The following is a 41,138-nucleotide window of genomic DNA, read 5'->3' as shown; positions in this document are numbered from 1 at the left end:
TCTTTATGGCGCTTTTTTTATAGTCAGGGTCGTACAAACTGTATGAGAGTAATAAAGAAATACTTAGTGAGTGTATAATCAAACTTACTAAGTATCGAATTACTCGACCGTAACACTCTTGGCGAGGTTACGTGGTTGATCGACATCAGTACCACGTAACACGGCAACATGATAAGACAGCAGTTGTACAGGCACGCTGTAAACGATCGGTGCTAACCATTCATTTACCGCTGGCACATGAACCACGTGTTGACGATCTTTACCGTGAATACCGCTATTTTCATCTGCAAAGACAAATAATTCACCACCACGGGCTTGTACTTCTTCCATGTTCGATTTGAGTTTATCGAGCATGTCATCTTGTGGTGCCAAGATGACCACAGGCATTTCATTATCCACTAATGCCAATGGCCCATGCTTCAATTCACCTGCAGCATAACCTTCGGCATGAATATATGAAATTTCTTTCAGTTTCAATGCACCTTCGAGTGCGATTGGGAAATGAGTCCCACGGCCTAAGAATAAGCAGTGATTTTTCTCAACGAATAATGCAGATAAACGCAGAATTTCAGTATCACCTTGTAAGGTATCTAAAATCACTTTTGGACAATGCCAAAGTGCTGTTGTGATCTCATTCAATTGAGCATCAGACAAGCGATTTTTGACTTGACCAATTTTTAAGATCAATAACATCAATGCTGCAAGTTGCGTGGTAAAGGCTTTTGTTGACGCCACCCCAATTTCAGGACCAGCAAGCGTCAGTAAATGATGATCTGTTTCACGAACCATTGATGAGGTTGCAACGTTACAAATCGTCATGGTACTGATGTCAATATTGCTTGCCTTGGCACGTTTTTGGGTTTCACGTAATGCGGCTAAGGTATCGGCTGTTTCACCAGATTGTGAAATACAGATATACAGCGTATTTGCCACAATCACCGGTGTGCGGTAACGGAACTCACTTGCAATCTCAACTTGGCAAGGGACGCCAATCAGTTGTTCAAACCAATATTTAGCAATCATCCCTGCATGGTAGCTGGTCCCACAGGCAATGATCTGGATTTGCTGAATCTTGTCAAAATCGGCATTGGCATGATTGAGGAAATCTTCACGTAAGCTATTGCCGTTCAATGCTTGAGAAATGGTTTGCTGAATCGCTTCAGGCTGCTCATAAATTTCTTTGAGCATGAAGTGCTTATATTCGCCCTTAGAGGCATTGCTGACCGTTGCATCTAACTCTTTGACTGGACGTTGTACAAGCTCGCCGTTGACAAAAACTTCAATACTGGTACGGGTTAAACGCGCAATATCACCTTCTTCTAGATAAACGAAGCGATTGGTGACTGGTAATAAAGCCAATTGGTCGGAACTGATAAAGTTTTCACCAATACCGACACCAATCACCAGTGGCGAACCTTCACGAACCGTAATCAGCTCATCTGGATGTGCTGTGTGCACAATCCCAAGTGCATAAGCACCCTTAAGGCGTGGTGTAATCTTTTGTACCGCTTCCAACAGGCTATCTGTTTGCTTTAGCGCATCGTTAACGAGATGCGCAACCACTTCAGTATCGGTTTGCGAGGTAAACACATAACCTAAAGCTTGTAATTCATCTTTAAGGTCTTGGTAGTTTTCAATGATCCCGTTATGAACCACTGCAACATCACCCGAAACGTGTGGGTGTGCATTATTTTCTGTCGGTTTACCGTGAGTTGCCCAGCGTGTGTGTGCAATCCCAACATTTCCAGTTAAGTGCTGTTCTGACACGGCTTCAGCCAAGTTGGCAACTTTACCAACACGACGTTCACGTAAGATTTTTTGATTATTGAGTAATGCTAAACCAGCAGAGTCATAGCCACGGTATTCAAGGCGTTTTAGTCCTTCAATCAGAATATCGGTTACACAACGTTCAGCAACGCCACCAACAATACCACACATAATTTTATCCTCTTATTTTTTCAGCTTTTGGGGACGTTGATAATTTGCTTTTTCAAACTGTTTTGATCGTTCGACAGCCAAACTATGCTCAGCTACATCTCGAGTGAGGGTTGATCCTGCACCTGTTGTAGCACCTTGACCAATTTTAATTGGTGCAACCAAGGAGTTATTGGTTCCAATGAATACATTGTCTTCAATAATGGTACGGTGTTTGTTGGCACCATCATAATTACAGGTAATGGTACCTGCACCAATATTACAGCTCGCGCCAATATCTGCATCACCTAAATAAGTAAAGTGATTGGCTTTTGAGCCTAGACCCATATTGGTATTCTTTACTTCTACGAAGTTGCCGATATGTACGTCATTGGCAAGGTTTGCACCTGGACGTAAACGTGCGAAAGGCCCAATTTGGGTGTTTTCGCCGACAATCGCATTCTCAAAAATACTATAGGGTTGAACTTTTGTACCTGCCGCAATACGGGTATTTTTTAGAATACAGCCTGCGCCGAGTTGTACGTTATCACCCAGTTCACAGTCGCCTTCGATGATAACATTGACATCAATTTGTACGTCTTGCCCACAGCTTAAGGTACCACGTAAATCAAAACGATTTGGGTCAATGAGGTGAACACCTTGTAGCATCAATTCTTTGGCTTGCTGCTGTTGGAACTGACGTTCCAAGGTCGCAAGTTGTAAGCGGTTATTCACACCTTCAACCTCAAACGCAAGCTCTGGTTCAACAGAGGCAACTTCTAAGCCATCCGCAATTGCCATCGCGACAATATCAGTGAGGTAATATTCACCTTGCGCATTTTCATTAGAAAGTTGAGGCAACCATTCATGAAGTTTTGCATTGCTGACACAATAAATGCCAGTATTAAATTCTTTAATTTGGCGTTGTGCTTCGTTGGCATCTTTATGTTCAACAATGGCCTGAATTTTACCATCTTGGCGAACAATCCGGCCATAACCTGTTGCATCATCGACTGTGAGTGTCACTAAGCCAATGCCTGTTTGAGTGGATGCATCCAATAATTTTTGTAGCGTATCTGCCTGAATACAAGGTACATCGCCTGATAAAATCAGTGAAACACCTTCTTGTGGTAAAACAGGTAAGGTCATTTGTACTGCATGGCCTGTGCCTAATTGTTCTGCCTGCTCAACCCATTCAATCTGTTCTGCTGCAAAGCTTTTTTTAACCAGCTCACCGCCATGTCCATATATGGTAATAATGTTTTGGGCATTGAGTTTTTTTGCGGTTTGAATCACATGTCCAAGCAGTGGACGACCTGCAAGTGGTTGTAATACTTTTGGTAATTGTGAACGCATCCGCGTTCCTTTCCCAGCTGCAAGAATAATAACAGTTGTTGACATAACTAACTCTAATAGTGGCTTAAGTCAAAAGATAAAAATGAAAAATAAGAATACAGAGTGCTGCCCAAAGGCCAGCAATGATGTCATCTAGCATAATCCCTAAGCCGCCAGACACTTTTTGGTCAGCCCAGCTAATTGGGAATGGTTTCCAGACATCAAATATACGGAATAAGATGAATCCGACAATGACCCACAGCCAATTCATTTGCTGTAAATAGAGCAAAGGCAGGAGGGTAATGGATTGTCCTGCAAACTCATCCCAGACAATGCGACCATCGTCATGCACATTGATGACTTTTGCAGTATGTCCACAGATATAAATGCCAATTAAGGACATTAAAATAACCACAACGATACTGGCCGACAGACCCAAATAGAGCCATAGTGGTACAAATAACAGTGCAAAGGCAGAACCAAAGGTTCCAGGGGCTTTGGGTGCTAAACCAGAACCAAAACCGACACCACAGAATACGATGAAGCGGTCAAACCAAGTCATTTGGCTAAAGTGAATGGGAGGCTTATGCAAAGTGTTGGTATCCATGAACATGTAATGGGTGTGCTTTGCCCATATACTCAAATAACAATCCAGTTTGTTGGGTAATTTCGCCGATTATTGTAAGCGGAACATCTAATTGTTGTCGCGACAGTTCTTTGAAGTTTTGCGGTGATATTGTAAAGCATAATTCGTAATCATCACCACCTGCAAGCGCATAATGCCAAGCTTGTTGCAGATCCAGTTGTTTCAGTGATGCATCTAACGGAAGTTGCTCAAGCTGTAATTTTGCACCGACATTGGATGCTTTTAAAATATGACCTAAGTCTTGCGCCAATCCATCTGAGATATCAATCATACTCGATGCCAACCCTTTGAGCTGTTGACCCAAATGACAACGTGGGGTTGGATAATCTAAGCGTTGTTGTAGTGCATGCCCTAGATGCTGTAATCCAAACGCAGCATCGCCAATCTGTCCACTCACACAAATATAGTCACCAACTTGTGCACCTGCACGGGTAATGGCCTGACCGTGTTCAATCCAGCCTAGTGCAGTCACACTAATCGTGAGTTGAGTGCTTTGGGTGGTATCACCACCAATCAGGCTAACACCGAACTGATCGCAGCAATTAAACAAGCCCTGACTAAATCCAGTCAGCCAGTCATGATCAACTGTGGGAAGACTCAGTGCGAGTAAAATACTATGAGGTTTTGCCCCCATTGCTGCCAAGTCAGATAAATTGACTGCAACGCTTTTCCAGCCGATAGCACGGGCAGCGGTGTCTAGGGGGAAATGACGACCAGCAACCAGTGTATCTGCACAGATCACCAGTTGTTGTGAAGAAGGTGGGGTAATAATGGCTGAGTCATCACCGATGCCTAAACTGACATCCGTATTGGATGTGCGTTTAAAGTAATGCTCAATAATTGAAAACTCAGCCATTTAACACAAGCCTATTATTTTGCTTGCTGTTTTTCAGCTTCACGCAGTTTTGATGAAAGACGGTCTAATACACCATTGATGTATTTATGACTGTCTGCACCACCAAAGTGTTTAGCTAGCTCAATCGCTTCGTCAAGTACAACGCGATACGGAACTTCGAGGTGATCTCGCAGTTCATAAGCACCTAGTCGTAAGGTTGCAAGTTCTACGCCATCCAGGGCATTTAACTCACGGTCAAGTACAGGGATGAGTAACTCATCTAAAGCTTCATGTTGAGCAACCACTTGAGTGAGCAATTCATGGTAATAGTTAAGGTCAACTTTGTGCATGGCATTTTCAACACGCGTGCGTGCTTCAATTTCATGAACTGGGTTATGACTCATTTGCCATTCATAAATCCCTTGTACAGCAAAACGACGTGCTTTGCGTTTCGCTGCATAAGCGGCCTGAAGTGTTTGCGACATGCTTTAAATTGCCTTTAATAAGTTAACCATTTCGATTGCAGTCAATGCAGCTTCGCTACCTTTGTTTCCTGCTTTCGTACCAGAACGTTCAATTGCTTGTTCAATACTGTCTGTCGTTAAGACACCATTGATTACAGGCATTGTGCTTTCAAGAGCAACTACGCCTAAGCCTTTTGCACATTCACCTGCAACAAAGTCAAAGTGAGGTGTGCTGCCACGAATCACTGCACCTAATGCAATGATGGCATCAAATTTATTTGAAGCTGCTAATTTTTTCGCAACAATCGGCAGTTCCCATGCACCTGGTGCATGAATAACAGTAATCGCTTCTTCTGCAACGCCATGGCGTTTTAAAGTGTCGATTGCGCCTTCAAGTAAATGTTCAACCACGAAGCTGTTGAAACGACCCACTAAGATCGCATAACGACCTTCGCTTGCGAGATGTAATAAACCTTCAATTCGGCGAATTGCCATAGCAACCTCGATTATTTTGCTGTGATTTGATCGGCAGTGATATATTCCACTACCTCTAAATTGAATCCGGATAAGGCATTGAAACGAAGTGGAGAACTCAACAACTTCATTTTCTCAACGCCTAAATCACGTAAAATCTGTGCACCCACACCAATGGTTTGATATTGATGAGAAAGTGCGGCATTGGATTTCAGTGGTTTTGGCTGATTTAAATTCTGCAATGCAGGACCAAGATCTTCTAATTGACCCTGACCAATCCATACCAGTACACCGCGATCACTTGCAGCAATCGTTTGCATAGCAAGGTCTAAGTTCCAAGCAGGAGAACCATCGGCTTTATTAAGTTTTAATAAATCACGAATCGGGCTGAAACCATGAACACGTACCGTAGTGACGCCTTGTTTTGGTTCACCTTTAACTAAGGCAACATGAATATCAGGATTGCCGATTTCACGATACTTATACAGCTCGAACGTTCCGTATTCAGTCTCAATGGTTTCTTGAGACAAGCGCTCAACGGTTTGTTCATTGGTCATGCGGTAATGGATCAGGTCCGCGATGGTGCCAATTTTTAAGCCGTGTTTTTCTGCAAATACTTCTAAATCAGGACGACGTGCCATTGTACCGTCATCATTGATAATTTCACAGATCACAGACGCTGGCTCTAGACCTGCTAAGCGGGTGAGATCACAACCTGCTTCGGTATGACCTGCACGGTGTAAAACACCACCTGGTTGTGCCATTAACGGGAAAATATGACCCGGTTGAACAATATCACTTGGTTTGGCATGTGCCGCAACCGCAGTACGAATAGTATGAGCACGTTCCGCAGCTGAAATACCTGTGCTGATGCCTTCTGCAGCTTCAATCGAAAGCGTGAAGTTGGTTGCGTGTTGCGCGCCGTTTTGATCAACCATCAATGGAAGGTTGAGTTGTTTACAGCGGTCGCGACTGAGTGTTAAGCAAACCAAACCACGTGCATGGGTAATCATGAAGTTAATATCTTCAGGGCGAACATGCGTTGCGGCGATGACTAAGTCACCTTCATTTTCACGATCTTCATCATCCATCAGGATGACCATTTTGCCTGCACGAATATCTGCAACAAGCTCTTCAACATGACTCAGCGGCATTCGCTTTCACCTTTTATCTTGCCTTTTTAGGCACTAGTATTCGATAAATCTGGCATAGTTTACCGCATTTTAAAAAATTTCGCCTGTGCTTCTTTATCAATAAAAAGTCAGACTAAACAAATTATCTTGCAACACATTATCCTGCCCAGCTTTGCCACTTTAAAAGACAGTGTGATGCGATTGTAAGCTTTGTATCTATGGGCTAAACAAAAAAACACAAGGCTTTGTATCTAGACAAAGCCTTGTGTTTAGAATGACTCAATTCGCGGAGCCTTTGTACTATTTATTCAAGCTCTGTCGATGCTTTGGCTTTTTTACCCATTAAAATTTCGGTACGTAGCGTTTGCGCCAACGTTGCACATTCTTCATTCATGCCATTAATCATAAAAGCATGACGGGTCATGATATTACTTGGATTTGGCATTGCCACTAATTCATAACTGTTTTGAATGGTTTTGAGCTGCTCATGATTTAAATGCAACGCTGCTTCTTTGGCATGTAAATGTTGTGCCAATCGTTTCGCGGCTTCAACTGCATCGAGCTGCATTGCATCGACTGCACTTGCAACTGCACCACGGGTTTGCAAGGCAAAACGTTTATCTTCACGATAACGTTTATACAGTACATCAGCCAATAATTGGAAAACAGCACCGACCATCATCAGACATTCAAGGGCATGACTGTTTTCAGACGTCGTGGCTAAGCTTGCACCATCTGCATTGAATTCTTGAACCACCTGAATCTGAGCCGCGTCGATCTGGTAATGCTTGGCACAGAGCGCAATACTTTTATCTAAAAATAATTGGCATAGCTTGAAATACGGGACTGAAACAGACTGATTCACACTACTCAATAACTGCTTAGGATCATAAAACTGAATATTGAGCGCCAACGCTTGATCATCCAGTGATACGGATTCAGCTGGATTTTTTTCAACACGCGGTTTGGCTTGAACTTTTGCCTGCTGTTGTGCCTGAGTAACCAAAGTCACAGTATTTTGTTTTTCAAGGGCAAGAGCTTGGGTTAAACGTTGAATTTCATGCTTGAGATGATTCTCTTGATTGATACGTGCCAAGTATTCGCTACGTGTTGGGCGTGCGATGGCGCGATAGGCCAACCAAATCAGACCATGAATGAACAGTGAAACTAAAATCGCTAACCATTGGGTCCGTAAAATCTCACCGATACTCGGTTGGATTAAGGTAATTTCAACGGTACCGACTTTCTTTTCATTTTGTAGCGCATCGCGAACAAACACTTCACCTTGGCGGGTTTTAGCCATCCCACTGGTTGCAAGCACTTGTTTATTGGCATCTAAAATACGAATGGATGCAACACTCGGATTGGTTGCATAACGATTCGCCACCAATGCCAGCGAAACGGTATTGGCTGGTTCCAACTCGGCAAGACTATCTGCCACTAACTGACTGGTCATCAGTTGTCCTTGGCTAGCGCGATTTTCATTGAGTTGATGTGTCGTTGCAATCACCAATAAAAAGGTATGCAATGCAAAACTTACGATCAGTAGGCTAGCAAATAGCCCTTGGCGAGGCGCATTCAAGTTAAATTTCCAAGGCAAATAGATTCATGGGTTATGTTATGATTCTTACAATAGTTGTCGCTCAACCACGAGTCAATTCATGCGAGAAATCATTCTTATATCCTTTCTAGGACCAGATCAACCGAATCAGTTTACTCGATTAATGCAGGTACTATCCGTACATTCTTTGCAAATACTCGATGTGGGGCAGGCAGTTATCCATAATCAACTGACCCTTGGGATCGTTGTTGCATCGGATAATGAGACTGCAACTGCATTAGCAATGAAAGAGATTTTGATTTTAGCACATGATATTGGCTTAACTGTGCGATTTAAACCAATCTCCAACGCAGAATATGATCAATGGGTAAGTGAAGGCGGTCGAACTCGTTATATCGTGACTGCGCTTGCACCTGAACTTACCGCTGCGCATCTACAAGCCGTGACTAAAATTGTATCAAGTCAAGGCTTTAATATTGAAACAGTCACGCGTTTATCGGGGCGTTTAGATCTGGATGCAGAAAGCCAATTTCCACGTCGTGCCTGTGTGCAGTTTGGCCTCAGTGGACAGATGTTGGATGCCCAAGCGATGCGTGCAGCATGTTTAAGCCTATCTGGCGAGTTAAATATTGATGTCGCTGTGCAAGAAGACAATGCATATCGCCGTAATCGTCGTTTGGTGTGCTTTGATATGGACTCCACCTTGATCGAGCAAGAAGTGATTGATGAATTGGCATTAGAAGCAGGCGTTGGTGCTCAAGTCGCTGAAATTACTGAGCGTGCCATGCTGGGTGAACTTGATTTTCAACAAAGTTTCCGTGCCCGTGTTGCTTTATTAAAAGGTTTGGATGCTTCTGTATTGCCGAAAATTGCAGAACGTTTGACGGTGACGGAAGGGGCAGAGCGTTTGATCTCTACCTTGAAAGCCTTGGGTTATAAGACCGCAATCCTCTCTGGCGGTTTCCAGTATTTTGCTGAATACCTACAGGCAAAGCTAGGTATTGATGAAGTACATGCCAATATTCTTGATGTAGAAGATGGCTTTGTGACGGGTGAAGTGAAAGGTGCGATTGTTGATGGTGCTCGTAAAGCAGAGTTACTGCGTCAACTGGCCGAAAAAATGGGGATTTCGCTAGAGCAGGCGATGGCTGTTGGTGATGGTGCCAATGACTTACCGATGCTTTCAATTGCAGGTCTGGGCGTTGCATTCCGTGCTAAACCTTTGGTCCGCCAAAATGCCAATCAGGCAATTTCAAGTGTGGGTTTAGATGGCGTGCTGTACTTATTAGGTATGCATGATAAGGATTTAAACCGCGCTTAGATCAACATTGATTGTGTTTCAATAAGGTCGCTTTTACTGCGGCCTTATTCATTTTTTGTACGTCATTTATTCGTCATAATTATGTCTAAATGTATAGAAAAACAACGATAAAAAAATTCCGAAAAAAGTTTTTTTGCAGCAAAAAAGAGGCATAGTTTTTTGTAATGACACGCTGTAATTGATGCTATATGGACATTCAAGACTTTTATATGTTTTAAAAATGTAATGACAAAAGCATATTGCGACAGCTTGTGTCGTAAGGTTAATTTCAGGCTCTTTTTTTCTAAAAAAAACGCTCCATAATGCATAAAGACGTTAATGCAATACGAAGTACTGTTAGAGATTACAGAACAAGATAGAGGTCTGAATTAAATACAGACCACCCCTTTTAAGACGGAGGTTTCTATGGAAGCAGCGAATTTCACCATGTGGGTTGGATTTGGCTTAATCGCTGTCGCAGTTATTGCTGTTTTCTTTTCTCCTTATCGTCGTTGGTTAGGTTTTATGTTGGCGGGTATGCTGTGCTGGGGACTGTTAGAAGTGGTGCGCTTTGGTGCGCAAACCATATTCGAGATGTCCGTCGCCTATAGTTATTTGACCGCGTTGAGCCTTGCGATGATAACGGTTACATTTATCCTTTTACGTGAAGACAAACAAGCACAAAAACAGCTGGCAAATCGTCAGTATATTGAACATACACCTGTATATAAGGACGACCAGCAGCAATGTTCTAGCAGATAAATTATAATAATTTGAATAACATCAAAGGCATGCTCAGCATGCCTTTTTTGTACTAATTTTCTGCAACAAAGCTTTTACAGACTTATATACAATTGTGCTACGATACGGTTGTCTTAATTTTCATCATAATACTGTAGGCATAATTGTCATGAAGCTTTCTTCTTTACCTGTGGTTAAGTTACCTATCGTTGATGTAAGCACTGATCCACTGGATTTATTAGTGGCAGGTTTGGCGTTACGTATGAAGCAATTGGCACGTACCAGCCCAAAGTTTATTGAATTGGTGCATGACCGTGAATTTCGTATTCAGATTGGTACAGATTTAGGTTTTGCCCGTCAGATTCTAGTGAATCGTGGCAAGATTGATACGGTTGCAGGTAGCCCAGAAAAAGCAGATTTTATTTTACAGTTTGCATCAAGTGAGCAAGGTGTTAAAACTTTGTTGAAAGGTGACCCGACCGCATTTATGACCGGTATGCAAGATGGCAGCATCAAGATGGAAGGTGACTTTAGCTTATTGGTGTGGTTCAACCAAGCGGCGAAATTGATTCCACCTAAAGTGCCAAAACCAGTCAAAGAAAAAATTCGTCAAGCACGTGCCTTTATTAAAGAAAAAACAGGCAAATAAGCTGATATAAAAAAACTCCCCAATGGGGAGTTTTTTTATTGTCATGACTTATTCGATTTCTAGGTTGAACGTCACTGGACCGTCATTGACCAGATGCACTTTCATATCTGCGGCAAAAATCCCAGTTTGCACGTGGTCGAATTGTTGTTGTGCATATTCAACCAATTGTTCATATAGGACTTTGGCTTCTGCTGGAGGCATAGCAGGGCCAAAGTCAGGACGTAAGCCTTTTTGTGTTTGTGCCATCAAGGTAAATTGTGAAACCAATAAAATGCCACCATTGGCTTGGCTGACATTCCAGCCCATTTTGCCTTGCTCATCATCAAAAATACGATACTTCAAAATCTTATCAATCAGCTTTTGGCCTTTTTCTAAAGTGTCTTCTTTGCCTAGACCTAGAAAAACCAATAAGCCGTGTTGAATTTCGCCAGTGGTTTGCCCTTCAACCACAACTTTGGCTTCGAGGACACGTTGAATTAATGCGCGCATAAAAAGGAAGATCGGTATTGAATCAGCGCAACAGTCTAACAGATTTGGTTGTTTTATACCGACCCCAGCAAATGCTTGGCTAGTCTTAATCTTATTTTTCGATTTATTTTATTAAAATTATCTTTTTTATCTATTGTTCAAATCTTTGTATAGTCCTCTTGCAGGAAAGGTATTTAGATTTTGGATTTAATAGTATGTTTAAGCGAACATTTTTATTTACGATAATGGCAGCAACGCTTGGCACCGCGTATGCAGCACCTTTAACAAAAGACAACGGTGCACCTGTAGGTGACAATCAAAACTCAATGACAGCAGGTGCGAATGGCGCAACGCTACTACAAGATGTACAGCTGATTCAAAAATTACAACGTTTTGGTCGTGAACGTATTCCTGAACGTGTGGTGCATGCCCGTGGTACAGGTGTATATGGTGATTTCGTTGCAAGTAAGGATTTGTCTGATTTAACGGTCGCATCGATGTTTAAGGCAGGTACAACCACCCCTGTTTTTGTACGCTTCTCAACAGTCATCCATCCTAAAGGCTCGCCTGAAACTGCACGTGACCCGCATGGTTTTGCCGTGAAGTTCTATACACAGCAAGGCAATTGGGATTTGGTCGGCAATAATCTACCCGTATTCTTTATCCGTGATGCAATCAAGTTCCCTGATTTTGTTCATGCCATGAAGCCTGATCCAGTCACCAATGTCCAAGATCCGAATCGTATTTTTGATTTCTTAAAAAGCCAGCCTTGGTCAATCAATATGTTGACCTATGTCTATTCAAATTTAGGCACACCAGAAAGCTACCGCACGCTAGATGGCTTTGGCGTGCATGCCTTTAAACTCTATAACGACAAAGGTGAATATAAGTACGTTAAGTTCAACTGGCGTTCGAAACAAGGTGTGAAAGGGTTGAATCTTGATCAGGTCCGTGAAGTTCAAGGTCGTGACTGGAATCATTTAACCAATGATATGTACAAAAATGTCTATGCAGGAAACTATCCGAAATGGGACTTGTATATTCAGGTGCTTGATCCAAAAGATTTGGATAAATTTGATTTTAATCCATTAGATGCAACCAAAATCTGGCCAACTGATCTGGTGCCTGAAGTCAAAGTCGGAACCTTGACCCTGAATCGTATGCCGAAGAACTTCTTCCAAGAGACTGAGCAATCCGCATTCGCACCAGGCAACTTGATTCCAGGCATTGAAACGTCAGAAGACCGTTTACTGCAAGGTCGTATCTTCTCTTATTCGGATACGCAATTATATCGTTTAGGTGCCAATCATCAGCAGATTCCAGTGAATCGCCCTCGGGTTGCAGTGAATAACAACAACCAAGAAGGCTTTATGAACATGGGGCAAACCGAGTCTCAGGTTAACTATGAGCCAAGTACGATTGAGCCTAAACCATCCACTGAGATTGCCAGAGCTGTACAAACGCCGTTGCAAGGAACGGTTTTACAACAGGCAATCCAGAAACAGCAACCCTTCAAGCAAGCAGGTGAGTTATACCGTAGCTATTCTGCGCTAGAAAAAAATGACTTGATTCGTAATCTTGCGGCAGACCTTGGACAAGTCAAAGATATCGAGACCAAGACCATCATGGTGTCTTATTTCTATAAAGCCGATGCTGATTATGGGACACGTCTTGCCAAGGCTGTGGGTGTGAATCTTAAAAATGCTCAAGCGAAAGCAGCGCAATTGAAAGACGAATAAGTCGTTTTAGCATGTGGTAACAGGTGCCAGAATGTTACCCCCAGAAAGTCCTGTAACCTCAATAGCCTTTCCTGCACCTAGGGCGAGTGTTACAGGCACTCCTGATTCAATTTTAGGATATTGTGATGATTCACTTCAGAACTGCATTATTTGCAATTGGCGTAGCCTGCGGCAGTGTTTTGGCCTCAGTTTATGCGGACACCCCATCAGCCGCAATCAACGGATCAGAAGAGGTGGTTGAGCTATTTTTCTCTGCGGCCAAGATAGGCAATGTTGAAGTTTTACAAGAGTTTTTGAAGCATGGTTTTCCGATCGATGTGCAGGATCGCTCCGGTTATAGCGCATTGATGATGGCGAGTTATTACGGGCAAAAAGAAGCGGTCAATGTGTTGATCAAACAAGGCGCCAATCGCTGCCTTCGAGACAAGCGTGGACATACCGCCTTAATGGGGGCGATTGTTAAGGCCGAATGGAGCATTGCCAAACAATTGCGTCAGGTCGATTGTGATGTTAATGCCGCAAAAACAGGTCAACTCAGCGCTGAACAGTTTGCAATTCAATTCGGACAACAGCAACGCTTAAAACAGATTCAGGCTGAGCTCTCCAACTAGGTTCTACTATATCTGTAAGCTATTGAATTTAAAAAGACACCGAATCAGATAATTTTGAGAAAAATAACCATCGTCGTATACAGTCTCATTTCTGGATAAAAGTATGCTTTAATGCTTGAAATAGAATAGATCCTAATTCAGTCATGTCTACACCAATTATTCAATCTTTACTGGATACCGACTTATATAAATTCACCATGTTACAGGTGGTGTTGCATCAGTTTCCGCAAACGCATAGTGTGTATTTATTTCGTTGCCGCAATTTAGAAGATACGGTTTATCCCTTAGTTGATATTTTGGATGACTTGAATCAGCAGCTGGATTTGCTCTGTGAACTGCGTTTTGCCGAAGATGAATTACAGTACCTGCGTTCATTGCGTTTTATTAAAAGTGATTTCGTTGATTATCTGGAATTGTTCCAGCTCAAACGTCGTTTTATCCAAGCCAGTATGGATGAGGCTGGGCGTTTAGATATTCGCATTGAAGGCCCGATGGTTCAGGCGATGATGTTTGAGATTTTTGTCTTGGCCATCGTCAATGAATTATATTTCCGTCGTATTCGTAGTGATGAAGTGTTGCTTGAGGGTGAACGCCGTCTGCAACAGAAATTGCTGCAGCTACAGCATTATGCCCAAGAACAACAAGATAAAGAGCCACCATTTTTAGTCTCTGATTTTGGTACGCGTCGTCGTTATAGTTTTGAATGGCAGAAGCATGTGGTGCAAGCCTTTCAGGCTGCGGCACCCAAAGTCTTCCGAGGCACCAGTAATGTGTTATTGGCCAAGCAATTGGGGATTAGTCCAATTGGGACCATGGCGCATGAGTTTTTGCAGGCTTTTCAGGCACTTGATGTGCGTTTGCGTAATTTCCAAAAAGCCGCATTGGAAGCATGGGTACAAGAGTATCGTGGCGATTTAGGTATTGCCTTGACTGATGTGGTGGGAATGGATGCGTTCCTGCGTGATTTCGATTTGTATTTTGCCAAGTTATTTGATGGTCTGCGCCACGACAGTGGTGATCCGTATGAATGGGGTGATAAGGCGTATGCGCATTATCGCAAACTCAAGATTGATACCAAAACCAAAATGTTAACCTTTAGCGATGGTTTGAATTTAGAAAAAGCATGGTTATTGCATCAGTATTTTAAAGACCGTTTCCAAGTGAGTTTTGGGATTGGCACCAATTTGACCAATGATATGGGGCAGAAACCATTGAATATTGTGTTGAAATTGGTGGAGTGTAATCGTCAGTCGGTGGCGAAGATTTCGGATAGTCCGGGTAAGACCATGACGGATAATGATACTTTCTTGGCGTATTTACGTCAGGTGTTTGAGATTGAAGAAGCCTAGCTATTCTTTCACACTCAAAATTTGGTACGGCCGTGGAATAGCTCAAACGTTATGAGAGATCTGTATAGGCACTCTTTACTTTTGAAAGATCAAAAGTAACAAAAATCTTTTGTTGAACTGACGGCACATCCTTGATGCCGCAGTTCAACGGGCGGCATCCATGCCGCCTCTGCACCAGTAAATTTTCTCGACAGGTTTATATGGCTTAACTCCCGAAATTGCCAGCAAATTTTAAACGTTTAATCCATAATCGTTGGACTTTTTGCTATATCTTCTTTTCTGCTAAATGAATGCAAAAAATCAGACAAAGATAAAAAGTCGGCTATGTTAATATCATCCCCAATGCGGATGATAAAACAGCATAACCATGACTGACGTAGATTTTAAACTGGGTTTACTGATTGAACCTGAACAACTGGTGCCTTATTTAGGCAGCGAGTTGATTCGTATTGTCGATTTAAGCCGAGCTTCGGTATATGAACAATTGCATATTCCTCATGCAATTCATTTACAGCCTAAATACTTGGTTGCACAACAAGAACAAGCCAATGGGGTACTACCTGATTTAGCAGGTTTACAAGTCTTAATCGAAAAATTAAATATTTCACCTCAGCATCATGTCGTGGTCTATGACGATGAAGGTGGAGCTTGGGCTGGACGTTTAATCTGGAATTTACATTGCCTTGGTTTTAACCGCACCAGTTTGATTAATGGTGGCATTCATGGCTGGTTGGGGGCAGGTTTGCCGACTACCGCGGAAGTTGATCCCGTAAAACCCGTTGCCGATCTGTTCCAGATCGATTTAGACACCGTGCAACAGCATCGAATTGAATATCATGAATTGTTACAACAGGTCGAACAAGACAATATTCAGCTTTGGGATTGCCGTACCAACGAGGAATATACAGGCTTACGCCTCGCTGCGCGACGCGGCGGTCACATCCCAAATGCACTGCATTTTGAATGGAGTACTGCCCTAAACCGTGAAAATCATCTAAAATTACACCCGCTTGAACGCACACAACAACGTTTAGAACAATTAGGCTTTAATTTACAACAACCTGTGGTGGTGTACTGTCAGTCTCATCACCGTTCCGGCTTGGCGTATATTTTGGCAAGATTGCTCAACTGGCAAGTGAGGGCCTACGATGGTGCGTGGAGTGAATGGGGCAATCGCCTCGATAGTCCTATTATTTCAGGGGAGTCACCGTCTTGAGTTTTGCAGCAGATTTAAAAAAACAATTATTTATCAAAGCACAGAATCTTGTGCCGCAACATCAACTCAGCCGTGTTGTTGGTAAGGTTGCCGCAAGTGAAAATGTCTTGGTAAAAACTGCTGTAATTCAGGCATTCAAAGCAAAATATGGCATTGATATGAGCATTGCAGCGCAAAGCAACGCACTGCAATATAAGTCATTTAATGAATTTTTTACCCGTGCGTTAAAAGAGGGTGTCCGTGGTATTGATGAACAAGCTGATAGTATTGTTTGTCCAGCGGATGGTGCGATTTCGCAACTGGGTAAAATCGAAGCAGGTGATATTTTTCAAGCTAAAGGCCAAAGCTTTTCTGCTGAAAAATTGATTGGTGATCCGCAGTTGGCGAAACCATTTATTGATGGTCAATTTGCAACCGTGTATTTATCGCCAAAAGATTATCACCGCGTCCATATGCCATTGGCGGGGACATTGACCGAAACCTTATATATTCCGGGCGAGTTGTTCTCAGTCAATCAAACCACGGCTGAAAATGTACCAGGTTTGTTTGCACGTAATGAGCGTATGGTGTGTTTGTTTGATACCGAACTGGGTCGTATGGCGGTGGTTTTGGTTGGCGCAATGATTGTGGCAGGGATTGAAACGGTTGCCACAGGTAAAGTAAAACCATCGGGCAAAGTTGAATTGCAGCATCACCAAATGAAATTGGATAAAGGTGCAGAGTTAGGTCGTTTCTACCTAGGCTCAACCGCTGTGGTTTTATTTGAAAAAGATAAAATGGTCTGGGAAGAGCAGTTTAAAGCCAATTCGACTGTGGTGATGGGTGAGCGTTTAGGTCATTCGGTTTAATTTAGATGTGATTTTAAAAAGCTCCAAAATTGGGGCTTTTTGTTTATAGTTTAAATCTTATATATTTTGTATGACGTGAAATAGTCTTAGATAATTTAAAATAAAGGCAAATAATGATGAAATTTTTAATACCACAACTCTCATTTTTTGAATTTTTAGGAATGCTTACTTTTGCAACAATATTCAGTAATTATTTTTTAGATCGACCATTGATCAATATGACGGTTTTTATACTGTATTGTATTTTTGCAGGGATATTATCCAGTTTAAATTTGTATATCCGTTATAAAAGAAATACCGCTATTTCTGATTAATTACGATTGCTGTGTATGGACTCATCTTCGGTAGATCAAACATATGATTGAAGATATAAGATATTTAATTATTTTTGCAAAAATTGCTGAGTTTGGTTCAATTTCAAAAGGTGCTAAAGCATTAGGCTTATCTACCACGACAGTGAGTATGCATTTAGCCAAGTTAGAAAAGAATTTGGAATGTGCCTTATTTTATCGAAATACACGGAAAATGACCTTAACTCATGATGGTCAAAAACTTTTAGATACCGCCCAAGTCATGTTGGAAACCTATGAATCAGGTATTTTAGATTTTAAGCAACGTTCCATTATTAGAAAAACACAGTTGCATATTTCTATTCCTGCGGTTTTTATTCACAGTGAGTTGATGCGCTGTATCACGACATTTTGTGAGGCATATCAGGACTTAACTGTACATATCACCTGTGATGATAGTCGGACAGATTTGATCGCTGAGAATGTGGATATTGCTGTTCGAATTGGTGAGCTTCCAGACAGTTCATTTAAAGCTCGCTATTTATTTCCTTTAGCCCGAAGTATTGTTGCAACACCTGAATTTTTAAGCCAACAGCAACCCATTACTCATCCTAAAGAGCTGATCAATATGAAATGGATTGGTTTGAGTATGCGAAAAAATAAAAGAATATTGCGGCATCAACACACAGGTGAGGAAGTCGAAATTTCCTATCAGCCTCATATTTATGTGAATAATGTTGAAGCCGCGTATCGTCTGGCAAAATTAAATGCAGGACTGGCAGCGCCTCCTGATGAGTTAATTCAAGCTGATCTTGAACAGCAAAATATTGTGAAAGTTCTACCGAACTGGACACTTGAGCCATTGAGTGTGTATGCGGTTTGGCCTGCCAATATTCCAATCAATAGTATTGCACATGCTTTGATTGAGCGAATTTATCAATCATTTAACTCCAAAATAGTTTGATGAGCATATAGCTTGATAGAATGATTAACGACCCACCCATTATGGTATTCAGGATTTTGAGGTGGCGTGAGTTGGTTAATATTTTAGCGAGTTTATGCCCAGAAATGCCCCAAAGCATTAAACAGATATAGCAGGTAATGAAATAGATGAGAGTAAACAAAATAAAGGGATGATAACTCACGGGGGAGGAAAATAATGAGATACCAGAGAGGCAGGCAATCCATGCTTTGGGATTGAGCCACTGTAAGAGAAATCCATCTATAAAATTGGCTGCCGCAATATTGTTTGATATTTCAACTTCTGCTTTTGAATAGATAATTTTTTGCCCGATATAGAAAATAAATAAGCTGCCTAGAACCTCAATAATCATAAAAAATGTCGGGTAATGCATGATGGTTTTAGATATCCCAAAGCCTAAAAATATAAGCAGTAAACTAAAGCCAATGCTTGCACCTGAGATAAAGGGCAGTGTTTTTTTAAATCCATACATTAAGCTGGATGAGAGAATGGAGATATTGATGGGTCCTGGTGAGATGGACATCGTGAATGCAAAAATAAACATACTGAAAAGAATGGAAAGCTGCATGGTTATGGTCTTTTGAGATCAATCTTAAAAGCAGATGATACAGCGTGGTTTAAATAAGATTAGTCTGGTTTTATCAAAAGCAGATTTTGATTTTTTAGAGGTTTAAAGCTAAAAAGTAATGCATTTTATTTATCAAAAATAAACATTATTGGGCTCATGAGTTGAGTATCTTATCTAAAAATTATAGCTGTTAGAAATAATGAAAATTTACCAAGTAGATGCTTTCAGTAATCAACTCTTTAAAGGAAATCCTGCTGCAGTTGTCTTGCTAGAACAGTGGTTAGATGAGCATATCATGCAGAATATTGCATTAGAGAATAATTTGTCTGAGACCAGTTTTGCTAGAAAAATTGATGATCGAAATTATGAAATTAAATGGTTTTCACCGGTAAAAGAAGTACAGTTTTGTGGTTATGGCACGCTAGCGACCAGTTTTATTATTTTTAGGAATCAGCCTGAAATTGAGTCATTGGTCTTTCACGTCGCGCACTTAGGTGAGTTTTTTATTACTCGTGGTGAAAACGGACAGATCAAAATGAACTTTCCGATACAAATGCCACATCGCTTGGAGATGATTCCTCAAGCATTAAAAGACAGCCTGTCTCAAGAAATCTCTGAGGTTTATATCAATCCACAGGCCTATATTGTGGTCTATCCTAATACCCAGGCTATTTTAAATGAACAACCGAATTTTGATTTGATTAAAAAACTCGGTGGGCGGCGTGTTGCAATCACCACACTAAATGATGCTATAAATGAAAGACTTGCTCGGTTTGATATCATTTCCCGTTACTTTACGCCATCTATGGGAATTGATGAAGATCCTGTCACAGGTTCATTACATACGTCACTGATACCACTGTGGCAGCCATTACTTAAAAAAGAAAATATTGTCGCTTATCAGGCTTCAAAACGAGGTGGTGTGCTGCATTGTAAGTTACTTGAAAATGATCGAATTGAAATCGCAGGTGAGTGTCGCTTATATTTAGAAGGTGAAATTTTCATTTAATCAATAAACTAAAAAGTCATGTACGTTTTTGCTTACATCGATTAGGGGCAATGTCCCATTTTCAGCCAAGGCTGAATTGCCTAATATGAACCCATCAGGAACAGGAAGTTCCAAAACATAAAACAAGAATGATAAGTTTGCGCATCAGGATGTGAGATATGACAGGAGTTGTATCTAGTGAAAGGAATACGAAAAAGCCCGACAGGATGTCGGGCTTTTTTCATTTGAGCTAAAGCTCAGTCAATTTTTAGCTCACCTGCTTGGCACTATAATAAGCATGAATCGAGGCTGCACAACGTTCAATGATCGAGTCTTCATCCTTTTTCCAGATGAGTTTCACTTCGCTGAGGGTGTTCTCGTCTTGGATGGGAATCAGTCTGACATTGCTAGGCAAAATCACTTTAAATTCTTCGGGCACAATACACACGCCAAAACCATTGGCGACCAGTTCCAGTTGAGACCTTTTCCTTGAGTAGATTCTGGTTCTTTTAGGACTAAAACCATTGACCAAACATAAATTGGCTGCCAAATAACTTAGGCCACCACGGGCTTTATGGGGTACAGAAACAAAATTCAATGGCGCCAATTCACGGATCGAGATACTTTCTTTTTCACTTAATAATGGGTCTGCAATATGGGCAGCAACATATAAGGGAGCCGTGTATAAACTGATCGAATTGATATCATTTAAATTGTGATAAATCGGGGGCCGAATAAAACCCAGATCAATTGTCCCATTCAACAAATATTCGAGCTGTAATTCAGAGGATAGGGTATTCATTTCGATATCAATGTTATGGGTATCACAGAGCTGCTCAAAGATTTCCAACTTGTTTTGATCCAGCACAATACTACTGGAGTGCGCGATTTTAATGATTCGACCTTCACCACGGCTGATGCTTTGGGCGCTGACAATCGAACTTTTTAAATGATCAATATTGGTTTTTAGACTTTTATACAGGGCTTCTCCTGCAGGTGTGAGTCTAATTTTCTTCTCGGATCGATCAAAAATTTCAAAACCGATTTCTTCTTCTAAATTTTTAATTTGTCTGCTGAGGGCCGATTGAGCAATAAATAGCTTTTCCGAGGCAGCAATAAAACCCCCAGTTTCAACAATCGTGATTAGATAATTGAATTGTTTGAATGTCCACATATCTCAAAATTAGATCATTGCTTGTTTTTTCTATATTAGATTAGATGGAAGAAATCTTATACCTTTTTTATAGATCCTTAATTTAGGTAGCTGAACATGACAATGAAAAACAAGATGTTGACCTTGATTGCTGCTGTAGTGATTTGTTTACTGGCGCAAAGCTACGATCAGTATATGGGGGTGATGACGAAAGAGCAGACTATTGATTTATTGGGAGATTGATAAGTTTTCCGTACCCAGTTCCATATAATTACTGACTTTTTAAAGGATGAGAAAGCTCAGCAGTGTACGCTTTTTCTTACATTGATTAGGGGCAATGTCCCATTTTCAGCCAAGGCTGAATTGCCTAATATGAACTCATCAGGAACAGGAAGTTCCAGAACATAAAACAAGAATGATAAGTTTGTGCATCAGGACGTGAGATATGACAGGAGTTATATCTAGTGAAAGGAATACGAAAAAGCCTGACTTGGATGTTGGGCTTTTTTTATGCGCGATGGATTTGTTTTTCCCACAGCTCAATCAAAAGCTGCATGGATTTGCTCAGTGGTTTATAAGCTGGCCAAATGGCATGAATCGGCATATCCAGCCCATTGGTGGTATCGAGAAAGGCTAAGCGCACCAGACTTTGTTTGGCAAAATGTGTTTGCACTACGGAAAGCGGAAAATTACCCCAACCCAGGCCTTGTTCCACCATATCAATGGCCATGGATAAATTGTCGCTATACCAATAAGAGTCCGAGACCAAAACCCGACTGTCAGGTAGAGGGTAATTTTTGCTTGCAACAATAATCTGTCTGAGTTCAGATAACATGGTGAGTTCATTTTTATTATGCGCTTTGAGCTGTTGTGCATCTTGAGGTGAAACCGCAGCAACAAATTGTTCCATGCCCAGCAAACGGAAGCGTTCATTGTTATCGAGTTGTGATGAGCTATAGGCGATATAGAGATCAATTTCGTTATTGTGTAGCCGTGTTTTGAGCTCCTGTTGTGGTGCACTGACGATTTCAATATTTAACAAGGGATAGCGTTGAATCAGCTGTTCAATTCCTGCCAATAAAAACTTTTGATTCACATCTGCAGCGATGCCAATGCAAAGACTGGTTTCTAATCCCGTTGAAAGTTCGGTCAAATGCAGGTCGAGCTGACGTAATTTGGTCACAATCAGTCGGGCATGCGGTTCGATTGAAAGTGCAACCTCTGTGGGGGCAAGGTGGTTTTTACTGCGTTCAAATAATTTTAAATTCAATTCTGCTTCAAGATTGGCAATCGCCATGCTGACTGCTGAAGGGACTCGATTTAACGCACGTGCCGCTGCGGAAAAATTACCACGATCAATAATTTCCAGAATCAGTTCAAGCTGCTCACGACTGAGTTTCATGGCAATTCCCTTGTCAGTAAATCTGATGACGATTGACTTTTTTTATCAAATTTAAGGCGTAAAATCCACCCATTATTGATTTTAAGGTGTGGTCATGCAAGGAACCAAGAGAAGAGTCACTTATGTGTTTTTCTATGAAGTTTTTAGCTTTTTTATCTGTGCAATGGTGCTGGCAGTGCTTTCAGGTACCACCATCAGCCATACAGGGCCTTTATCGATCTTGATTGCGGTAATTGCAGTGACGGTCAATTTCTTTTTTAACGCTGTGTTTGAGATGTGGGAAAAGAAGCAGACATCAAAAAAACGTACGGTACTCAGACGTGTGGCACATGCGATTGGCTTTCAAATTGTCTTGGTGATGATTTTGATTCCTTTGATTGCTTGGTGGATGCAGATCAGTTTAGTTAAAGCCTTCTTGCTAGATTTTAGTTTGATGGTGCTGATTCCATGTTATACCTTTGTTTATAATTACTTTTTTGATCATATTTTTGGTTTGCCTAGTCATTTGCTTGAGCCAGCAGCGATGAGTGCCAAAACTAGCTCTTAATTGACAGTTTTATCGTTAAATTTATAAAAAAGAGTGCATAAAATGCACTCTTTTTTATGTGAAATTTAAATAATTAAAGTCGAATCCAAGTCATATTACGGAAACTATTATTGCTTGGATTTTTGGCATTGATACTCAACATTTTGCCCGTTTTGCTGAGACGTCCATTCAGGTTGTATTTGTGACCATCATAAGGATTGAGCCAAACACCTTGTCCAAATTCTTCATTTTGACTCAACATCTTTAGACCGGTTAGCACTTCCATACCGATAATCTGCTGGTTTTTTAAAGTACCTGTACATGCTGTACATAAGGTCGGTGCAGCCTCCTTGGCAGAAGGATACATTTTGACAATCACAGCACTGTATTGCTCGGTCGCAGAATGTTTGCGAATGACGATATCAGACAGGTACGAGCCCGTACGCTCATCGACGACTTTCCACGTCCCAATCAGTGGATCTGTTGGAGCAGCATGAATCGCCAAAGGGGTATTGAGTCCAAGTAAGAGAATACAAGCACGAAGAAAAGGGGTATTGAGCATGAGGAATACATCGAGAAATATAAATGATGAAATGAAACAACAATTTATTATATTATTTTAGTGGAATGATCACATCATATTTAAGGGAACTTAGCAGTTCCCTTCAGGTTTAAATCATGCGGTATAAGCGTTCTTTCGGGAACACGGCAGTAAAGGTCGAACCTTCATTTTCTTTAGAGCTAATTTCCAAATGTGCACCGTGTTGCATTAACACGTGTTTCACAATTGCCAATCCGAGTCCTGTTCCACCTGTCTGACGGCTACGTGCGCTATCAACACGGTAGAAACGTTCTGTTAGACGCGGCAAATGTTTTGGGTTAATCCCGATGCCATTATCCTGAACGGTAAAGTAGGCATGGTCACCATCTTCATGCCAGCCAATGGTGATGATGCCACCTGCAGGCGTGTATTTAATCGCATTGGTAATTAAATTGCTGAATGCACTGGCAATTTCGATATCGGAACCAATCAGGTCGCAATGGCTATCAATATCCAGATTCAAGGTATGACCATAATCGAGATTGTAGGCGCGGGCATCATCAAAGATTTGATTCATCAGATTGGCCATATCAATAATCTGATTTTTCGCGACTTTTTTATTATTTTCTAAATTAGATAGCAACAATAAATCATTAACCAAAGCATTCATACGCTTGGTTTGTGACTGCATTTGTGTGAAAGCTCGTTTCCAGCGTGGGGTAATGTCATCTTGATCAATAAAGGTTTCGATATAACCACTGAGTACGGTCAGCGGTGTACGTAATTCATGTGAAATATTATCGACAAAGTCTTTACGCATTTGCTCGAGGTTGTGTACTCGCGTGGTGTCATAAGCGACCAATAGACGACTTTCGCCACCGAAACGGGTCAGTTTGACTTGCACATAACGATCTTCATCCATCTGCGCTTGCAGACGGATGCCATCAGGAGATTGATCACTGTGGTTAAAATATTCAATAAAACTGGGTTGGCGCAGAATCGACAATAAGTTGCGGCCACGATCTAAGGGACTAATGCCTAACAGTTTTTCAGCGGCAGGGTTCCACCATTCGATTTGATGTTGATCATCAATTAAGACCACGGCTTCGGCCAATGCCACCAAAGAGGATTGTGCGCGATCAATCAAACCCACCATTTCGGCTTGAACAATGCGTTCTTGACGCTGTGCGCGGTAGACATTGAACAGCAATGCGCCCCAAATCCCGTTCAGATTTGGGGGGACATCATAAGGGCGATTGGAAATCCATTCATTGACCAGATAAATCGAGCGGAGCTGTAGCATGAAAAACAGCACAAAGGCGACAAAAATACAGCTCCAGAAGTAACCCACCCCGAATCCGACTAAGCTCGCAATTAATAAGAAAAAAAGTAACAGTCTTAAATCTTGCTTTGCAAAGGTCCATAAACTGCTATAGCGAAAACGTTGGTGTTCACGTGCCAGTTCAGGGACGGGGTAAGGTTCATACATAAAGGATTTTTAACCTACTGCTAAATCTGCTCGTGTCGAGAAGCGATAACCTGTGCCACGAACGGTTTGTACAAAACGATCGACACCAAAAGGCTCTAACACTTTGCGTAAACGACGAATATGCACATCAATGGTACGGTCTTCGATATAGACATTACCACCCCAGACTTGATCTAGGAGTTGAGCGCGCGTATAGGCACGCTCAGGATGGGTCATAAAGAAGGCCAATAAACGATATTCGGTTGGACCCATCTCTAAAATACTGTTGCCGAAACTCACGCGCTGGCTGACAGGATCAAGTAATAAGCCATTGGCATCAATCACTTTCTCACCGCTCAAGGCATTGGCACGACGTAATACCGCTTTGATACGAGACACCAGTTCACGGGTTGAAAATGGCTTGGTCATGTAATCGTCTGCACCCGCATCAAGACCTTGTACTTTATGGTCTTCTTCACCACGTGCGGTCAGCATGATTACTGGAATCTCGGCCAAGTTTTCATCGCGTTTGAGGCGGCGGCATAAATCTACACCACTCACACCACCCGGTAGCATCCAATCCAGCAAAATAAGCGCAGGACGCTGATCAACGATAATCTGATGCGCTTGTTTGGCATCCTCTGCTTGTAAACATTGGAAGCCTGCCATATCTAAAGAGGTATGGATCATTTCGCGGATCGGTAGCTCATCATCGACAATTAAAATATAGTCATCTTTCACAGCGCAATACCCTTAAAATCTGTAACGGTTTAACCGTTTTGTTGTTATGACAGGCTTATTACAAAGATTAATTATGACAATATCATTGCAAAAGAATTAATAAAGTCGAATTTAGCAATAAATTGTGACAATCGTAGGGCAGCATGGTGACGGATTTATGACAATCTGCTTAGCAATAAAGCAAATAAATTCATTTGCTTAACTCAAGTGTAGTTTAACAGCTTTGCGTGTCACAAAACTGTAAAACGATTTTAATTTTTTTGCGAGGTTGTTTCGATAAAAGACAAAAAGACAGCACAGCAGGCTGACAAAACATCTTCTAGAGGCTGTTTGAAGCCTTCTGAGACCCAGCGAATAATAATATGCGTAACATAACCATTTAAGCCCGTTGCCATGAGCGAGACTTCTTCAGTGCTATGTGGGGCATTGGGCATGGTGATCATTACAAAGCCTTGAATGATACGATCGAACTGGGTCAAAGTCTCTTGAATGGTGGCTTGATTATGCAGATCTTGCACCAGCATGGCATCAATATAAATAATTCGTGCCATACGTGGATCATCTTTAATCGCACCTAATAAAGCCGACAAACCTGCAGTCACCATATTCTTGGGTTCAGGCGCAGCCATTAAAACAGCTTGGGTTAAGCAGGTTTGCATTTTTTCAATCATTTTTAAGAATACGGTTTGAAACAGTTCTTCGCTTTTCTTAAAAGATTCATAAAAATAGCGTTCAGTCAGCTTGGCTTCATTACAGACATCTTTGACGGTCACCGAGAAAAAGCCTTGTGTGCCATAGGTTGCAATACCTGCTTCAATCAATTTTTCACGACGTGCTTCTTTGCGCTCGGTTAAAGACAGACCTTTAAATTGTCGTTCTTTCGCTTCTGTATTTTTTTTCTTGCTTGTCGCTTGATCTTGAGTTGCCATTGAGAAAACCGTTCCCTAAAAAGTCTTTAAATCGTGTGTCTAATATTTGCATTTCAACCATGTTGTGCTGACTAGCATAACCAAATTTTGAAAATATGCCTTGTCTCTTTTAAACATCATCAGTCATGAAATGTAAATAGGCCTATTATGACATGTAGGATGTTGGTTATTGCCATTTGTCTTAAAGCTAGAGTGTACTATATTGACAACACGTATTGTCAAAATTATATTGGTTACAGGTTAAACAGCACATGGTCTGAGCGAATATGTGCGTATCATTCGTAGTACAAAGGATAGGCAATGAAAAATTTTAAAAATAAAGTCGCAGCGATCACCGGTGCAGGTTCTGGGATTGGACAACAACTGGCAGTTTTATTAGCGAAACAAGGCTGTCATTTGTCATTGAGTGATATCAATGAAAAAGGCCTGACGCAAACTGTTGAATTAGTGAAGCAGTACCCTGTAACAGTGACCACCAAAGTACTCGATGTTTCAAACCGTGATGCGGTGAAACAGTGGGCACAAGAGACTGTACAGGATCATGGCTCAGTCAATTTGATCTTCAACAACGCAGGCGTAGCACTTGGCTCAACCGTCGAAGGTGCGAGCTATGAAGATTTAGAATGGATTGTTGGAATCAATTTCTGGGGTGTGGTCTATGGCACCAAAGAATTTCTGCCATTCATCAAACAAACCAAAGATGGTCACATCATCAACATCTCTAGTATTTTTGGTTTAACCTCGCAACCAACCCAATCCGCGTATAACGCAACCAAATTTGCGGTGCGCGGTTTTACTGAATCACTGCGCCAAGAATTAGATATTGAGAAGGGCGGAGTCAGCTCACTCTGCGTACACCCAGGCGGGATTCGTACCAATATCGCCAAAGCAGCGAAAATGAATGACAGTTTGAAGAGCTTGGGCATGGACCCGAACAAATCAATCAAGCAATTTGACAAGTTCCTGCGCACCCCACCAGAAGAAGCTGCACGTCAAATTTTAAATGCAGTATTGAAAGATAAACGCCGTTTATTGATTGGGACCGATGCGCGTATTGTGGATTCGTTCCAACGTTTATTCCCGACGGGTTATCAACGTATTGCAGCGCTTGCAACCAAGATGATGTAAGTTGTCAGCATGAAAAAAGCCATTCGCTGTGAATGGCTTTTTTATTTGCATCAGAATGTGATTTTAGATCAGCACTTTAATCTTGGTCTTTTTCCAAAAGAATTGATAATAAAAGGCTTGGAATAGACATAGACAAACAAAGGACAGTGCATAGGCAATCCAAATGCCTGTTAAGCCCCACAATGAACTAAACCAATACGCGCATGGCACTTCGATCAGAACAATTGTGAAAATATTGATGAGCATTGGGATATTGACCGCACCACTGGCACGCATAATCGATGCAAAAATGGCGCTGGCACCAAAGAATAGAATCGACCACAACACAATAAATAACAGTTGTTGACCCAGCTCAATTACGCTGTGATCGGTAATAAACAGCGCCATTAGATATTTTGAGAACAAATAAGCCAGAGCAATCAAACTACCGGTAAATAAGAAATTCATACCCAAAGCGGTACGGGTGACTTTGGCCAATAAATCAGGTTTACCTGCACCAATCGCTTGTGCAGCAAAAATCGAAGCGGCAATTGAAATCGACAAGGCTGGAAATTGGATGTAGTTCAGTACCTGATTGACTGCGCCGTAGGCAGCAGTGGCGTGTGCACCATAATGGTTAATCAAGCCAATAATCACCAAACCAGCTAAGGAAGTGGTGACCATTTGAATCCCTGTTGGAATACCGAGTTTTAAAATTAATTTACTCAGCTCAGCATCATGGCGAATATGTTGCAGCAATAGACCATCAATTTTCAGTGGATGGTTTTTATAATTTAGATAAATTGCTAAAAAAATCAGCACCGCGGCATAACCGATAATGGTTGCAATCGCAGGGGCAACAATACCTAAAGCTGGGAAACCAAAATAACCTTTCAGTAAAACGGGGGTTACGCCCAAACCAATCAAGCTAGTGAGGCTCAGTGCAATCAGTGGTGTCACACTATCACCGACCCCACGCAAGATCGAGGTATAAATAATATAGACGAACAGTAAGGGGCTGCCCACCAACATCCATTGCACATACGGCAAGGACAGGTGCATCACTTTAGGATCAGTACCCAGCAACTCCAAAATATGTTTGGCGAAGATCAGGCCCAAGACCGCAATAATGCTGCCGCCGATCAAGGTCATAAATACGGTGGAGCCAATCACGGAACGGACTTTTTCTAGATTCTGTGCACCCCATGCCTGCCCAATCAGCACTGTGGAACCTGCGGAAATCCCGATCACAAAAGCCAGTAAAAAGAACAGGATGGGGAAGAATACCGAGACTGCGGCAATCGCATTTACTCCCATCATTTGACCGACGAAGATGGTATTAATGGTTCCCGACAGGTTTTGTAAAATATTGGTGGCAATCAACGGCACCAGAAACACAAAAAAGGTTTTCCAGAGATTCGGTTGCATGACCAAGGGTTGGCGTGGTGTCATTCAGTTTCCTTCACGCTTCATCCTGAAACGATTGTATTTTTGTCAACATAACATTCTCAGTTGTGTTGAAGATGAGGGTTCAGTTTCTTTTTGTTGATCAACATTGTACGAGGATTTCACCTGCGCGTTGTAGTGTTTGATCGGTTTTGGCAAAGCAGAAGCGGATTAAGCGTAATGATTCAGGTGCTTGCTGATAGAACACCGAAATTGGAATTGCCACAATTTTATGTTGCTCTGCAAGGAATTGGCACATCTCGATATCATTGAGATCAGGCCGAATATTGCTGTAATCCAGATTTTGGAAATAAGTGCCTTGAGATGGAATGAAGTTGAAACGTGAATCTTGAATTTGGGCGTTGAACAAGTCACGTTTTGCCTGATAAAAGCTAGGCAATTCTTGAATATGCTCAGGGTGTTGTTGCATATAGTTGGCCAGTGCAATCTGGCATGGAGTGGTGCCACAGAAATTGGCAAATTGATAGATCTGGCGGAACAGACGCATAAGTTGTGGCGCAGCAACACAATAGCCGGTTTTCCAACCAGTGACATGATAGGTTTTGCCGAAAGAACCAATCACAAAACTGCGTTCACGCAATTCAGGGAATTGCAGTGCACTATAGTGTTTTTGCCCATCAAAAATCAGGTGTTCATAGACTTCATCGGAGAGCACCACGATATTTTTATCTTGAATCAAATCAATTAACTGTCGCCAATCCTGTTCTGACCAAATTGCTCCTGTTGGATTATGTGGCGTGTTGACAATGATCATGCGGGTGTTGGCATTGATACTGTCTTTGACCTTTTGCCAATTTACCTGAAAGCTGGGTGCATCTAAATGAATATGCACTGATTTTCCACCTGCTAACTGAACTGCAGGGGCATAGCTGTCATAGCTTGGATCGAAAATAATCACTTCATCGCCAGCATGGATACAGGCTTGAATGGCGCAGAAAATTGCAATCGTTGCACCAGGGGTAATGGTGATTTCAGTGACTGGATCGAGTTGCAGTTGATCGCGTGCTAAGAATTGCGTCGCCAGTTGTTGTCTTAAGGCTAGTACACCATCACCCGCAGGGTATTGGTTATAGCCTGAAAGTGTGGCTTGGCTAAGGGCGTCGAGCAATGCTGGTGGCGCAGGAAAATCGGGGAAACCTTGAGACAGGTTCAGGGCATTGAGTCGTTGTGCGAGTTCAGTCATGACACTAAAAATGGTGACGCCTTGGCTTGGGAGTTTTGACTGAAGTTGCAACATGATTGAAATGACCTAATAGAATTTTAATGGATTATGTATTTTGACGGTGTCTTACCGAGAGATTATCTAATTTCAGGATAAGCCTTCAGCTGGAGTTACTTTGGTTTCGCCCAAAGTAACCAAAAGCATTGTCATTCGCAAAACCTGTTCACTTGTTGCATTGGTTTTATTACATCGCAGAAACAGCACTTAATTGAAATCACGCAGGTTGCGAATGACCTTTCTCGCGTATCTTATTGATGACAGGTTTTTGTAGTCAATATTGACGCTATATTACAAAACATTTTCAACAATGGCACGAATCACACCGAGTGCTAAACCAATAAACGCACCGACAATCACACCGTTGACGCGGATCATATGCAAATCACCACCAACTTCACTTTCGATTTTGGCGATCATTTCACGCGAATCCCACTCATGGATGCGCTCACTGATATAACGAATGATCTTGTCGCTATATTGCTCACTGAAATTGGTGGCTAAGCCGACCATTTTTTCATTCAGTACCTGACGGACTTTTTCATTTTGAATCAGGCTCTCGCCGAGCTGCTGTATCGCGGCTTGTAAATTGGTGGCAATGCCTGAATCTTCCTGCATTAAATCGGTTTTAATTGCATCACATAAAATCGCCACGGCACCACTGATAAAGTTCAGCACTTGTGGGCTATCGAGCAAGGCATCTTTGCCACGATTTAAGCGTTGGCTGGCTTCACTGTCTGTTTCTGCTAGTTGTAGCATCAGTGAATGCGTGGTCGCTTCAATATCCTGACGCCAAGGATGGTCAGGGTTGGCCAACATCGATTCAACTTTTTCGATCAAGGAATCAATAGTCCGTTGCTGTACATCTATCCCGATCCAGCTGGCACCTTTAGCCAGTTTCCAAACGCCGAGTTCTTGGAATAATTTACGTGATAAATCACGTGCTTCTTCAGGATGAGACACCATCCATTCATGTGCGAGATCCAGTCCACGCTGCAACACATCTTGATGGAAGTCATTTTCCAATACAGCACGCAGCATTTCACTGGCCAATTTATTGACTTTGGTACTTCTGACCCATTGCACACTGTTATTTTGCACAAAGTGGGCAATCTGATCTTGGCTGACAAATTCAAAAATTCTTGGCACAGTGTGTTGGATCATCTGTACTACATGCTGATTGTTCTTAGGATTAGCCAACCACTGACCTACCGCCAAACTGATATCGGCATTTTGTAAGCTACGTTCCACAATTTGTGGTGATAAGAAATTTTCCTGTACAAAGCGTCCCATTGATTCGGCAATACGTGCTTTATTGCGTGGAATAATTTCAGTGTGATCACGCAACAGTTTGGGCAGCGGCATTCTACCGAAAGGGTTGCGGAATAATACGGTGACTGCATACCAATCGGCTAAGCCACCGACTACACCAGCTTCTGCACCGAGCATAAAAATATGGATAAGCCATTTATATTCAGGGAGAAAATGTGCCGCGACCATTAAAGCGACCCATGACACCACTGCAATAATCAGCGCCATGGTGGCGAAGTATTTACTTCTCTGTAAGCTTGGGACGTGGATTTCTTCGACTGAACTCATTGAGTCATCCTTTTAATTTCATTTCTTGTTTTGAGGTGGTGCAGGTGGCTGCAACACATCTCCTGATGGACTCAAGCCATATTTAGGCCCTAGGGATTGCAAAATCAGTTGTGCATCAAAGGCATCTGGTGATTGCTGCTGTGTCTTAAAGCACTCGATAGTATACGACACTTGAATCGGATCAATATTGACCACTTGTGGGGTATCGTAGAATGGATCCGGCCAAAAGGCAGGGTGACGACGATAATAACCATAAGGATAATAAGATGGTGTCGGATAAATCACCGCCTGACGAGGTGTTTTATGACGGGCATTGCTTGGATCGTCCACCACACTAAAATAGCGGAAACCATTTTTGACCGTGGTTTGCGCTGCTTTGAGCAAGGTAATTTCCTCAGCCGTACCATAACTCAAATTATTATCCGCCTGGAAACCAACGCGGTAAGTTTTGTTATTTAACGGATAAGCGGTGAATTGTCCGAGTTGATCAAAGGTTCTGGGTTTGGAGGGAACCGTTGCACATCCTGCAAATGTCAGTGCGACAAGGAGCGGGGTGCATATTAATAAAGCTTTCATATGCCATTCCTTTATTCAGTGTCGAGGGAGATCGACTTAAAAACTACTATTCGGTTGAGTTAAAAATTCCAGTTCTTCAGCGCTTGAGTTACGGCCTAAAATTGCATTGCGATGTGGATAACGACCAAAACGATCAATGATCACTTTATGCTTTTTCTCAAAGTTTAAATTAATTTCATTGCCTAAGCGTTGAAATAATTTTAGGGCAAATTCATGTATCAGTTTGGATTCGCTATGCATAAACGGCATATAAAGAAAGGAACGTTGCTCAGGACTGAGTTGTGCATCCAGCTGCAAGCTAATCGCTTCTTGTGACAGGCTTAAAGCCAAGCTGTCGTAGGCAAAGGCCTGTGCCTGATCTCGATATAAATTTCGTGAGAACTGATCGAGGATAATAATTTCAGCCAAACGTCCTTCAGGTGTTTGGCGCCATGACCACAGCTCTGCCTGAGCAGCTTGTTGATGAATCTCTGCAAAGGACGCACGAATTTTTGCATCAAAATCATCACTTTTGGCAAACCAAAGTGCACGATGATCAGGGTCAAACCAAAAATTAAGAATGTCTTGCGCTTGCATGGTCGAGTATCCATTGGAAGATTTATTTTTCAATAAAATCACAATTTTTGCGTGTCTTATGTAACAAGATTGTGATAAAAATTGCCAAACTAAATCAGATGACTAGATTGTAATTGTCGTTATAATTGGCTGAGTCGAAGGGATTGGCATGCACATCATGTCTGTAGAATCGACGAAGTCGTTACCATGCATGTGGTCGGCTGATCTTGAATAAGCGAGCATAGAATATGAATCAACCCAGCCTTACTTCCTCTGTGATACCAACTTGGGTAGATGCCTCGCTATTAAAGGGGATGTTACGTGGGATTGAGCGTGAAAGCCTACGCATGCAAAGCAATGGATTTTTATCACAACAAAATCATCCCATCGCTTTAGGTTCGGCACTCACGCATCCGCATATCACCACTGATTATTCAGAAGCGTTGATGGAGTTTATTACCACGCCACAAACGACCATTGCTGCCGCTTTAAACGAGTTGAGTGATATCCATAGCGTCGTACATCAGCAGCTTGAAGAGGGTGAGAAACTCTGGCCTTTGTCGATGCCGTGTATGCTGGATGATAACGAAGAAAATATTAAACTGGCGCAATATGGCAGTTCCAATATTGGCCGCTTTAAAACCTTATACCGTCGTGGTTTAGGCGTGCGTTACGGGCGCCGTATGCAGACCATTTCTGGGGTGCACTATAATTTATCCTTTCCAGAACAACTGTTTGCAGTTTTGCAGCAGCATGAAAGTAATGAACAATTAAAACAGCTCAGTCTGCAAGATTATCGTAGTCACCGTTATTTTGGCTTGATCCGTAATTTTATTCGTCTAATTCCTTTAGTGATGTATATGCTGGGCGCGAGTCCATCGGTGTGCCGTTGCTTCCTGACCGGTCGCCAGCATCATTTACAACCCTTAGTCAAAGGCACTTTATATTTACCTGAAGCGACTGCATTGCGGATGGGACGTTTGGGCTATCAAAACTCAGCGCAAAAAGAGTTAGGAATTCATTATAACGACCTGCATGATTATCTGGATGGCTTACAAAAAGCCGTACATACCCCATATCCAGAGTTTACCCAGCTCGGTTTAAATGATGAACAGGGTGAGCCGATTCAGATCAATGATCATGTGTTACAGATTGAAAATGAATACTACAGTCTGGTGCGTCCTAAACAGGTACCACAAGCAGGTGAAACGCCTTCACAAGCCTTAAAAAATCGTGGTGTTGGCTATGTCGAATTACGGGCAGTGGATGTGAATCCGTATAGCGCGATTGGGATTGATGAAATTTCGGCAGGCTTCCTTGAGAGTTTAGCCTTGTACTGCTTACTCAAAGACAGTCCAGATCTCTTTGCTGAAGAACAAGAACAGATTGATCGGAACCAAACTGAAGTGGTCAATCGTGGTCGTGCAGCAGATGCCAAGATCGAAGCGGGAGACCAGTCGATTGCTTTAAAAGACTGGGCACAAACACATTTAAATGCAATTCAAGCTTGTGCCAAGATCCTAGACCAAATGGATGGTACCCAACTATATCAAGATGCCATTCAAGTGATGCAACAACGCCTAGACCATGTCGAAAACACACCTTCGGCGCACGTCATTGCAGATACCTTGCAACATGGTGGCACATGGAATTTTGGTAGTGTCATGGCGCAGCAACATGTTGATCATTATGACCAGCATCCACTCAGTGAAGAACGCAAACACTATTTTGAACAATTGGCGCAAACTTCGTTGCAAAAACAGGCGCAACTTGAACAAGATAACGACATGAGTTTTGAACAATATCTTGCACAATACCGTTAAAATTTTAGAGGACTTCCCATGCGATGGAATTACCGCTTAGTTAGTGCATTACTGGTACTAACCAGCATTATTGGTATCTCATTTGCGTTGTATTTAGAACATGTGCAAGGTTTGGATCCTTGTCCACTTTGTATTTTCCAACGCCTTGGCTTAATTGGGATGGGCTTAATTGCGCTTGTCGCATTTATCCATAATCCAGTTTCAAACGGATTTAAACGTTTTTATGCCTTCTTGGCGACTTTATCCATTGGTTGGTCGGTGGGTGTTGCGGCTCGTCATGTTTGGTTGCAAAGTTTACCACCCGATAAAGTACCGAGCTGTGGACCTGGCTTAAACTATCTGGTGGATGCCTTGCCGATGAAAACCGTACTGCAAGAAGTACTTTCGGGTTCAGGTGAATGCGCCGCGATAGATTGGACTTTCCTCGGTCAATCGCTACCCGTTTGGTCTCTGGTTTATTTCAGTTTGATTTTATTGATCTGCTTATGGCAATTATTTAGAAACTATAGCGTTACACAAAAATAAACGAATCGTTGTTCTAAATCCTTTTAAAACCCGAAATATGAATGCATGTTTCGGGTTTATTTTTGTCACTTAGTCAAAAAAAGTGTAAATTTTTACTAAAAATGGTCGTTTTTTTGTAGACAGTCAGGTCTGTTTTTTATAAAGTTCAGCCGATTCCCCGTACGATCTGATTATAAAAAATGCTTTTTAATATATTTAATGTATTAGAAAAAATAGGGCTAAATGCACAGAAACGTGCCATCCACGTACAATTTTCTAATAATCTACTGAATAATCAAGTTTTTTTACAACGCATACAAGGCCAACATCAACTTAATGAGGGCTTGGAAGCAGAGTTGATTTGTCTTTCGACCAATGCCCAGATTCCCCTGAAACAATTTATTGGGGTTCAGGTTGCGGTTGATCAGGTCACCGACTCAGGGCAACTGTTTCGCACCACGGGGATTGTGACTGAGGCCAGTTATGGACAAAGCGATGGCGCATTAACGCTGTATAAGCTGACTGTAAACGATGCGACCCATTTATGGCATAAGCGCCGTAATAGCCGTGTGTTTATGAATAAAACCATTGTGGAAATCACCGAAGTTTTGTTCAAAGAATGGCAGCAAAGAAGTCCACTATTTGCGGCAAGTTTGAGTCTGGATCTGAATGGCTTAAGCCAGAATTATGATATACGCCCATTTGTAATGGGCCATAATGAATCCGACTATTCTTTTCTTACACGCCTATGGCGCAGTGAAGGCATAAACTGGCTGATTGATGAAGCTGAGCTTTTTGTGCCGCATTCAAGTACGCCTGTCAAAGCGCAGAAGCTGAGATTGATTGATGATAATAGTCAATATCAAGCTTTAGCTCGACGGAGTATTCGCTATCACCGCAGCAGTGCTACTGAATTCCAAGACAGCATGACCAGTTTCGTGGCGGTGCGTAGTTTGCAGCCGACTGCGGTGCATCTGCAACGTTGGCAGCCTGATGCCTTGGCACAAGAAGAAGGTGCAGGTTCAGTGGTCACCAGCCATAACCATTCGGACAGTTTTGACTCTGCCAGTTTAAGCCTTGAGCAGGCATGGCATATCAGCCCAGCTTGGATGCAGGACTTAAAAGGTGAAGACCAAGCCACGGCTTCAGGTGGCAGTCAGTTAGAAAAACTGAATCAGCAATTCAATGACATGTACGCCAGCCAAGCCAAATACTTTAAGGCTTATAGCACCGTGCGCGATAGCCAAGTCGGTTATTGGTTTAATCTCAGGGAACATCCTGAAATTGACCAACATGAAGGAGCAGATCAACAGTTCCTGATTATTGCCAAGAATTTCTATAATCAAAATAATTTACCGAAAGATCTGCAGCAACAGGTCAGTCAACTGCTCAGCCAAAGCCGCTGGGATCAACGAGGCTATGACGACATCGAGCGCCAAGGCAATGAACTGACCTTAATTCGCCGTCAGATCAAAATCACCCCTGAATATGATCCAGAATTACATCGTCCGATTGCCTATCCGCAACGCGCCAAAGTAGTGGGGCCTGATGGGGAAACCATCTATGTGGATGAGTGGGGACGGATCAAGGTACGTTTTCTGTTTACCCGTAGCGATGATCATGGACATGATGGTGGTGCGGGCAGCAATGACAATGACACCGACTCCGCATGGGTCGATGTCCTGACGCCTTGGGCGGGGGAAGGCTATGGTGCACGCTTCTTGCCGCGTATCGGTGAGGTGGTGGTCATCGACTTCTTTGATGGCAATATCGACCGTCCTTTTGTGACAGGGCGAATCCATGAAGCACAGCGTTCTCCGACCAAATTTGATGTCAAAGGGCAACTCCCAGACACTAAAAGACTCAGTGGTATCCGCAGTCAGGAAGTGAATGGCAATGGTTTTAACCAGTTACGTTTTGATGATACGACAGGGCAAATCAGTACCCAGTTACAAAGTAGCCATGCTGCAACACAGTTGAATTTAGGTAATTTAAGTCATCCTAAAGTGCAGGAAACCAGTAACGGTCGTGGCGAGGGCTTTGAGCTCAGAACGGATGCTTGGGGCGCTGTACGGGCAGGTAAGGGTATGCTGATTAGTACCTATGCCCAAGAACAGGCCATTGCTGATCATCTGGAAGCTGCGCAAGCGCAATCTTTGCTGTCACAGGGCTATGACAATATGAAAATGCTCAGTGAAGTGGCTGCGAAGCAACAGACTGATGCGCTGAATGTGATTAACCGTCTACCGAAGTTTATTCAGTCATTGGAACTTAAAACCACAGGTCAAGCATTGGATAGCACTTTAAATCTATTTAAAGAAGGGATGAGTAATGATCCGATTCATGCTTTAAAGGATTGTGGTGGTTTTATTGAGGATATTGGTGCCCTCGGCGGCAACGCCAAAAGCGCGGTAGATGAGTTTAATGCGTTCTTTAGCGATGCCAAAGATGCGGTTGAAAATCTGAAAGAGTTCATTGAAAACGTAGAACAGCATGGCGCTGATATAGTCAAAGGCAAGCTTGCCAGTATTAAAGATCGGATTCAGCAAAACCCGTTTGAAAGTATTAAAGAAGTCGGCAACGTTTTGGCCAATGTCGATATTAAAGATTTTGAGCTGATGAGTACTTGCGGCACCTTTAGTAAAGGCAGCAAGTTAGAAGTGACCCCGTCAAAAGCGTTGAGTTCGTTACAGGGCTTTATGGAGGGTTATACCCAAGGTTTGGAAAGTAGTTCGAATGCCAAACAGCAAGAGCAAGGCAAGATTTTCAGACAGGCGCTGATGTTGTTGGCATCGCCGAATGGGATTGCATTAACCACGCCTGAAAATATTATTTTGCAGGCCTCTCAGGATATTGCTGAGAGTGCCAGTGGGTCAATTAACTTGAGCGCACAGAAGAATATTATTGGGCATGCACAGGATAAGATTAGTTTATTTGCTGCACAAAAGGGCTTTAGGGCATATGCAGCAAAAGGGAAATTGGAGTTACAGGCACAGGATGATGCGATTGAAGCGATTGCCAAGAAGGTAATTAAACTGATTTCTACTGAAGAGAAGATTGAAATTACCAGTCCTAAAGAGATTGTACTAACAGCGGGTGGTTCTCAGCTGAAGATCAATGCCAACGGGGTGTTTTCAACCACGGGCGGTAAGTTTGAGAGTAAGGCTGGTCAGCATTTGTTTGTGAGTGGCGCTAAGGTTTCATATGAGGTTCCTGAATTACCTAGCACACCGACTTTTAGCAATCGCTTAGATATTTATGACTTATTTTGGGAGAGCGATTTTAGCCAGCTCAGTTATAAAGCTTTTGTACCGGGAACGAATTCATTTACTTCGGGATCAATAGATGAGCATGGTCGTACAGGGAAAATTAGCACGCCAGATCCAACCAAAGTTCAGGTCCTTGTTGGCTCTAATGATGAATGGGGATTAGTCATTGATAGTTTTGATGAAGATGATTTTTTAGCAGATCAAAATGTGAATGAATCAGAAACAGAGAATAGTGTAGAAGATAGGGATTGGAAATGAATAAAAAATCATTAGTTACGATACAACTCTTAGATTTATTTGGTAGTCCAATCTCAAAAGCACAATATGAAGTAAAAAATCAGAGGACTGGGCAAGTTATTGCTGCGGGATTTACGAATTCATCTGGATGTATCGTTGAGATTAGTCGAGATAAAGGTACGGCTTTAGATGTTTATATCAAAAGTATGTTTAATGGCTTGATGATCAAGGTACAAAGTTTTGTAATGTCTAGAGATCGCATGCTCGTAAAAATTACAAGCCCAAAAGTAATGTTGGATTTAAAAACATTAACAAATCAAGGTAATAATGGACAATATAAAAGAAAAACGCATGTTGTAAAAAAGGGTGAAACTTTATTTGAAATAGCTCAAAAAAATCATACTACTGTTCGAGCATTGGAGCGTTTGAATAAAATAGATGACCCCAATAAGATTAGTATTGGGCAAGTGATTAAGTTGCCAGTGAATATTCCTGCTACAGGAAATAATTCACATCAAGAAAAAGCTAAACAGACCACTCAGCAGAGATCACAACCTTCGGCTAGCAGCACTAAAACAAAAGCACCACAGACTCCACCTGTAAGGCCATCGAGTACAACACCTCAGAAAAAGCAGGAAGAAGGAATTTTTGGAGCAAATTTTGGCAGTAAAATCCTCGACCAAGTGAATGAGCTTTATGAAGAAGGCAAAAAAACGCTGAATGAAGCTACAAACGCTGCTTCCAAGATATTGACGGTTGATGATCGCAGTCAGGATGGCGGGACACCTAAAGCAGATGCTCCAAATTTATGCAAAACCAATCCGCAATGTATTTCAAGTGGTAAGAGTGAGCTTATTCGAGAAGTGAATATTCGTTTGGCGGGCTTCGGTGGGGCTCTACCTACGGATGAGTTTACCGAACTAACTGCAAATTGTATTAAGCAATTCCAACGGGATTATATGGGGGTACCAGAGACGGGGAAAATTTGTGGCTCAGTATTGGTAGCGTTGGATAAATTTTATGAAGAATACCCTATTGCAGGTTTTATGGGGAAAGCTGCTTGTAATTGTGGAAAATGTTCGGGCTTTGGTAATGGTAATATGGGGGTTCAATCTGGTTCAAATAAAGCAAATGAATATCCAGGATTACACCGAAGTCTAATCTGGATATTAAAGGCTGTAAATTTTTATTTAAAAAATGAATTTAAGAAAAAGAAAATCGAAGTGGCTTATATAGAGTCTGGTTATAGATGTATTGAAAATAATAAAAAGCATGGAAGAGCAACAGTAAATCATATGGGGTTAGCTCTGGATATTCATTTTAATAAGAATGGAAGTAGGACTCGTGAAGTCAATGATATGGAATTTATTCGAAAAGAAATTATGATTAAAAAAATGCGAGCATCAGAGAATAGAGAGGTTGATAAAATTTATTTAGAACCAAAAGTTTTTAATAGTGGAACTTCAGGAGCAACTACATGGGTACATTTTGACGTTACTAAATTCTCAGCTGTATATTTTAGTGGAAATATTTTTCAAAAAACAATAGTTGAATTAAATGGCGTTAAAATGTCTACTCTAGTAAACAGTTTGAAAGTTCCTAGGATTTTAAGTTGTGGAGGGGGGGTGTCAACACTAAAACCACATGATAATATAGTGGGGGGTGAACTAGTACTAAGTAATGATGATATTATAGATATTATGAAAGTAACTGAGACTGAGGTAATAAAGTTTAAAACAGAGAAGTATTTTACTGATCAAGCTGCTGGTGTTGTAGATACTATTATGAATAGAGTCAAGTCTGGTGTATGGGGGAATAGTGTCAGAAGTGTAGTCAATGCTGATAGACAGTTTTCTAAAATTACAGGTCCTAAAAGTTTAGACCCTTATGGTAGTGTTGAAAAAATGCCAA

38 protein-coding genes (1 of these 38 cut by a window edge) are annotated in these 41,138 nt (G+C 41.8%); 17 read left to right on the top strand and 21 right to left on the bottom strand.

Annotated features, from left to right (window positions below; genetic code table 11):
• Positions 1-99 precede the first annotated feature (99 nt).
• The 8 genes from glmS to B2727_RS02340 all read right to left on the bottom strand — a co-directional run bounded on the left by glmS (position 100) and on the right by B2727_RS02340 (position 8,401).
• Positions 100-1,938, bottom strand: coding sequence for a glutamine--fructose-6-phosphate transaminase (isomerizing) (gene glmS, locus B2727_RS02375; protein ID WP_005201678.1), 1,839 nt, complete (start codon positions 1,936-1,938; stop codon positions 100-102).
• A gap of 12 nt (positions 1,939-1,950) precedes the next feature.
• Positions 1,951-3,315 (bottom strand): bifunctional UDP-N-acetylglucosamine diphosphorylase/glucosamine-1-phosphate N-acetyltransferase GlmU, encoded by a 1,365-nt coding sequence (gene glmU, locus B2727_RS02370; RefSeq protein WP_033132739.1) that lies wholly within the window; start codon positions 3,313-3,315, stop codon positions 1,951-1,953.
• Between the two features lie 19 nt (positions 3,316-3,334).
• Positions 3,335-3,856, bottom strand: a complete 522-nt coding sequence (locus B2727_RS02365) for a phosphatidylglycerophosphatase A family protein (RefSeq protein WP_033132738.1) — start codon at positions 3,854-3,856, stop codon at positions 3,335-3,337.
• Positions 3,834-4,751, bottom strand: coding sequence for a thiamine-phosphate kinase (gene thiL, locus B2727_RS02360; RefSeq protein WP_033132737.1), 918 nt, complete (start codon positions 4,749-4,751; stop codon positions 3,834-3,836). The genes B2727_RS02365 and thiL overlap by 23 nt, the downstream gene beginning before the upstream one ends.
• 14 nt (positions 4,752-4,765) lie before the next feature.
• A complete protein-coding gene (nusB, locus tag B2727_RS02355; protein WP_004657014.1) occupies positions 4,766-5,215 on the bottom strand; it encodes a transcription antitermination factor NusB in 450 nt (149 codons plus the stop codon).
• A 3-nt stretch (positions 5,216-5,218) separates the two neighbouring features.
• Entirely contained in the window at positions 5,219-5,689 is a 471-nt protein-coding gene (gene ribE / locus B2727_RS02350; protein WP_004803462.1) for a 6,7-dimethyl-8-ribityllumazine synthase, read from the bottom strand.
• Positions 5,690-5,700: 11 nt separating this feature from the next.
• Entirely contained in the window at positions 5,701-6,822 is a 1,122-nt protein-coding gene (gene ribBA, locus B2727_RS02345; RefSeq protein ID WP_004803465.1) for a bifunctional 3,4-dihydroxy-2-butanone-4-phosphate synthase/GTP cyclohydrolase II, read from the bottom strand.
• 283 nt (positions 6,823-7,105) lie between these two features.
• Positions 7,106-8,401, bottom strand: a complete 1,296-nt coding sequence (locus tag B2727_RS02340) for a DUF4175 domain-containing protein (protein WP_164467917.1) — start codon at positions 8,399-8,401, stop codon at positions 7,106-7,108.
• A gap of 61 nt (positions 8,402-8,462) precedes the next feature.
• Here B2727_RS02340 and serB point away from each other — a divergent pair, with 61 nt between their 5' ends.
• The 3 genes from serB (at position 8,463) to B2727_RS02325 (ending at position 11,052) form a co-directional block, all read left to right on the top strand.
• A complete protein-coding gene (serB, locus tag B2727_RS02335; RefSeq protein WP_004803468.1) occupies positions 8,463-9,683 on the top strand; it encodes a phosphoserine phosphatase SerB in 1,221 nt (406 codons plus the stop codon).
• 405 nt (positions 9,684-10,088) lie between these two features.
• Positions 10,089-10,424, top strand: coding sequence for a ciprofloxacin tolerance protein AciT (gene aciT, locus B2727_RS02330; protein WP_004803470.1), 336 nt, complete (start codon positions 10,089-10,091; stop codon positions 10,422-10,424).
• Between the two features lie 148 nt (positions 10,425-10,572).
• On the top strand, positions 10,573-11,052 hold the full coding sequence (locus B2727_RS02325) for a hypothetical protein (protein ID WP_004657026.1): 480 nt from the start codon (positions 10,573-10,575) through the stop codon (positions 11,050-11,052).
• A gap of 48 nt (positions 11,053-11,100) precedes the next feature.
• Here B2727_RS02325 and dtd read toward each other — a convergent pair whose 3' ends face one another.
• Positions 11,101-11,541 (bottom strand): D-aminoacyl-tRNA deacylase, encoded by a 441-nt coding sequence (gene dtd / locus B2727_RS02320; RefSeq protein ID WP_033132735.1) that lies wholly within the window; start codon positions 11,539-11,541, stop codon positions 11,101-11,103.
• A 194-nt stretch (positions 11,542-11,735) separates the two neighbouring features.
• On the opposite strand from dtd, the gene B2727_RS02315 reads away from it, so the two are divergent.
• From B2727_RS02315 to B2727_RS02290, 6 genes are all read left to right on the top strand, one after another.
• A complete protein-coding gene (locus tag B2727_RS02315) occupies positions 11,736-13,259 on the top strand; it encodes a catalase (RefSeq protein WP_033132734.1) in 1,524 nt (507 codons plus the stop codon).
• Positions 13,260-13,384: 125 nt separating this feature from the next.
• The gene (locus B2727_RS02310; protein WP_033132733.1) at positions 13,385-13,870 is read left to right on the top strand and encodes an ankyrin repeat domain-containing protein; all 486 of its coding nucleotides are present in this window, start codon (positions 13,385-13,387) and stop codon (positions 13,868-13,870) included.
• A gap of 143 nt (positions 13,871-14,013) precedes the next feature.
• Positions 14,014-15,219, top strand: a complete 1,206-nt coding sequence (gene pncB, locus B2727_RS02305; protein ID WP_033132732.1) for a nicotinate phosphoribosyltransferase — start codon at positions 14,014-14,016, stop codon at positions 15,217-15,219.
• Positions 15,220-15,586: 367 nt separating this feature from the next.
• Positions 15,587-16,435 carry a sulfurtransferase gene (locus B2727_RS02300; RefSeq protein WP_005201665.1) on the top strand — a complete coding sequence of 283 codons (849 nt, stop codon included), beginning with the start codon at positions 15,587-15,589 and terminating at the stop codon, positions 16,433-16,435.
• Positions 16,432-17,283, top strand: a complete 852-nt coding sequence (asd, locus tag B2727_RS02295) for an archaetidylserine decarboxylase (protein WP_005201664.1) — start codon at positions 16,432-16,434, stop codon at positions 17,281-17,283. Before B2727_RS02300 ends, asd begins: the two co-directional genes overlap by 4 nt.
• 357 nt (positions 17,284-17,640) lie before the next feature.
• Positions 17,641-18,537, top strand: a complete 897-nt coding sequence (locus tag B2727_RS02290) for a LysR family transcriptional regulator (RefSeq protein WP_033132731.1) — start codon at positions 17,641-17,643, stop codon at positions 18,535-18,537.
• On the opposite strand, the gene B2727_RS02285 is transcribed toward B2727_RS02290, so the two are convergent.
• On the bottom strand, positions 18,518-19,123 hold the full coding sequence (locus B2727_RS02285) for a LysE family translocator (protein WP_033132730.1): 606 nt from the start codon (positions 19,121-19,123) through the stop codon (positions 18,518-18,520). The genes B2727_RS02290 and B2727_RS02285 overlap by 20 nt on opposite strands.
• Before the next feature lie 199 nt (positions 19,124-19,322).
• Between B2727_RS02285 and B2727_RS02280 the strand changes: the two genes are divergently transcribed.
• The gene (locus B2727_RS02280) at positions 19,323-20,132 is read left to right on the top strand and encodes a PhzF family phenazine biosynthesis protein (RefSeq protein ID WP_033132729.1); all 810 of its coding nucleotides are present in this window, start codon (positions 19,323-19,325) and stop codon (positions 20,130-20,132) included.
• Positions 20,133-20,379: 247 nt separating this feature from the next.
• Here B2727_RS02280 and B2727_RS02275 read toward each other — a convergent pair whose 3' ends face one another.
• Positions 20,380-21,285 (bottom strand): LysR family transcriptional regulator, encoded by a 906-nt coding sequence (locus tag B2727_RS02275; RefSeq protein WP_005201658.1) that lies wholly within the window; start codon positions 21,283-21,285, stop codon positions 20,380-20,382.
• A gap of 96 nt (positions 21,286-21,381) precedes the next feature.
• On the opposite strand from B2727_RS02275, the gene B2727_RS02270 reads away from it, so the two are divergent.
• A complete protein-coding gene (locus B2727_RS02270; RefSeq protein ID WP_005201657.1) occupies positions 21,382-21,507 on the top strand; it encodes a hypothetical protein in 126 nt (41 codons plus the stop codon).
• Positions 21,508-21,772: 265 nt separating this feature from the next.
• Here the strand turns inward: B2727_RS02270 and B2727_RS02265 are convergent, their stop codons facing one another.
• On the bottom strand, positions 21,773-22,666 hold the full coding sequence (locus B2727_RS02265; RefSeq protein WP_033132728.1) for a LysR family transcriptional regulator: 894 nt from the start codon (positions 22,664-22,666) through the stop codon (positions 21,773-21,775).
• Between the two features lie 94 nt (positions 22,667-22,760).
• Between B2727_RS02265 and B2727_RS02260 the strand changes: the two genes are divergently transcribed.
• The gene (locus tag B2727_RS02260) at positions 22,761-23,213 is read left to right on the top strand and encodes a PACE efflux transporter (RefSeq protein WP_033132727.1); all 453 of its coding nucleotides are present in this window, start codon (positions 22,761-22,763) and stop codon (positions 23,211-23,213) included.
• 73 nt (positions 23,214-23,286) lie between these two features.
• On the opposite strand, the gene B2727_RS02255 is transcribed toward B2727_RS02260, so the two are convergent.
• The 4 genes from B2727_RS02255 to B2727_RS02240 form a co-directional block, all read right to left on the bottom strand.
• Positions 23,287-23,754 (bottom strand): DUF2147 domain-containing protein, encoded by a 468-nt coding sequence (locus B2727_RS02255; RefSeq protein WP_033132726.1) that lies wholly within the window; start codon positions 23,752-23,754, stop codon positions 23,287-23,289.
• Between the two features lie 109 nt (positions 23,755-23,863).
• Entirely contained in the window at positions 23,864-25,222 is a 1,359-nt protein-coding gene (phoR, locus tag B2727_RS02250) for a phosphate regulon sensor histidine kinase PhoR (protein ID WP_004803503.1), read from the bottom strand.
• A 9-nt stretch (positions 25,223-25,231) separates the two neighbouring features.
• Positions 25,232-25,942 carry a phosphate regulon transcriptional regulator PhoB gene (phoB, locus tag B2727_RS02245; protein ID WP_004803505.1) on the bottom strand — a complete coding sequence of 237 codons (711 nt, stop codon included), beginning with the start codon at positions 25,940-25,942 and terminating at the stop codon, positions 25,232-25,234.
• A 251-nt stretch (positions 25,943-26,193) separates the two neighbouring features.
• Complete coding sequence (locus B2727_RS02240) at positions 26,194-26,871, bottom strand: TetR/AcrR family transcriptional regulator (RefSeq protein ID WP_004803508.1); 678 nt, start codon at positions 26,869-26,871, stop codon at positions 26,194-26,196.
• Between the two features lie 300 nt (positions 26,872-27,171).
• Here B2727_RS02240 and B2727_RS02235 point away from each other — a divergent pair, with 300 nt between their 5' ends.
• Positions 27,172-27,999 carry an SDR family NAD(P)-dependent oxidoreductase gene (locus B2727_RS02235; RefSeq protein WP_004657060.1) on the top strand — a complete coding sequence of 276 codons (828 nt, stop codon included), beginning with the start codon at positions 27,172-27,174 and terminating at the stop codon, positions 27,997-27,999.
• Positions 28,000-28,062: 63 nt separating this feature from the next.
• Here the strand turns inward: B2727_RS02235 and B2727_RS02230 are convergent, their stop codons facing one another.
• The 5 genes from B2727_RS02230 to B2727_RS02210 all read right to left on the bottom strand — a co-directional run bounded on the left by B2727_RS02230 (position 28,063) and on the right by B2727_RS02210 (position 33,415).
• The gene (locus B2727_RS02230; protein WP_004803509.1) at positions 28,063-29,430 is read right to left on the bottom strand and encodes an MATE family efflux transporter; all 1,368 of its coding nucleotides are present in this window, start codon (positions 29,428-29,430) and stop codon (positions 28,063-28,065) included.
• A 97-nt stretch (positions 29,431-29,527) separates the two neighbouring features.
• Entirely contained in the window at positions 29,528-30,682 is a 1,155-nt protein-coding gene (locus tag B2727_RS02225; protein WP_033132725.1) for a pyridoxal phosphate-dependent aminotransferase, read from the bottom strand.
• A gap of 273 nt (positions 30,683-30,955) precedes the next feature.
• Complete coding sequence (locus B2727_RS02220; RefSeq protein ID WP_033132724.1) at positions 30,956-32,263, bottom strand: DUF445 domain-containing protein; 1,308 nt, start codon at positions 32,261-32,263, stop codon at positions 30,956-30,958.
• 18 nt (positions 32,264-32,281) lie between these two features.
• Positions 32,282-32,839 carry a CC0125/CC1285 family lipoprotein gene (locus B2727_RS02215; RefSeq protein WP_005317281.1) on the bottom strand — a complete coding sequence of 186 codons (558 nt, stop codon included), beginning with the start codon at positions 32,837-32,839 and terminating at the stop codon, positions 32,282-32,284.
• Between the two features lie 36 nt (positions 32,840-32,875).
• Positions 32,876-33,415, bottom strand: coding sequence for a DUF924 family protein (locus tag B2727_RS02210; RefSeq protein ID WP_004803517.1), 540 nt, complete (start codon positions 33,413-33,415; stop codon positions 32,876-32,878).
• A 227-nt stretch (positions 33,416-33,642) separates the two neighbouring features.
• Between B2727_RS02210 and gshA the strand changes: the two genes are divergently transcribed.
• From gshA to B2727_RS02190, 4 genes are all read left to right on the top strand, one after another.
• Positions 33,643-35,217 (top strand): glutamate--cysteine ligase, encoded by a 1,575-nt coding sequence (gene gshA, locus B2727_RS02205; RefSeq protein WP_033132723.1) that lies wholly within the window; start codon positions 33,643-33,645, stop codon positions 35,215-35,217.
• Between the two features lie 18 nt (positions 35,218-35,235).
• Positions 35,236-35,742 carry a disulfide bond formation protein B gene (locus B2727_RS02200; RefSeq protein WP_033132722.1) on the top strand — a complete coding sequence of 169 codons (507 nt, stop codon included), beginning with the start codon at positions 35,236-35,238 and terminating at the stop codon, positions 35,740-35,742.
• A gap of 179 nt (positions 35,743-35,921) precedes the next feature.
• On the top strand, positions 35,922-39,248 hold the full coding sequence (locus B2727_RS02195) for a type VI secretion system Vgr family protein (RefSeq protein WP_033132721.1): 3,327 nt from the start codon (positions 35,922-35,924) through the stop codon (positions 39,246-39,248).
• Positions 39,245-41,138 carry the 5' portion of a LysM peptidoglycan-binding domain-containing protein gene (locus B2727_RS02190; RefSeq protein ID WP_033132720.1) on the top strand. The gene runs 290 nt beyond the window's last position, so only the first 1,894 of its 2,184 coding nucleotides appear in the window; its start codon is at positions 39,245-39,247; its stop codon lies beyond the right edge, outside the window. The genes B2727_RS02195 and B2727_RS02190 overlap by 4 nt, the downstream gene beginning before the upstream one ends.

Source organism: Acinetobacter sp. UBA991 (genome assembly GCF_002292065.1).
In the GTDB taxonomy this organism is placed as follows: Bacteria; Pseudomonadota; Gammaproteobacteria; order Pseudomonadales; family Moraxellaceae; genus Acinetobacter; species Acinetobacter higginsii.
The sequence above is the reverse complement of the archived record's forward strand: the minus strand, read 5'-3'. Positions and strand labels throughout refer to the sequence as shown.

Coding starts and splice junctions, on each gene's coding strand:
- B2727_RS02240 (WP_004803508.1), bottom strand. CDS start 26,871: ATGGCAACTCAAGATCAAGCGACAAGCAAGAAAAAAAATACAGAAGCG.
- serB (WP_004803468.1), top strand. CDS start 8,463: ATGCGAGAAATCATTCTTATATCCTTTCTAGGACCAGATCAACCGAAT.
- B2727_RS02220 (WP_033132724.1), bottom strand. CDS start 32,263: ATGAGTTCAGTCGAAGAAATCCACGTCCCAAGCTTACAGAGAAGTAAA.
- aciT (WP_004803470.1), top strand. CDS start 10,089: ATGGAAGCAGCGAATTTCACCATGTGGGTTGGATTTGGCTTAATCGCT.
- B2727_RS02290 (WP_033132731.1), top strand. CDS start 17,641: ATGATTGAAGATATAAGATATTTAATTATTTTTGCAAAAATTGCTGAG.
- B2727_RS02200 (WP_033132722.1), top strand. CDS start 35,236: ATGCGATGGAATTACCGCTTAGTTAGTGCATTACTGGTACTAACCAGC.
- B2727_RS02235 (WP_004657060.1), top strand. CDS start 27,172: ATGAAAAATTTTAAAAATAAAGTCGCAGCGATCACCGGTGCAGGTTCT.
- B2727_RS02315 (WP_033132734.1), top strand. CDS start 11,736: ATGTTTAAGCGAACATTTTTATTTACGATAATGGCAGCAACGCTTGGC.
- dtd (WP_033132735.1), bottom strand. CDS start 11,541: ATGCGCGCATTAATTCAACGTGTCCTCGAAGCCAAAGTTGTGGTTGAA.
- B2727_RS02365 (WP_033132738.1), bottom strand. CDS start 3,856: ATGGATACCAACACTTTGCATAAGCCTCCCATTCACTTTAGCCAAATG.
- B2727_RS02225 (WP_033132725.1), bottom strand. CDS start 30,682: ATGTTGCAACTTCAGTCAAAACTCCCAAGCCAAGGCGTCACCATTTTT.
- B2727_RS02210 (WP_004803517.1), bottom strand. CDS start 33,415: ATGCAAGCGCAAGACATTCTTAATTTTTGGTTTGACCCTGATCATCGT.
- B2727_RS02270 (WP_005201657.1), top strand. CDS start 21,382: ATGACAATGAAAAACAAGATGTTGACCTTGATTGCTGCTGTAGTGATT.
- B2727_RS02265 (WP_033132728.1), bottom strand. CDS start 22,666: ATGAAACTCAGTCGTGAGCAGCTTGAACTGATTCTGGAAATTATTGAT.
- glmS (WP_005201678.1), bottom strand. CDS start 1,938: ATGTGTGGTATTGTTGGTGGCGTTGCTGAACGTTGTGTAACCGATATT.
- B2727_RS02310 (WP_033132733.1), top strand. CDS start 13,385: ATGATTCACTTCAGAACTGCATTATTTGCAATTGGCGTAGCCTGCGGC.
- B2727_RS02285 (WP_033132730.1), bottom strand. CDS start 19,123: ATGCAGCTTTCCATTCTTTTCAGTATGTTTATTTTTGCATTCACGATG.
- B2727_RS02230 (WP_004803509.1), bottom strand. CDS start 29,430: ATGACACCACGCCAACCCTTGGTCATGCAACCGAATCTCTGGAAAACC.
- B2727_RS02325 (WP_004657026.1), top strand. CDS start 10,573: ATGAAGCTTTCTTCTTTACCTGTGGTTAAGTTACCTATCGTTGATGTA.
- pncB (WP_033132732.1), top strand. CDS start 14,014: ATGTCTACACCAATTATTCAATCTTTACTGGATACCGACTTATATAAA.
- B2727_RS02260 (WP_033132727.1), top strand. CDS start 22,761: ATGCAAGGAACCAAGAGAAGAGTCACTTATGTGTTTTTCTATGAAGTT.
- B2727_RS02215 (WP_005317281.1), bottom strand. CDS start 32,839: ATGAAAGCTTTATTAATATGCACCCCGCTCCTTGTCGCACTGACATTT.
- B2727_RS02195 (WP_033132721.1), top strand. CDS start 35,922: ATGCTTTTTAATATATTTAATGTATTAGAAAAAATAGGGCTAAATGCA.
- phoR (WP_004803503.1), bottom strand. CDS start 25,222: ATGTATGAACCTTACCCCGTCCCTGAACTGGCACGTGAACACCAACGT.
- B2727_RS02255 (WP_033132726.1), bottom strand. CDS start 23,754: ATGCTCAATACCCCTTTTCTTCGTGCTTGTATTCTCTTACTTGGACTC.
- B2727_RS02300 (WP_005201665.1), top strand. CDS start 15,587: ATGACTGACGTAGATTTTAAACTGGGTTTACTGATTGAACCTGAACAA.
- ribBA (WP_004803465.1), bottom strand. CDS start 6,822: ATGCCGCTGAGTCATGTTGAAGAGCTTGTTGCAGATATTCGTGCAGGC.
- B2727_RS02275 (WP_005201658.1), bottom strand. CDS start 21,285: ATGTGGACATTCAAACAATTCAATTATCTAATCACGATTGTTGAAACT.
- B2727_RS02280 (WP_033132729.1), top strand. CDS start 19,323: ATGAAAATTTACCAAGTAGATGCTTTCAGTAATCAACTCTTTAAAGGA.
- nusB (WP_004657014.1), bottom strand. CDS start 5,215: ATGTCGCAAACACTTCAGGCCGCTTATGCAGCGAAACGCAAAGCACGT.
- ribE (WP_004803462.1), bottom strand. CDS start 5,689: ATGGCAATTCGCCGAATTGAAGGTTTATTACATCTCGCAAGCGAAGGT.
- gshA (WP_033132723.1), top strand. CDS start 33,643: ATGAATCAACCCAGCCTTACTTCCTCTGTGATACCAACTTGGGTAGAT.
- glmU (WP_033132739.1), bottom strand. CDS start 3,315: ATGTCAACAACTGTTATTATTCTTGCAGCTGGGAAAGGAACGCGGATG.
- thiL (WP_033132737.1), bottom strand. CDS start 4,751: ATGGCTGAGTTTTCAATTATTGAGCATTACTTTAAACGCACATCCAAT.